A 56,469-nucleotide genomic window follows, 5' to 3' on the forward strand; every position below is an offset into this window, starting at 1 on the left:
GCCGAGCTGATCCGCGAGAAGATCATGCGTCAGCTCGGCGCCGAGCTGCCGTACCAGATCACTGTGGAGATCGAGGAGTTCAAGCAGGAGGGCCGCATTCTGCATATCCACGGCCTGATCCTGGTGGAGCGCGACGGGCAGAAGAAAATCATCATCGGCGACAAGGGTGAGCGCATCAAACGCATCGGCGCGGATGCCCGCAAGGACATGGAAACCATGTTCGACTCCAAGGTGATGCTCAACCTCTGGGTCAAGGTCAAAGGTGGCTGGTCCGACGACGAACGCGCCCTGCGTTCGCTGGGCTACCTGGATTAGCGGCTGCAGGCCGCAGGCTACAGGCTGCAGGAAAACAGCCTGAAGCCTGAAGCCTGAAGCCTGAAGCCTGAAGCCTGAAGCCTGAAGCCTGAAGCCTATGCATGCCGCCTACGTTCTGCATAGCCGACCGTACAAGGAAAGCAGTGCCCTGGTGGATTTCTTCACCGCTCAGGGCCGCGTCCGTGCGGTACTGCGCGCCGCACGCGGCAAGGTTGGCAGCATTGCGCGGCCTTTTGCACCGCTTGAACTGGAGCTGCGCGGGCGCGGCGAGTTGAAGACGGTGGGGCGCCTGGAAAGCGCCGGCATCCCGCTGCTGCTGACCGGCGAGGCGCTGTTCTCCGGGCTCTACCTCAACGAATTGCTGATTCGCCTGCTGCCGGCCGAAGATCCGCACCCCGTGATGCTCGAACACTACGGTCTGACCCTACAGGCGCTGGCCGCGGGCCGGAAATTGGAGCCGCTGCTGCGTGCCTTCGAATGGCGCCTGCTGGACGAGCTGGGCTATGGTTTCGCCCTGGATCGCGACCAGTACGACCAACCCATCGATCCCGCGGCACTTTACCGCTGGCAGCAGGACATCGGCCTGGTGCCGGTGTTACAACTGCAGCCCGGTGTATTTCAGGGCCGCGAGCTGCTGGCCATGGCCGAGGCCGACTGGCAGACGCCGGGCGCACTGGCTGCTGCCAAGCGCCTGATGCGCCAGGCGCTGGCACCTCATCTTGGCGGCAGACCCTTGGTCAGCCGCGAACTTTTCATGACGCTCAAGGAGTCCAAGCGTGACTGAGGCCAATCGTATTCTGCTCGGCGTGAACATCGACCACGTCGCCACCCTGCGCCAGGCTCGTGGCACACGCTACCCGGACCCGGTCAAGGCCGCGCTGGACGCGGAGGAAGCCGGTGCCGACGGTATCACCGTGCACCTGCGCGAAGATCGTCGGCACATTCAGGACCGCGACGTGCGCGTGTTGGCCGACGTGCTGCAGACGCGAATGAACTTCGAGATGGGCGTCACCGACTTCATGCTCGGCTTCGCCGAGCAGATCCGCCCGGCGCATGTCTGCCTGGTGCCGGAAACCCGCCAGGAACTGACCACCGAAGGTGGTCTGGATGTCGCCGGGCAGGAAGCGCGCATTGCCGCGGCGGTCGAGCGCCTGACCCTGGCCGGTTGCGAGGTGTCGCTGTTCATCGACGCCGAAGAACGGCAGATCGAGGCGGCCATGCGCGTCGGCGCACCGGCCATCGAACTGCATACCGGTCGTTACGCCGATGCCCACACGGCAGAGGAGGCGGCTCATGAACTGTCGCGTATTCGCGAGGGTGTGATCTGCGGCCTTAACCACGGGCTGATCGTCAACGCCGGTCACGGCCTGCATTACCACAATGCCGAAGCCGTCGCCGCGATTCCCGGCATCAACGAGCTGAACATCGGCCACGCCATCGTCGCCCATGCGCTGTTCGTCGGCTTCAAGCAGGCGGTGGCAGAGATGAAGGCACTTATTGTCGCTGCGGCCAATCGCGGCTAGCGGACTTTGTGGGAGGGGCTTCAGCCGCGACTTTCGATGGTCTGTCGTCACTGAAGCGCCTTCCACTTCGTTCGTTCAGCCCTGGCTGAATGCCTGGATCATCTGCATGGCAAGCGCCTCGATGGCGTCATTACGCTGATGACCACGGATCAGCTTGATGTGGTACTCACCCAGCGCGGGCAGGCCTTGTTCCGCGCCGAGCCGACGTAACGGTGGCTTGACCAGGCTGCGTGGGAAGGGGGCGATGGCCAGGTCGGCGGTCATTGCCGCTTCCTGCCCCGCACACTGCTCGCAGGAGTAGGCGATGCGGTAGGCCACCCCCTGGCGATCCAGTGCATCGATCGCCGTCCTTCGCCAGGCGCAGCCGGGGTTGGCCAGCGCCAATGGTAGCGGCGAGCGTTGCATGGCCAGGCCGCCATCGCGGCCCGCCCAAACCAGTTCTTCGGAATAGATCACTTCGCCGCGCGCGTCGTCCAGGCCGTCGTTGCCGGCATTGATCAGGGTCAGATCCAGTTCGCCGGCATCGAGCTTGGCCACCAGCTCCACACTGCGCCCCACGTTCACTTCCACCTCCACGGCCGGGTGGCTGCGCGCGAAAAGGGTCAATACGCCCGGTAGCACGCGGTCGCCGATATCGTTCGGCGTGCCGAAACGTACGCGGCCGGTCAGCGTCGGGGTGAGAAAACGTGCCACCGCCTCTTCATTGAGCTTGAGCAGACGTCTGGCGTAGCCCAGCAATACCTCGCCCTCAGCGGTCAATTGCACGCGCCTGGCTTCGCGGATAAACAGGCGCTGGCCGAGGGTCTCCTCAAGTCGCTTGATCTGCAGGCTGACGGCAGCCGTGCTGCGAAACACCTGGGCGGCGGTGCGGGTAAAGCTGCCGCTGTCGGCGATGGCGACGAAGGTGCGCAGCACATCGCTTTCCAGAAGTGGCAGGGAGACGGTGGCGTTCATAATCGTTAAATATTACTTAACTCTGCATTTGATATTTGTCGTTTGTTTGAACGATAGGCGCGTTTCATCCTGATCGCAAGCCCGGCACAGGCCTGGCAGCGAAATGGAGGAAAGGCCATGAACAGTTCGAGCAAACACGATAAGCCGCGCCCGCCGATGCCCGAGTTCTACATGCCGGCCATGTGGCCGCTGGACCTGCAGAACGCCATCGTCGACTGGGTCGGAGCCTGGCTCTGGCGCCGGCGTATGCGCCGTCTGCTGGCACAGGACATAGAGGGCCGGATTCGCCTGGGCAGTGCCCGTGGCGTGGTGGAGCAGGGGGCGCGTGAACCGCTGCGCTCGATCGCACAGCGGCGGGCGTGCTGGTTGCGGGGGTAGGGCGGGAGCAAGCCACCAATCGCAGCCTGGCGGCTTGCTCCCGCCATACGTGTGACGCCGTTAAGGCTTGCGTGCAATCAGCACCGCGCGGGTCGGTGCCGGCAGGCCTTCGACGGTGCGGCTGTGGTCGGTCGGGTCGAGAAATTCCGGCAGCGACTGGAAGCGCATCCACTCGGTGGCGCGTTGTTCGTCCACCGAGGTGGTGCTGACATCCACGCAACGCACGTCCTCGAAACCGGCGCGGCGCAGCCAGCGTTCCAGCGCCGGCACCGAGGGCAGGAACCAGACGTTGCGCATCTGCGCGTAGCGGTCTTCAGGCACCAGTACCTGTTCGGCATCGCCTTCGATCACCAGGGTTTCGAGTATCAGTTCACCGCCCTTGACCAGGGCATCCTTCAGATCGAGCAGGTGGTCGATGGGCGAGCGACGGTGATAGAGCACACCCATGGAAAACACAGTGTCGAAGCCCTGCAGCTTGGCCGGCAGTTCCTCGAAGGCCAGCGGCAGGTGCCACACCGGTTGCTCCGGCAGGTAGCGCTTCATCGCCAGGAACTGGCAGAGGAACAGCCAGTTGGGGTCGATGCCGACCACGCTGTCCGCCCCCGCGCCGAGCATGCGCCACATGTAATAGCCGTTGCCGCAACCGACGTCGAGGATGCGCTTGCCGGCCAGGTCAAGATGGGGCGCGACGCGCTGCCACTTCCAGTCCGAACGCCATTCGGTGTCGATATGCACGCCGAACAATTCGAATGGGCCCTTGCGCCAGGGAATCAGCCCCTGCAGGGCCGTTTTCAACTGTGCGCGCGTGGCCTCTTCGCAAGCGCCGGCGAAGGCGAAGCGCTGAGCCAGCTCCACCTCGCTCACCGGCAGGTCCGGAAGCGCCTGTACCGCGCCATACCAGCGCGCCAGGTCACCATGCCCAACGGCCAGCTTGGCGTCGAGCTGGCCCGGCAGATCGGCCGCCCAATCCTGCAAAGGGGTGCCGGCCAGTTGCGCTTGCAGGGCATCGAGGTGCAGATCGCGCATCATGGCAGGGCCACCAGCGAGGCGAAGTTCAGGCACTGGAACCAGGGCAGCACCTTGCTGAAGCCGGCAGCCAGCAGGCGCTCGCGATGCTGCTCGAGGCTGTCTGGCAACATCACCTTCTCGATGGCGCTGCGCTTCTGGGCGATTTCCAGTTCGCTGTAGCCGTTGGCGCGCTTGAAGGCGACGTGCAGCTCGGTGAGCAGCTCATGCTCGGCGGCGTCCTCGAAGCGCAGCTTCTCCGAAAGGATCAGCGCACCACCGGGCAGCAGTGCCTGGCGGATGCGCGTAAGCAATTCCAGGCGCTGCTCCGGCGGGATGAACTGCAGGGTGAAGTTCAGCGTGACCAGGGAGGCAGGTTGCAGGTCGAGGGCGAGGATGTCGGCCTCTATCACCTCCACCGGCAGCAATTCCTGGAACATGGCGTCCTGCGCATGCAGGTATTCGCTGCAGCGCGCGACCATGGCCGGGGAGTTGTCCACGGCGATCACCTTGCAGCCATCGACGCGCACATGGCGGCGCAGCGCCTGGGTCACCGCGCCGAGTGAGGCGCCCAGGTCGTACAGGATGGTGTGCGACTGGGCGAACTGGCCGGCGAGCACGCCGATGTTCTCGACGATGGTCGGGTAGCCGGGCACCGAACGCTTGATCATGTCGGGAAACACCCGCACCACGTCCTCGTTGAAGACGAAGTCGGGCACCTCGGCCAGTGGCTGGGCAAATAGGCGATCGGGTTCTTGGCTCACGGCAGTCGCAACGGGTAGCGGAAAAGGCCGGCATTTTAGCCAAGTGCGGCGCAACAGTCAGGCGCTGTTGCTGCGCTGGAAGGCCGAAGCGGTAATGCCCCACTGGCCGAGCCAGTAGGTGAGGATGATGGCGTAAGGCGCGGCGTCGAAGCTGGCGACGAAGCGGTCGATGCCGATCAGGCTGTCGGACAATACGAAGAGCGCCGCACCGCCGGCAGCGAGCCAGGTGGAGCGCGGCTGCAGGTCCGGGTGGCCGATACGGGCCAGGGCGCGCCAGAGCATCAGGCTGATCGCCGTGGCATAGCAGGCCACCGGAATCAGCAGCTCGCCCAGTCCGCTGCTGGCCAGTACGGCGAACATCGCACCGCCGGCAATCAGTGCCAGCAGCAGGGCGGCGAGGGCAGGCTGCCGGCTGTCGGAGCAATAGGCGCGCAGGTAGGCCAGGTGCCCGAGCAGAAAGGCGCCAAGGCCGAACACGAACAGATCGCCGGGCCAGTCCAGCAGGAGGTCGCCGGCCAGGGAAAACAGCAAGCCGATGGCGATCCAGCGGCGATAGGTGCCGGCCGGCCCCTGGCGCAACCACAAAAGCAGGGCGAGCACCGGTATGCCTTTGCTCAACAGGCTGAGCTGCGTATCGCCGGTGATTCGGCCGTAGAGAAATAGCGCAGCACCCAAGAGACCGAGCAGCAACCATTGCATCACATGACTCCCTTCATTACTGGAATGCGCGACTATGCCCAGTGGTCGAATGGCTGCCAACGCAGGAGATGCCAAATCGGGGGGCGGATCGTGCCGCCACTCGACGCCGTCAGCGGTATTGGGCACCGTATGCGTTCGTCGAGGAGAAGCGCATGTCGATATCGCCACCGGTCAGCGAACTGATCGAACGCCTTTACCGCGAAGAGTCGCGCCGAGTGCTGGCGACCCTGATTCGTCTGCTCGGCGATTTCGACCTGGCCGAGGAGGCGCTGCACGAGGCGTTTCGCGGTGCGGTCGAGCAATGGCCGCACAGCGGTGTGCCGGACAATCCACGCGCCTGGCTGGTGTCTGCCGGGCGCTTCAAGGCCATCGACAACCTGCGCCGGCAGCGTCGCTTCCAGCCGCTGGATGAACAGGCCGAATTGCCCGACGAGGGTGACGTCGAGGGAGGCGAACTGCTCGAAGACGATCGCCTGCGCCTGATCTTCACCTGCTGCCACCCGGCGCTGGCCAGTGATGCCCAGGTGGCCCTGACCCTGCGCGAGGTGTGCGACCTGACTACCGAGGAGATCGCACGCGCCTTCCTTTCCAGTCCTGCGACCCTGGCCCAGCGCATCGTGCGGGCCAAGGCGAAGATTCGCGATGCGCGTATCCCTTACGAGGTGCCGGGGCGCAGCGAGCTGCCCGAGCGCCTGGAGGCGGTGCTGCGGGTGGTCTATCTGGTGTTCAATGAAGGCTACTTCGCCAGCTCCGGTGATTCGCTGACCCGCAGCCAGTTGTCCGACGAGGCGATTCGCCTGGGACGCTTGCTGCTGGAGCTGCTGCCCGAGCCGGAAGTGCAGGGGCTGCTGGCGCTGATGCTGTTGCACGAGTCGCGGCGCGCTGCACGTAGCGGCGTCGGTGGTGAGGTGATTCTGCTGGACGCTCAGGATCGCAGCCTGTGGAACCGCGAGCTGATCGCCGAAGGCGAGGCGCTGGTGCTGCAGGCCTTGCATTCGCGGCGTTTCGGCCCCTACAGCCTGCAGGCGGCGATTGCCGCAGTGCACGCAGAGGCGGCCAGCCTGGAAGAAACCGATTGGCTACAGATCGTCGGCCTGTATGACGAGCTGTTGCGCCTGGCTCCGTCGCCGGTGATCGAACTCAACCGCGCCGTGGCACTGGCCATGCGCGATGGCGAACAGGCGGGGCTGGTGGAGATCGACCGATTGCTGGCTGCGGGCGAACTGCAGGGTTACCACCTGGTCCATGCGGCGCGTGCCGATCTGCTGCGCCGGCTGGGCCGCCACGAGCAGGCAATAGCTGCCTACCGCCAGGCCCTGGCGCTGGCGCAGCAGGGGCCGGATCGGCAGTTTCTGCAGAAAAGGCTGGATGAGCTGGGCGGGTAACGCTTTTGGGTCGTAGCCCGGATGCAATCCGCGAGCAAAGTGCCTGCGTTTTGCATCCGGGCTACCTCGAGGGACCGTAAGTAAGGGGCGCTGCCCAGCGCCCCCCAGAGTCAGCCGGCAACCAGTACGCGAATCGCTTCCAGGCGCAGGGCAGCCTTGTCGAACATCGCCAGGCTTTGCTCGCGCTGCTCGCGCAGAGCCTCGATCTCGCTGTCGCGTACGCTCGGGTTGACCGCGCGCAGGGCGACCAGGCGGGCCAGTTCCTCGTCCAGTTCGGCGATCAGGCGACGCTTGGCCTCGGCCACGCGCTCGACATGGCGCGGCATGACCTTGGCTTCGGCGTCATTGATCTGCTTGGCCAGCACATCGCGCTGGGCCTGGACGAACTTGTTGGCGCTGGCCCGTGGCACGCTTTCGAGTTGGTCGTTGAGCGTCTCGAAACCGACCTTCGGCGCCAGGTCGTTGCCATTGGCGTCGAGCAGACAACGCAGCGCAGCCGGCGGCAGGAAGCGGCCCAACTGCAGCTTGCGCGGGCCGACCACTTCGCTGACGTAAAGCAGCTCCAGCAGCACGGTACCGGGTTTGAGCGCCTTGTTCTTGATCAGCGCCACCGCGGTGTTGCCCATCGAGCCGGACAGCACCAGGTCCATGCCGCCCTGGACCATGGGGTGTTCCCAGGTGAGGAACTGCATGTCCTCGCGGGCCAGGGCCTGCTCGCGGTCGTAGGTGACGGTCACCGCCTCGTCATCGCCCAGGGGGAAGCTGGCATCGAGCATCTTCTCGCTGGGGCGCAGGATCAGGGCGTTGTCGGAGTGGTCTTCGCTGTCGATGCCGAAGGCGTTGAACAGCTCTTCCATATAGATCGGCAGGGTGAACTGGTCGTCCTGCTCGAGGATCGCCTCGACCAGCGCTTCGCCTTCACCGGCGCCGCCGGAGTTCAGCTCCAGCAGGCGGTCGCGACCGCTGTGCAGTTCGCCTTCCAGGCGAATGCGTTCGGCGGTGGCTTCGTCCACCAGTTGCTGCCACTGACCGTCGTCGGCGTTCTCCAGCATCGGCAGCAGGCGTGGGCCGAACTGATGTTGCAGGGCGTTGCCGGTGGGGCAGGTGGCGAGGAAGGCGTTCAGCGCCTGGTGGTACCACTGGAACAGGCGCTCCTGCGGACTGTTCTCCAGGTAGGGCACGTGCAGCTGGATGCGGTGTTTCTGGCCGATACGGTCGAGACGGCCGATGCGCTGTTCGAGCAGGTCCGGGTGGGCCGGCAGGTCGAACAGTACCAGGTGATGGGCGAACTGGAAGTTGCGGCCCTCGGAGCCGATTTCCGAGCAGATCAGCACCTGGGCACCGAATTCTTCGTCGGCGAAGTAGGCGGCTGCGCGGTCGCGCTCGAGGATGCTCATGCCTTCATGGAACACCGTGGCAGGGATGCCGGAGCGCACACGCAGGGCGTCTTCCAGATCCAGCGCGGTTTCGGCGTGGGCGCAGATCACCAGCACCTTGAATTTCTTCAGCATCTTCAGGGTGTCGATCAGCCACTCGACGCGCGGGTCGATGCGCCACCAGCGTTGCTCGTCGTCGATCTCTTCCTGCGCCTGGTAACTGACTTCCGGGTACAGCTCGGCGTGCTCGCCGACCGGCAGCTCCAGGTATTCGTCCGGGCTCGGCAGCGGGTAGGGGTGCAGCTCGCGTTCGGGGAAGCCCTGTACGGCGGCGCGGGTGTTACGGAACAGCAGGCGGCCGGTGCCGTGGCGGTCGAGCAGTTCGCGTACCAGGCGCGATCGGGCCTCGCTATTGCCGCCGTCGATGGCATCGAGCAGCTCACGGCCTTCATCACCAAGGAAGCCGCCGATGGCATCGCGCGCCTGGGCGCTGAGCTTGCCCTGGTCGAGCAGCTCCTGCACCGCTTCGGCCACCGGGCGGTACTGGCTGCTCTCGGCGCGGAAGGCTTGCAGATCATGGAAGCGAGCCGGATCGAGCAGGCGCAGGCGCGCGAAGTGGCTGTCCTGGCCGAGCTGTTCCGGGGTGGCGGTGAGCAGCAGCACGCCGGGGATGACCTCGGCCAGTTGCTCGACCAGCGAATATTCGGCGCTGGCTTGTTCCGGGTGCCAGACCAGGTGGTGGGCTTCGTCGACCACCAGCAGGTCCCAGCCGGCAGCGAACAGCGCGTCCTGAGCCTTTTCGTCGTCCTTCAGCCACTCCAGGGCGACCAGGGCCAGCTGGCAATCCTCGAAGGGGTTGCTGGCGTCGCTTTCCATGAAGCGCTCGGCGTCGAACAGCGCAACGTCAAGGTTGAAACGCCGGCGCATTTCCACCAGCCACTGGTGCTGCAGGTTTTCCGGGACCAGGATGAGCACGCGGCTGGCACGGCCGGAGAGCAGCTGGCGATGGATCACCAGGCCGGCTTCGATGGTCTTGCCCAGGCCCACTTCGTCGGCCAGCAATACGCGCGGAGCGATGCGGTCGGCCACTTCGCGGGCGATATGCAACTGGTGGGCGATCGGCTGGGCGCGTGCGCCGCCCAGGCCCCACAACGACGACTGCAGCAGGCGGCTGTTGTGTTCCAGGCTGTGGTAGCGCAGGGCGAACCAGGCCAGCGGGTCGATCTGGCCGGCGAACAGGCGGTCGCTGGCCAGGCGGAACTGGATGAAGTTCGACAGCTGGGTTTCCGGCAGGGTGACCGGCTGATGCTGAGCATTGAGACCGTGGTAGACCAGCAGACCGTCGATGTCCTCGACTTCCTGTACGGTGAGCTTCCAGCCCTCGAAATGGGTGATCTCGTCACCCGGGGCGAAGCGCACGCGGGTCAGCGGGGCATTGCGCGTGGCGTATTGGCGGGTTTCGCCGGTGGCCGGGTAGAGCACGGTGAGCAGGCGGCCTTCCTCGGCGAGGATGGTTCCCAGACCCAATTCCGCTTCGCTGTCACTGATCCAGCGTTGCCCCGGTTGATACTGCGCCATGCCTGTCTCCCGCGTGAAAAAGCCGGCTATGGTAACGGATGCCGAACCATGGCTAAAGCGGTCGTGGCACTAACGTCGCTTCCGTTAGTCGAAAGTGTAGTGAGCGCGCCCTCAAGTAGCGTTTCGCGGGGCCGACAGCCTGACCAAAGGAGGTGCTGTTGCATGCTGCCACCGATTCCCCAAGGCGTGGTGCCGGTCACGGCCTCGCAGGACGTGATCAAGCCCAAGCCCGAGATTCCTCCGGTGACCCCGGCCGAGGAGAGCGCCAAGGAAAGTGCGCTGAGCCTGGACAAGCGCCATCCGCAGGAAACCGAAGAGTTGCTGCGCGAAGAGCAGCGCCGTCGACAACGGCGTGGCTACACTCCGGAACAGCTGGCTGAGGCCGAGCCGGAAGAAGTAGAGCAGGCGCTGGGGGATTTGCCCCGACAAGGGCTGTGGGTGGATGTTGAAGTCTGAGACACTCTTTTATTCTCCTTGATATAGACCGCCATGCTGTTCGCCGACCCCTTGCCTGCAATTGCCGATGCCGAGCTGGACTACCTGCCTGGTTGGGTGGATGCCAAGCTGGCCGACCACTGGCTGCACGCGCTGGTTGAGCAGACGCCCTGGCAACAGCCGGAACTGTTCATTCACGGGCGTTATCACCGCACGCCAAGACTGACCGCCTGGTACGGCGATGTTGAGGCGCGCTATCGCTACTCCGGCAAGCTGCATGAGCCGTTGCCCTGGACGCCGCTGCTGGACGAGATTCGTCAGCGGGTCGCGGACGAGGTCGGGCAGCCGCTCAATGCCGTATTGCTCAATTACTATCGCGACGGCCAGGACTCCATGGGCTGGCATAGTGATGCCGAGCCAGAGCTGGGGCGCAACCCGCTGATCGCCTCGCTCAACCTGGGCGGCAGCCGACGTTTCGACCTGCGCCGTGTTGGCAGCACGCGCATCGAACATTCACTGACATTGGAACACACTTCGCTACTGGTCATGCGCGGGCCGACCCAGCATCATTGGCAACATCAAGTGGCGAAGACGCGCCAAGCCTGCGCGCCGCGCCTGAATCTGACCTTTCGCCTGATCCGGTTTCCGCTATGAGCAATGACGACAAGCTGATCGACTTCGCCGCCGAGCGCGACAAGCGTATCCACGATCTCAACGACAAGCGCCTCAACGAGATGCGCCAGGTCTTCGAGCAGGTATTGCCGCTGGGCAAGGCCAGGAAGAAGTCCAGGAGCAAGCCCAAGAAACGCTGAAAGCGTCCCCGATGTTCCCGCTGCGCACTCCGTTGTGCAGCGTCTCCCGCCGCGAATCCCCTCGATTTCTTGACCTGGGTCAGTATTCCCTCAAGCCCGGTCACGGCTGCTCTTGAGCCATTGACCCAGGTCAATTTTCCCATCGCCAGCGCTGATAACGTTAAGCCATCCCAGACAGACAGGCACAACAGGAGGCAGCCATGTTCGTCGATACAGTGGTTCTCGCCGGAGTCGGCACCGTTCTTCTGATGGTCGCGTTCTTCGGGGGTGTTGGTTACTTCATCTGGAAGGATGCGCACAAGCGCAAGCCGAGCTGATCCTTCCAGTTCACTGGGCACGCAAGGCAATTCGGGCGACTTCGGTCGCCCTTTTTTTTGCCGAACTTTGACGATCGCCTTGCAAACCGACGCGCACTGCTGACCTGAGCGATTGATCCTCTGGACAGATATAGTTAGCTAGCTAATAATTGAGTTTCGCACGGAGGCGGAACCCAATCGCTACAGCTATGTTCAGAGCTGAGACTTCTTCAGGTAGCCATCGTGCGTGATTCCTTGCTGGTGTTCCTTGCACCAAGCTCGCAAGCCGTTCAATTCGCCATCAAGACCTTGCTCGGCGGTGGTCTGGCGTTGTGGTGCGCACTGCGTTTTGGCCTGGAACAACCGCAGTGGGCCTTGATGACTGCATTCATCGTTGCCCAGCCGCTGTCCGGCATGGTGGTGCAGAAGGGCCTGGCGCGGCTGCTCGGCACGCTGGTCGGCACCTTCATGGCCGTGGTGATGATGGGGCTTTTCGCCCAGGCGCCACTTCTGTTCGTGGTGGCCTTCGCCCTGTGGCTGGCGTTGTGTACGGCATCCTCGACCATGTTGCGCAGCGCCTGGTCGTACTCCTTCGTACTGGCTGGCTACACCGTGGCGATCATCGCCTTGCCGGCCATCGGCAAGCCGCATGTGGTGTTCGACGAGGCCATCGCCCGTTGCACGGAAATCTGCCTGGGCATCATCTGCGCCACGCTGAGCAGCGCCTTGCTCTGGCCGCAGCGGGTCGAGCGGCAACTGGCGCAACAGGCACGTAACGCCTGGCAGGCCGGGGTGACAGCTTCGCGTCAGGCGCTGGCCGGTGAGGCCGACTCGCGGCAGGGGTTGCTGGAAGTGCTGGCGCGTATCGTCGCCGTGGATGCCCAGCGTGAACATGCCTGGTTCGAGGGCGCGCGCGGTCGCCAGCGTGCCGTGGCGTTGCGGGTGCTGAGCCGCGATCTGCTCGGCATGTTGCGCCTGGCCCGCGGAGTCGCACGGCAGTGGCGACAGCTGGGCAGCGCCGAGGCACAGGCCGTCGCACCCTGGTTGCAGGTGGTGGACGAGCGCCTGCAGCAGGCGCAGCCGAAAGGTTTGCCGGAGTTGGTCGAGCAGCTGCGCCAGGCCGTGCAGGACGAAGAACTGAGCAGTGGCCAGCAACTGTGTCTGGAGCGGCTGATGGTGCTGCTGCTGCGCGTCGAGGACGCGAGCCGTGCCTTGCTCGCAGTCGAGCAGGGCAGGGCGCCGGCCGATGCGCCGCGCGCGCTGTCCTGGCATTACGACTGGCAGAGCGCGCTGGTGTATGGCTCGCGTAGCGCGCTGACCTTCCTGACCCTGGCGGCCTTCTGGCTGGCCACTGGCTGGACCCACGCCATCGGCGCGTTGCTCCTGGCCTGCGTGGTGTGCAGTTTGTTCGCCCGGCTCGAAGCCGCGCCGCAGATCGGCATGATGTTTCTGCGCGGCATCTTCTACGCGCTGCCGGTGGCGTTTTTCGTCGGGCAGATACTCATGCCGCAGATCGACGGCTTCGTGATGCTCTGCCTGGTGCTGGGCGTGCCGCTGTTCTTTGGTGTGCTGGGCATGGCCAAGCCGGCGACGGCGGCGACCTCGACCTCGTTCTGCCTGCACTTCATCGTTCTGTGCCTGCCGGCGCCGGGTGTTGGCTATGACGTCGCCTATTTCCTCAATGAGGCGCCCGGGATGCTGATGGGTGTCGGTTGTGCGGTGATGGCCTTCAAGCTGGTGGTGCTGCGTAACCCGGTCTGGCATGGGCGGCGCCTGATGCAGGCGATCCTGACCGATCTCGGGCGTCTCACTCGTCGCGACCTGGGCCGCGCCGAGAACTGGTTCGGCGGGCGCATGGCCGACCGTCTTATCCAGTTGGCGCGGCACTACCCGGCGCGGCCGGACCAGACGCGCAGCCGTTGGGACGATGGCGTGGCCGGTCTCGATCTGGGCGATGAGTTGCTGCACCTGCGCAAGTGCCTGACCCATGCCGATGCCGGGTTGGCACGTTCTCAGCAGCGCTTTCTTGAACGCCTGGAAAACGCCCTGGAGCGTGGTCCCGCACCGGGCCGTGAAGACGTTCTGGACGCAGCGGTGGCCGAGCTGCAGGAGGCCTTGCGCGCCTGCACGCCGAGTATCGACAAGCGCCTGGCCGAGGCGGCGCTGTTGCAACTGCAGAACGGCTGGCGCCACTGGTGTTATTTGAGGGGGGAAAGCCATGGGCTTGCATGAATGGTCCCTGGGCGGCGTGTTGCTAAGCCCGATGGCGGCCTACGCGGTATTGGCGTTGCTGCTGACCGGCGTGTTGCGCCTGGGCTTGCAGCGCATCGGGTTGTCGCGCTGGATCTGGCACGAAGCCCTGTTCGACTGTGCCCTGTATGTCTGCGTGTTGGCGGCGGTAATTGCCGTCCTGGCGCATTGAGGAGAGAAAGCATGCGTTCGACCATTCGAGTCGGCATAACCCTGGCCATGGTGGTGGTGGCGATCTTCGCCGGTTCCTGGATCTGGCAGCACTACATGTACTCGCCCTGGACACGCGACGCCCGCGTGCGCGCCGAGGTGGTGACCATAGCCCCGGACGTGTCCGGCTGGGTAGTCGAGCTCAAGGTGCGTGACAACCAGCAGGTGAAGGCGGGCGATCTGCTGATGAGCATCGACCGCGACCGCTATCAGGCGGCGGTGGAGAAGGCCAGGGCGGTGGTGGATATTCGCCGCCAGCAATTGAGCCTGCGTGAGCACGAGGCTTCGCGCCGCTCGCGCCTGGGCGCCCAGGCGATCAGCGCCGAGCTGCTGGAAAATGCGCAGATCAACGCCGAGATGGCGCGCGGCGAATACCGCGAAGCGCAGGCCGATCTGCGGGTGGCCGAACTTAACCTGGCGCGCAGTGAAGTACGTGCGCCGCGTGACGGGCAGATCACCAATCTGGTGCTGGCGCAGGGCAACTACGTGAATGCCGGGCAGGCAGTGATGGCATTGGTCGACACCCAGTCGTTCTACGTGCAGGCGTATTTCGAGGAAACCAAGCTGCCGCGCATACAGGTCGGCGCGCCGGTGCAGGTCTGGCTGATGGGCGGGGACCGGCAGATTCGCGGCGAGGTGGATAGCATCAGCCGCGGCATCACCGACCGCAACGCCAGCCCGGACGGGCAGCTGCTGGCTGATGTCGAACCGACCTTCAACTGGGTGCGTCTGGCGCAGCGCATTCCGGTGCGCATCAGGCTCGATGAAGTGCCCGATGGCGTGGTGCTGAGCGCCGGTATGACTGCCAGCGTGCGGGTGGACTAGCGCGGTTTCTCAGTTGTAGGAGCGGCTTCAGCCGCGAGCTCTTCAAGGGGAATCGCGGCTGAAGCCGCTCCCACGGTCGCTGTTCGCATGAGTTCGTAGGGTGGACAACGCGAAGCTAGTCCACCGCTAAGCGCCGGTATGACCGCCAGCGTAAGGGTGAAATAGCGCGGTTTCGCAGTCGTAGGAGCGGCTTCAGCCGCGAGCTCTTCAAGGGGAATCGCGGCTGAAGCCGTTCCTACGGTCACTGTTCGAATGAGTTCGTAAGGTGGACAACGCGAAGCTTGTCGACCGCTAAGCGCTGGTATGACCGCCAGCGTGCGGGTGGAATAGGGCTGTTTCGCAGTTGTAGGAGCGGCTTCAGCCGCGAGCTCTTCAAGGGGAATCGCGGCTGAAGCCGCTCCCACGGTCGCTGTTCGAATGAGTTCGTAGGGTGGACAACGCGAAGCTTGTCCACCGCTTGGCCTGACGCAATGGTGGATAAATAAAAGCGTCATCCCCCCTACGATTAAATGAGCGTGATCAGGCGCGCTCGATGCTGGCCGGCGTTCGACGCATCAGCACCTTGCCGTGGCGCACCGACACCAGTGCATGGCCCTGGCTGCGCACCATCTCGTAATCGTCCGGCGCCGATAGGATCAGCAGGTTGGCCGGGCGACCCACGTCCAGGCCATACCCTTCACCCAGGTTCAGCGCGCGAGCCGAGTTGTCGGTGATCAGGTCCAGGCTGCGCTTGAGATCCTCGTAGCCGAGCATGTGGCAGATGTGCAGGCCGGCTTCGAGGATGCGCAGGATGTTGCCGTTACCCAGCGGATACCAGGGGTCGACGATGGAGTCCTGGCCGAAGCAGACGTTCATCCCGGCGCGGTCGATCTCGGCCACGCGGGTCAGGCCGCGGCGTTTCGGGTAGGTGTCGAAGCGGCCCTGCAGATGGATGCTCTCGGTGGGGCAGGAGATGAAGCTGATGCCGCTCATCTTCAGCAGGCGGAACAGCTTGGAGCAATAGGCGTTGTCGTAGGAGCCCATGGCCGTGGTGTGGCTGGCGGTGACCCGCGCGCCCATGCCACGCACGCGGGCCTCCTCGGCCAGCACTTCGAGAAAGCGCGACTGTGGGTCGTCGGTTTCGTCGCAATGCACGTCCACCAGGCAGCCGGTGCGTTCGGCCAGATCCATGAGGAACTTGATCGACGACACACCCTGGTCACGGGTGTTCTCGAAGTGCGGGATGCCGCCAACCACGTCGGCGCCCAGCTCGATGGCCTGCTCCATCAGCGCGCGACCGTTCGCATAGGACTCGATGCCCTCCTGCGGGAAGGCGACGATCTGCAGGTCGATCAGGTGGCGGGTTTCCTTGCGCACTTCGAGCATGGCCTTGAGCGCGGCTAGGGTCGGGTCGGTGACGTCGACGTGGGTGCGCACGTGCTGAATGCCGTGGTCGACCAGCATGTCGATGGTCTTCTTGGCGCGGGTCTTGGTGTCTTCATGGGTCACCAGCGCCTTGCGCTCGGCCCAGCGTTCGATGCCCTCGAACAGCGTGCCGCTCATGTTCCAGTTCGGCTCGCCGGCGGTGAGGGTGGCATCGAGGTGGATGTGCGGCTCGACGAAGGGCGGCACGACGAGATTGCCGGCAGCGTCCAGGTCGCCCTCGGCGATGGGATGCAGGGCGTTCTGGGCCTCCATGGCGGCGATGCGCTCGCCGTTCAGGGTGATGCGATGCAGGCCGTCGCGGCCGCGCAGGCGGGCATTGTGGATGATCATCGGGTTTCCTCTCAGGCAGGCGACGACAGGCGCCGGATCAACAGCGCAACGCTGATGTTCAGACGGTCGTGCGGGTCTTCGAACGAGCAGCCGGTCAGCGCTTCGATGCGCTGTAGACGGTAGCTCAGGGTATTGCGGTGAACGTTCAGGCGTTGCGCGGCCAGGGCCAGGTTGCCGTTCTCGGCGAACCAGGCCTCCAGCGTCGGCATCAGCACAGGTTGGTGGCGTGAATCGTCGCCAATCAGCGGGCCGACCACGCGCTCGACGAAGCGGTCGAGCAGGCTGCGGTCGCGAATCGCACCAAGCAGCTCCAGCACGCCCAGCTCATTGAAACTGCACAGACCCAGGCGCTCGGGAAAGCGCTGCGCCACGGCCAGGGCCTGGCGCGCCTCACCCAGGCCCTGGGCGAAACGTGGTGCATCGCAGCCGGCGCTGCCCAGGCCGAGAAACAGCCGCAGCGGGCCGAGCTGCGGGCGCAGCTCATCCAGCAGCACGGTCATGGCCTGGCGGTTGCGCGCTTCGGCGTGGGCATCGGCACATGGCAGCAGGGCGATCCAGTGACGGCCCTGGCTGACCAGTGGCAGCGCGTCACCGAGTTCGCCGAGGCTCTGTTCCAGGCGCCGTTGCAGCAGTTGCTGACGGCTCTGCAACTGGCGCTCGGCGTCATCGTCGGCCAGGTCGCCGAACAGCTGCTCGCTGCCGTCGAGGCGTAGCAGCGCCACCTGGCGTGGCAGATGCAGTGCCAGGCCGAGGCTGTCGCCGCGTTGCAGCAAAACGTCGAGCGACTGGTAGTCACCGTCGAGCACCTGTTCCAGCACATGCTGGCGCGAACGGCCGAGCTGCTGCGCCTGCACCAGCGCGGTGCCGATGGCCTGGGTGACCACCACCATCTTCAGCGCATAGGGCTGCTCGATCAGCGGCAGGTTCAGGCGCTCGGCCTCGGCGATGACGCTGGACGGAATGGTCTGGATGAATTCGGCGCCGGTGAGGATGACCATACCGGCGACCACGCGCTCATGGCCCTCGCGCACCAGGCGCAGCAGGTTGGCCTCGTCGCGCGGGTGGTTGATGCCGGTGACGAAGATCAGCTCGCCGCCCATCACCCAATCGGCGATGCCTTCATTTTCGGCCACGTAGGGCCAGCGCACGGCGTTGTCGCGTCCGGCCTTACCGGCACGCAGGTGCATGCTGGCCAGACCGGGCAGTGCGAGTACGTCGGCGACGGTCAGGTTCACGCGCCGGCGACCTGCTGGCGGCCGGCGAGGGCCTTGTTCGCCTCGAACAGCACCACGTAAGCCAGGGCAGCCACGGCGATGCCCACCAACGGCGCGACCCAGGGCGAGAAGTAGGCGCTCAGCGCACCGATCAGGTAGGCGCCCAGGCCGACCCAGTTGAACGCCGGTAGGCGCACATCGGCCAGTTTCGGGTAGCGCGCGCGGTGGCCGTAGAAGAAGTCGGCCATGATCACGCCGCCAATCGGCGGGATGATCGAGCCGAGCAGGATCAGGAAGGGGATCAGCATTTCGTACATGCCGCCGATGGCCAGCAGGGTACCGATGCCGGCGCCGACCAGGGTTACGGTCTTGCGCTTGCCGGTGCGCAGCAGGTTGCAGCCGGCGGCGGCGAAGTTGTAGATGGTGTTGTCCTGGGTGGTCCACAGGTTGAGGAAGAGCATGACCACGGCGGCCATGGACAGCCCCTGCAGCACCAGCACTTCGACCACATCGGGCTGCTGGTAGACGATGGCGCCATAGGCCCCGGCAATGATCATCAGACCGTTGCCGATGAAGAAGCCGAGCAGGCTGGCCAGCACCGCGACGCGGCCGCTCCTGGCGAAGCGCGTCCAGTTGGTGGCCTGGGTGGCGCCGCTGACGAAGGTGCCGAACACCAGGGTGATGGCCACGCTCAGGCTCATGCTCTCCTTGGGTTCGACCGCCAGCAGGCCGGCGAGGCCGCCGATATCGCGGGTGGCGATCCACAGCGAGGCAACCAGCAGTACCAGCATGGCCGGCACGGCGACGCGTGAAAGCATATCCAGACCCTTGTAGCCGACGAAGGCGGTGAGGCAGAAGCCGAAGCCGAACAGCACCATCAGCGGCATGGTCAGGCCGTCGGGCAGGCCGAGAATCTTCACCAGAACGATGGCGATGGTCGCCGTGCCCCAGGCATACCAGCCGATCTGGGTGAAACCGAGCAGCATGTCGGATAGCTTGCTGCCTACCTCGCCGAAGCAGAAACGGCCCATCAGCACCGAGTTCAGGCCGCTGCGGCAGGCGATCAGGCCCAGCACGGCGGCATACAGGCCGAGCAGCAGGTTGCCGATCACCGCGGCCCAGAGCAGGGTAGTGAAATCGAAGGCCATGCCGATCTTGCCGCCGGCGAACATGGTGGCGGTGAAGAAGGTGAAACCGAACAGCAGGATGGCGGTGGAGAACAGCCCCTTGCGCGCGCCGTTGGGCACTTCGCTCAGAGGGTAGTCGCTATCGGGGGTGGCATTGCTCATTGGCCTGGCTCCGGTGTAGGTGGTGAGGCCTTGGCGATAGCAGGGGACGTGCCAGATTCCAAAGGCATTCTCTGTTGGGCGAGGTGATCAAGCGGTCTTGTGCGAAATGCACAATAAAAAGCGCTCAAAGAGCGCCAGGGTAGTTCAGGGTTGTGAGTTTAGAATAAAAGTGGTGCGCGCCGCAGCGGTCGCGCACCAGCTTGCAGCGCATCAGTTGACGGTCACCTGCGGCATCGGCGGCATGGTGACGGTCTGCTCGCTGGCCGGTGCAAGCACCTCGGCTTCGCCGTCCACCACCTGCTTGCCGTCCTGGTTGAACACGCGGGTGGCGATGCGCACGCGGTTCTTCGGCAGCTTTTCCAGCACTTCCAGCTTCACGGTCAGGGTGTCGCCGAGTTTTACCGGGCGGGTGAACTTGAGCTGCTGGCCGAGGTAGATGGTGCCGGGGCCGGGCAGGCGGCAAGCGATGGCGGCGCTGATCAGGGCGCCGGTGAACATGCCGTGGGCGATGCGCTCCTTGAACATGGTCTCGGCGGCGAAGGCGGCGTCCAGATGCACCGGGTTGTTGTCGCCGGATACCGCGGCGAAGAGTTGCACGTCGCGCTCTTCGACCTGCTTCTCGAAACTGGCCTGCTGGCCGACTTCGAGCGCTTCGTAGGGGATGTTGGTTACCTGGGTCATGGGCACTCCTTGATTGGGCTTCGACCATGGCTCAGCGCCTGCTGCAGCCAATCGATCAGGTGGGCGGTGACCTCGTCGCGATTGCTCTCGTTGAGCAGCTCGTGACGGGCCTCGGGATAAATCTTCAGTTGTACGTTGCGCACGCCGGCGCCGCGCAAGGCTCCGGCAAGGTCGCCCAGGCGCTTGCCGTCGCTGACCGGGTCGCGTGAGCCGCCGATCACCAGCAGCGGCAGGTCGGCATCGATCTGTGCCAGGTTCTCGACCGGGGTGATGTATTGCAGGCCATCGAGCAGGTCGCACCATAGCTGCGTGGTGCAGACGAAACCGCACAGCGGATCGGTCACGTATTTGTCCACTTCCGCTGCATCGCGGCTGAGCCAGTCGAAGGCCGTGCGGTTGGGCTTGAAGGCTTTGTTGAACGAGCCAAAGGATAGGTAATCGATAACCCTGCTACGCCCCTTGGGCCCAAGGCGCCAACGCTCGAAACCGGCGATCAGCCTTGCGGCCTTGTACAGCGCCAGGGGCTGGTAATTGGAACCCGACAGCACGGCGCCCTGCAGGCTGCAGCTGTGGCCCATCAGATAGGCCATGCCGATGTAGCTGCCCATGCTGTGGCCAAACAGGAAGATTGGGGCCTGCGGGTAGCGCTGGCGGATATGGTGATTGAGCGAGGCCAGGTCGCCGACCACCTTGTCCCAGCCGCCTTCATCGGCGTAATGGCCGAGCACGCCCTGAGCGGCGCTCTGGCCGTGGCCACGCTGGTCCAGCGCATAGAGGTCGAAGCCGGCGGCTACCAGGCTTTCGGCCAGGCGGGCATAGCGCAGGCTGTGTTCGGCCATACCGTGCGACAGCATGACCACCCCGCGCGGCGGTTGATCGCCGTGCCAGTGATTGACGTGCAGATGCAGACCGTCCTGTGTCACCAGGGGGAAGGCGTTGTGGCGCATGGCGAATCCTTGTGCCGGAGATTGGCGGCATTGTGCACCTTGGCCGTCATCAGGCAAAGCACCGCGGTTTTCTTCGAAGCAGTAAAGATCGGTTACGAATCACAACATTTATTGCGAAATTCAGCCCATCAATGACGCCTTCGAGCTATTTGCGGCTCGGCTCTAAGCTGCTACTTTCCGGGCAGTCAGATCACTTCAGGGGAAGAGGACAAGAACAATGCAACCTGATTTCTGGAACGACAAACGCGCCCCTGGCGTGCCCAACGACATCGACCTGTCCAGCTACAAGTCGGTGATCGAAGTATTCGAGCGCTCGTGCAAGCGCTTCGCCGACCGTCCGGCCTTCAGCAATCTCGGCGTCACGCTGACCTATGCCGAGCTGGATCGCCTCTCCGCGGCCTTCGCCGCCTACCTGCAGAAGCAAACCGACCTCAAGCCGGGTGATCGCATCGCGGTGCAGATGCCCAACGTGCTGCAGTATCCCATCGCGGTGTTCGGCGCCATGCGCGCCGGGCTGATCGTGGTCAACACCAACCCGCTGTATACCGCCCGCGAGATGCGCCACCAGTTCAAGGATGCCGGTGTGCGCGCGCTGGTGTACCTGAACATGTTCGGCAAGCTGGTGCAGGAAGTGCTGCCCGATACCGAGATCGAGTACCTGATCGAGGCGAAGATGGGCGACCTGCTGCCGAGCCTCAAGGGCTGGCTGGTCAATACCGTGGTGAAGAAGGTCAAGAAGATGGTGCCTGACTACCATCTGCCCCAGGCCATCCCCTTCAAACAGGTGCTCAAGCAGGGGCAGAGCCAGGCGCTGGCGCCGGTCACGGCCGGCCACGACGATATTGCCGTGCTGCAGTACACCGGTGGCACCACCGGTGTGGCCAAGGGCGCCATGCTCACCCACGGCAACCTGGTGGCCAACATGTTGCAGGTCGACGCCTGCCTGTCGCAGCTCGGCCCGGACGGCACGCCGTTGATGAAGCAGGGCCAGGAGATCATGATCGCGCCGCTGCCGCTGTACCACATCTATGCATTCACCGCGAACTGCATGTGCATGATGGTCAACGGCAACCACAACGTGCTGATCACCAACCCGCGCGACATTCCCGGCTTCGTCAAGGAACTGGGCAAGTGGAAGTTCTCCGCGCTGCTGGGCCTCAATACCCTGTTCGTCGCGCTGATGGATCACCCGGATTTCAAGAATCTGGACTTCTCCAGCCTCAAGGTCACCAACTCCGGCGGTACCGCGCTGGTCAAGGCGACTGCCGAACGCTGGCAGCAGATGACCGGCTGTACCGTGGTGGAGGGTTACGGCCTGACCGAGACCTCACCGGTGGCCAGCACCAACCCCTATGGCGACAAGGCGCGCCTGGGCACGGTCGGCATTCCGGTGCCGGGCACGGCGTTCAAGGTGATCGATGACGATGGCAACGAGCTGCCGACCGGCGAGCGTGGCGAGCTGTGCATCAAGGGCCCGCAGGTGATGAAGGGCTATTGGCAGCGCGAGGAAGCCACCGCCGAGGTGCTCGATGCCGAAGGCTGGTTCAAGACCGGCGATATCGCGGTGATCGACTCGGATGGTTTCGTGCGTATCGTCGACCGCAAGAAGGACATGATCATCGTTTCGGGTTTCAACGTGTACCCCAACGAGATCGAGGACGTGGTCATGGCTCACCCGAAAGTCGCCAGCTGTGCGGCCATCGGCGTGCCGGACGAGAAATCCGGCGAAGTGGTCAAGCTGTTCGTGGTGCCGCGCGATGGCGGTGTGACTGTCGAAGAGCTCAAGGCCTACTGCAAGGAAAACTTCACCGGCTACAAGGTGCCGAAGCACATCGTGTTCAAGGACTCGCTGCCGATGACCCCGGTCGGCAAGATCCTGCGCCGCGAACTGCGCGATATCGCCTGATCCCCTCGGCCTCTCCCGCGCAGGGGGAGGCCGCCCATCTGCCGCAATGGCCGATCAATTGTTGTGATTTGGTAACCGCTAGCGCTCGTTTCGTCGACCCCCGCACTGTCGGTGCAGCTGGGCCGGGCTAGTCTCTATGCGCGGCAATAAGCGAGCTAGAGGCTTCTCCGCGTTTTCATCGGTCGATAATCGATTGTGACTCTTGTGCGTCTTTTGGTCACTTCCATTACTCTGTGGCCCGTGCTTGGTGCTGGTGGGCCTCTGGCAAAGCTGCTACTCTCGGCGCGCTTCCGGGCCCCTGGCCAGCGGTAAAGCGAGCTAAACACACAACAAACAACCGCCTTCGCGCGGTGAAGATCAGCTGTTGCTTAGGAGTGGGCTTCCATGACCGAAAACTTCTGGAAGGACAAGTATCCCGTTGGGGTCGCTGCCGAAATCAATCCCGACCAGTACCCGAATATCCTCGCGGTATTGAAAGAGTCCTGCCAACGCTTCGCCGACAAGCCTGCTTTCAGCAACCTGGGCAAGACCCTCACCTATGGTGAGATCTACAAACTCTCCGGTGACTTCGCCGCCTACCTGCAGAAACACACCGATCTCAAGCCCGGCGACCGCATCGCCGTGCAGTTGCCCAACGTCCTGCAGTACCCCATCGTGGTGTTCGGTGCCATGCGCGCCGGTCTGGTGGTGGTCAACACCAACCCGCTGTACACCGCGCGGGAAATGGAGCACCAGTTCAACGACTCCGGCGCCAAGGCGCTGATCTGCCTGGCCAATATGGCCCACCTGGCCGAGCAGGTCGTGCCCAAGACCGGTGTCAAAACCGTGATCGTCACCGAAGTCGGCGACATGCTGCCGACCTTCAAGCGTCTGCTGGTCAATGCCGTGATCAAGCACGTGAAGAAGATGGTGCCGGCCTACAACCTGCCGCAGGCGGTCAGGCTCAACGATGCCCTGGCCAAGGGCCGTGGTCAGAGCTTCAGTGAAGCCAACCCGCGCAACGACGATATCGCCGTGCTGCAATACACCGGTGGCACTACGGGTGTGGCCAAGGGCGCCATGCTTACCCATCGCAACCTGGTGGCCAACATGCTGCAGGTCAAGGAACTGATGGGAGCCAACCTCGATGAAGGTTGCGAGGTGCTGATCGCGCCGCTGCCGCTGTACCACATCTACGCCTTCACCTTCCATTGCATGGCGATGATGCTGATCGGCGGCCACAACATCCTGCTGACCAACCCGCGCGACCTGCCGGCGGTGGTCAAGGACCTGGCCAAGTACCGCTTCACCGGCTTCGTTGGTCTCAACACCCTGTTCGTTGCGCTGTGTAACAACGAGGACTTCCGCAGGCTGGATTTCTCCGCGCTCAAGCTCACCGTTTCCGGCGGCATGGCCCTGCAGCTGGCGACCGCCGAGCGCTGGAAGGAAGTCACCGGCTGCGCCATCTGCGAAGGCTTCGGCATGACCGAGACCAGCCCGGTGGCCACGGTCAACCCGTTCAGCGCCATCCAGCTCGGTACCATCGGCATTCCGGTGCCTTCGACGCTGTGCAAGATCATCAATGACGACGGCCAGGAGCTGGCCATCGGCGAAATCGGCGAGCTGTGCGTGAAAGGCCCGCAGGTGATGAAGGGCTACTGGCAGCGTCAGGAAGCCACCGACGAAATCCTCGACGCCGACGGCTGGTTGAAAACCGGCGATATCGGCCTGATCCAGGAAGACGGCTACCTGCGCATCGTCGACCGCAAGAAAGACATGATTCTGGTGTCCGGCTTCAACGTTTATCCGAACGAGCTGGAAGACGTGCTGGCGACCCTGCCGGGTGTGCTGCAGTGCGCCGCCATCGGTGTGCCGGACGAAAAATCCGGCGAGGCGATCAAGGTGTTCGTGGTGGTCAAACCGGGCGAAAGCGTGACCAAGGAGCAGGTGATGGAGCACATGCGCGCCAATCTCACCGGCTACAAGGTGCCCAAGGCTGTGGAATTCCGCGACGTGCTGCCGACCACCAACGTTGGCAAGATCCTGCGCCGCGAACTGCGTGACGAAGAGCTGAAGAAGCTGGGCAAGAAGTGATTCATACCCGCTGAAACGAAGAACCCGCTACGGCGGGTTTTTTATTGTCCGGACAATAGCGGTGAGGCGGAAAGCCGCAGGCAGCGCGCAACTTCGAAGCCTGTTGCACGGGACAATAGGCGCATAGACTGTGCACCACATGCATGAATCGAAATGAGGCGTGTGGCTGATGCAATTACCGGATCTCAACCTGCTGGTTGCGCTCGATATTCTGCTCGACGAAGGCAGCGTCGCCGGTGCTGCGCGGCGCATGCACCTCAGCGCTCCGGCCATGAGCCGCACTCTGACGCGCATTCGCGAGGCCATCGGAGACCCGATTCTGGTGCGTGCCGGTCGGGGTCTGGTCCCAACGCCTCGGGCGCTGGAATTGCGCGAGCAGGTACGCGATCTGGTGGAGCAGGCGGGTAGCGTCTTTCGCTCCAGCGAGATCGAGCTGGGCAGTCTGTTGCGTGAGTTCAACATCCGCACCAATGACGTCTTTATGGTCTGTTACGGCGGGCGTCTGGTTGATCTGGTGCGTGCGCAGGCGCCCAACGTGACCCTGCGCTTCGTCCCTGAGGTGGACGATGACGACGATGCCCTGCGCGCCGGGCGTATCGATCTGGCTATCGGTGCGTCGGCGCGAATGCTGCCGGAAATCAAGCAGCAGGGATTGTTCATGAGTCGCTTCGTCGGCCTGGCGCGCGCGGATCATCCCATCTTCAGCGAGGTGATCAACGCCGAACGCTTCGCTTCGTTCGATCAGGTCAGTGTGTCGCGCCGCGGGCTCGCGCGCGGTCCCATCGACACCGCACTGGAACTACAGGGATTGGCCCGACGGGTGGTGGCGGTGTCGCCGAGTTTCTTCTCTGCGGTACTGGCGCTGCGCAATTCGGATCTGATCCTGCCGATGCCCAATCCGGTGGTTGCGACCTGCAGCCAGCTCGGCCTGGCGCTGCGCAGTTTCGAGATTCCTCTAGCGTTGTCTCCGGTGCGCGTGCATCAGTCCTGGCATCCGCGTTTCGACAACGATCTCGGCCATCGTTGGTTGCGAGGCTTGATCAAGCGCTGTTGCGAAGAAAATCCGCTAGGCTGATATAGATGCGTTTGACGCAATGATCTATTAGAAATATTGCAATTTTCTGCAATTATTCGCTTGCTTACACTTTGCCGGTAATCGATACGTTACCGGATGTTTCCCGATGTTTTCCCTTTTCATCGATAACGGTGCGACACCGTGAGCGCGCCTATGGCGGCTCACGCCCTCGCGCCGGTCGCAAGCCCTGTGCAGAGCGGCCCGGCGGTCTCACCTTTCGGGCTGCGCATCGTCGTCGGCCTGCTCGGCGTTCTGCTCGCCGTGCTGGTGTCCGGCTTCAACGAGAACGTCACGCGCATTGCGCTGATGGACATCCGCGGCGCCATGGGCATCGGTCACGACGAGGGGGCATGGCTGCTGGCCCTGTACGCGGCGCCGACGGTCTGCGCCATGGCCTTTGCGCCATGGTTCGCGGTGACCTTCTCGCTGCGCCGTTTCACCCTGTGCGCCATCGCCGCATTGATGCTGTTTGGCCTGCTTTCGCCGCTGGCGCCCAACGAACGCGTACTGATGTTCCTGCGTGTGTTGCAGGGGCTGGCCGGCGGCGCGCTGCCGCCGATGCTGATGACCGTGGCGCTGCGTTTTCTGCCGCCCCATATCAAGGTCTACGGCTTGGGCGCATACGCCCTGACCGCCACTTTCGGGCCGAACCTGGCGACGCCGCTGGCGGCGTTCTGGGTGGAGTTCGTTGGCTGGCGCTGGGCCTTCTGGCAGATCATTCCCGGCTGTCTGCTGTCGATGGCCGCGGTGGCTTGGGGCATCCCGCAAGACCCGCTGCGTCTGGAGCGCTTTGCGCACTTCAACTGGTGCGGTCTGTTGCTGGGTTTACCGGCAATCTCCATGTTGGTTATCGGGCTGCTGCAGGGCGAGCTGCTGGGCTGGTTCAACTCTCCGCTGATCGTGACTCTGCTCGGCGGTGGCAGCATGCTGCTGGTGTTATTTCTGCTCAACGAATGGCGTCATCCGGTGCCGTTCTTCAAGCTGCAGATGCTCAAGTTGCGCAACCTGAGTTTTTCCCTGTTCACCCTGGCCGGGGTGCTGCTGGTCAGCCAGTCGCTGAGCCAGATTCCTGCCGCTTATCTGGCCCAGTTGCAGGGCTACCGTCCGTTGCAGACTGCACCCATGCTGCTCTGGGTGGCGCTGCCGCAGCTGCTCGCGCTGCCGCTGACGGCGGCGCTGTGCAACATCCGGCGGGTGGATTGCCGCTGGGTGCTGGCGCTCGGGCTGGCGCTGCTCGGCGGCGCCGCGCTGCTCGGTACCCAACTAACCTCGGCGTGGATTCGTGACGATTTCCTGCTGATGCAGTTGCTGCTGGTGTTCGGCCAACCCATGGCGGTGCTGCCGCTGCTGATTCTCGCCACTGGCGTGGTGCAGCCCGTCGAAGGGCCGTTCGCCTCTGCCTGGTTCAATACCGTGCGCGGTTTCTCCGGGGCGCTGGCCACCGGTGTTCTCGGCCTGCTCACCACTCATCGTCTGCATCTGCATTCCACGCAGCTGGTCGACCGCCTTGGCAACCAGCCGCTGCTGCCTGATAGCAGCCTCGGCGGCATCGCACACCGTCTGCACGGGCAGGCCATGGTGCTGACCTATGCCGATCTCTACCTGTGCGCCGCTGTGCTGGCGTTCGCCTTAATCCTGATCATTCCTTTCGTGCCCACGCGGATATTCCCGCCGCGTTCGGCCAACTGACCGATGGACAAGAGCATGACTACTTTTCGCAAACCCGCCCTGCTGATTGGCTTGCCGATTGCCGGCCTGATTGTCTGGGGAGCCTGGCAGTTGCTGTTGGCTGAGCGCACCGAGCAAAGCACCAACGATGCCTTCGTCAGTGCCGACTACACCCTGATAGCCCCCAAGGTTTCCGGCTTCATCAGCGAGGTGCTGGTGGAGGATAACCAGCGAGTGAAGGCCGGGCAGTTGCTGGCGCGTATCGATGACCGCGACTACCGCACAGCGCTGGAGGGCGCACGGGCGGCGGTGGCCAGCGCCGAGGCGCAGCGCGCCAATGCCCAGGCCACGCTCGATCGTCAGCAATCACTGATCGCCCAGGCTGCAGCGCTGGTCGAGGCGGATCAGGCCGAGATGGTCTTTGCCCGTCACGAGCTGGAGCGTTATCGGCATCTGGCCGGGCAGGGCGCCGGTACGTTGCAGAACTCACAGCTGGCGCAGAGTCGCTACGACATCCAGCGCGCCCGGCAGGGCGAGCACTCGGCAGCCCTGGTCGCTGCCCGCCAGCAGGTGGATATCCTCACCGCGCAGCGCGATGCGGCGCTAGCAGCGCTGGAGGGCGCACAGGCGGCGCAGGCGCGCGCCGAACTGGATCTGTCGCATACCGAGTTACGTGCGCCGATCGACGGTATGGTCGGTCACCGCACGCTGCGCGTTGGGGCCTTTGTCAGCCCCGGCGAGCGATTGCTGGCGGTGGTGCCGCTGGCGGACGCCTATGTGGTCGCCAACTTCCTGGAAACCCAGCTGACCAACGTGCGCCCCGGTCAGGCGGTAAGCGTTGCGGTGGACACCTTCCCGGGTAAAACCCTGCGCGGTCAGGTTCAGAGCGTGGCCCCGGCCACCGGGGTGACCTTCGCTGCGGTAGCGCCAGACAATGCCACCGGCAACTTCACCAAAGTGGTACAGCGTATTCCGGTGAAGATAGTGCTCGATGCCGGGCAGCCGCTGCTCGGGCATCTGCGTGTCGGCATGTCGGTGGAAGCCTGCATCGATACGCGCCAGCGCCCCGAAGCCCTGGCCGGGGTGAACTGAAATGCGCCTGCATGTCTGGATCGTGCTGGCTAGCCTGAGCCTGGGTGCCTGCAATGTCGGGCCGGATTTCGTCAGGCCGCAGTCAGGCCTGAGCGAGAGCTGGCAACTGCCGGAAAACAGCGACGTGCGCAGCGAGGCCATCCCTGCCGCCGTCGATCCGCGCTGGTGGGACAGCTTTGGCGACCCCCGCTTGAGTTCACTGATCGAGCGTGCGGCCAATGAAAACCTGGATGTGCGCAGTGCTTTCAGCCGTCTCGAGCAAAGCCGAGCTGTGCGTGGCGCGATCGCTGCCGGGCAGTCGCCGGACCTTTCGGCAGGCGCCGGCTACAGCCGCGCACGTAACAGCCAGCAAGGTCTGAACGACCCGTCCGGCAATGCCGGGCGCGCAGCCTACAACCTGTGGCAGGGTGGCTTGAGCGCGGCCTGGGAATTCGATCTGTGGGGGCGCGTGCGTCGTGAGGTCGAGGCCGCCGATGCCGGCGTGCAGGTCGCGCAGCAGGCGCAGCGCGATGTGCTGCTGGCGGTGCTGGCCGATACTGCACGCAATTACATTCAGCTGCGGGCCACGCAGAATGCGCTGGATATTACCCGGCAGAGCCTGGCAATTGCCCGGCGCAGCCACCTGCTCAACCAGATGCGGCTCAACGAGGGTGTGGCGACCCAGTTGGAAGTTGCCGAGTCGGCTGCGCAGGTCGCCGCCATCGAGGCGCGTCTGCCGCCGTTGCAGCAACGTGAGGCGCAGCTGATCAACGCCTTGAGTCTGCTGCTGGCCCAGCCACCGCAGAGTCTGAAACAGGACCTGGCCAGCGCGGCGGCACCCGCCATGCCGATGGGGCCGGCGCGTGTGCCGGTCGGTTTGCCCAGCGAGCTGGCCGAGCGGCGCCCGGATGTGCGGCGGGCTGAAGCGGCACTGCATGCCGCCACCGCCGAAATAGGTGTCGCCGAAGGTGACTTCTACCCGCGTATCACCCTGTCCGGCGACGCCGGCTTTCAGGCACTGCAACTCGGTGGACTGGGCTGGGACGCCCGGCGCTTTGCTTTCGGGCCATCACTGAGCCTGCCGCTGTTCGACGGCGGACGCCTGCGTGGCAACCTGCAATTGCAGGAGGCGCGTCAGCAGGAAGCGGCCATCGCCTATCGCAAGACGGTACTGCTGGCCTGGCATGAGGTCGACGATGCATTGGTGGCGTACCAGGCTCAGCAGCGCCGCCAGGCCAGCCTGGAGGTAGCGGTGGAGCAAAGCCGGGCAGCGCTGGAAAGCGCCGAGCAGCAGTATGCTCAGGGCGCGGTGGACTTTCTCAACGTGCTGAGTGTGCAGAATGTCCTGCTGACCAACCAGGCCGAGCGTATCGACAGCGCTGCCGCTGCGTCGCTGGCGCTGGTCGACCTTTATCGTGCGCTGGGCGGAGGCTGGCAGATGGTGGAGGCGCACTGAGTCCATCCGTCGCGAGGAAGCACAGCGATCAACTGCAGCGCGCCGGATCGCCGTCACAGCGAAGCGGCGCAGGGTGCGCAGGGCGTTCACGACTTCAATGCTCCGGCGCTTGCCGGCCGGCTCTGGTCGACCAGCTTCGCCGCTGAGCCGCGAGCGCGTCAGTCCGTCGCGACGCGCAAAGGGCGGCGTTGGTGATTGGGGCTGAAGCGCACCGCCATTGCCATCAGCAGCAAGATTGCCAGTGCCATCAGCTGCCAGCTCAGGCTCCGGTCCGTGCTGTAGCGGCGCAGCACGCCCGCCAGCAACGGCGCGCAGGCTGCAATCAGATAACCGCCACCCTGGACGAAGGCCAGCAGCTCGCCCGTCTGCTGGGGATCCTCCAGGTGATCCTGCGCCACCACCAGCGACAGCGGGAACAGACCGCCGATACCGACCCCCAGCAGCACGGCGACGAGTACCACCAGTGTCTGCGGTGCCAGCTGCAGGACTATCAGGCCGGCGAGAAGCGACAGCAGCACCAGCGCCAGCAAGGGGCGTCTATCCGGGAAGCGAGACAGCAGGCTGGAGAGCAGCAGGCCGGCGACCACCTCGCACAGTGTCAGCGCCGCCAGCAGCAGGCCACTGGCCTGAGCGCTCCAGCCCAGGGCCGTGTAGTAGGGTGGCAGCCAGGCCAGCACCAGGGTGTAGCCGGCAGTGCCGATGCCGAAGAAGCTCATCAGCAGCCAGGCTCTGGGCCAGCGCCAGGGCGCGAGCGGCGGCGTGATCATCGGGGCGGTTGCCGGCCTGGCCGGCGCCGCACGACGCCATATCGCCGCACCGAGCAGGGCCGGCAGTGCCCAGCCCGCCAGCGCCCAGGACCAGCCTATCGACTGCGCCAGCCAAGGGGTGAACGCCGCACCGAAAGCGGCACCGGCCATGATCGCGCAGCTGTAGAAACCGATCAGGCGGCCGCTGTCCGCGGCGAAGCGCGATTTGATCAGGCCCGGCAGCAGCGCCTGAACGAAGGCGATGCCGGCTCCGGCGAGCAGGGCGCTGATGATCAGCGTATTGCCGTCAGGCAGCAGGCCGCGCAGCAGGCAGGCGAAGGCAATCAGCAGCGTGCCGAGGAAAATGCCGGCGCTGTCGCCGAGACGTCGACGCAAGAGGCCGGAGGCCAACGCGCCCAAGCCCATGATGACCACGGGCAGGCTGGTCAGCAGGCTGGCGCCGACATGATCCAGGCCGGTATCGAGCTGGATGCGGTCGAGCAGCGGGCCGATGGCCGCCAGCACCGGGCGCAGGTTCAGACCGAGCAGAATGATGGCGATCAGCAACAGATTCTCGCGCTTCATGCCTGGGCCCCCTTCGCGCCGCGCCAGGCGACCAGCAGCACGCCGGCGACGATGCACAATGCGGCCAGCAGCATGCTCAGGCTGCCCTGTTCACCAAGCAGGCCGATGGCGATGGCTGCGCCGGTGATCGCTGCCACCGAGCCGATCTGGCTGAGGAATACGGTGCCGGCCAGGTTCTGCAGAATGAAGAACAGCGCATAGACCGCGGCGAACAACAGCATCTGTGCGCCCAGCAGGCCAACTGCCGTGGCACTTTCCAGATGCGGCGTGAAGTCCACGCCGAACGGGGCTGTGCAGGCCAGCAGCACGGCGCCGCCCAGGAGCATGCCGGGGGCCAGTGACAGCGGGCTGGCGCCACTCGGCCAGTAGCGGGCGCGGTAGATATTGCCCAGCGCCAGGAACACCGGCACGCTCAGCGCGCCCAGCACCCAAAGCGTCGGGCTGTCGCCGCTGTTGAGCTTGCCCAGGGCCAGCAGCAGGCTGCCGGCCAGGCCGATGCAGATGCCCAGCAGGCGGATGCGACTGAGCCCCTCCATGCGCAGGGCCAGGGCCAGCAGGTAGGTGATCAGTGGCGGGAAGGCCAGGCACATAGAGGCGAAGCCCGCCCCGACATGGCCAATCGAGCTGAACAGCAGGGCGTTGGGCACCGCGATACTGAGCAAGCCGGAGGCCAGGTAGTAGCGTTGCTGAGGCAGGCTCATGCCGGGCCGTTCCCCCCGCAGCCAGGCGAACAGCAACAGCAGCAGGCCGCCACCGAGCAGGCTCCAGAGCAAAAAGGCCATCGGCTGCCATCCGCTGCCGCTGGCCAGCTTGACCAGATTGCTGGTCAAGCCCATCAGCGTACCGATGGTGAACAGCAGCGCGACGGCGAGAACTGGCCGATATTGGGTGCCCGACATGCAGGTGCCTCCTTGGTATGGATACGCTACGATGGCAACATTCTTTTTGAAAAGTATCTTGATGGCAAGATAAATCGAGGGCGACATGCAAGACCGTGCACAACTGGCCGCTGAGCAGTGGCAACGACAGCGGCCCGATCTGGATGCTCATTGCATGGCAGTGATCGGCCGCCTGGGGGAGCTGAGCCAGGTGATCAGCCGCGACCACCTGCTGCCGTTCTTCGCCGCACACGGGCTGCAGGCCGGTGAGTTCGACCTGCTCGCCACCCTGCGTCGCGCAGGCGAGCCTTATGCGCTGATGCCCACGGCGTTGTACGAGAGCGCGATGATCTCTTCGGGCGGCATGACCAGCCGCATCGACCGCCTGGAAAAAGCCGGGCTGATCGAACGGCGCAAACATCCCAGCGACCGCCGCGGCGTGCTGGTGGCCCTGACCCCGGCCGGTTTCGAACTGATCGACGGTATGCTCGCCGCCCATGTGGCCAACCTGCAGCGTGTGCTTTCAGGATTGACCGTGGACGAGCAGCGGGCGTTGCATGAATTGACCGGCAAGTTGCTGGCGGGGTTGGCTGAGTGCGAGGGAGGGCGCTGAATGAGCTATCAGATACGGATCTATATGCACCCCGACGTTGAGTCGGTTCGAGGAGCAAACACCCTGGCCCTCTGGGAGGCCGGGTGGCCGCGGTGGGTCGATGAACTGGCCGAAGCCGGTAAGCTCACGCAGACCCGCTCGGACAACTTCCCAAGCCTGTACAGGGGGGCGGCCAGCGACATACTGCCGATGCTGCCAGCGAACCGGAGAACGTCCCCGGCACTTTACTTCACGCCTGAAGTGCTCCAGGAACGGATCGATGCATGCCCGCGCGATGCTGAGCTAGGCATCGAAATCTGGGATCAGTGTTGACCCCGCCGCTGCTCACATCCGGTGATGTTCCACCAGGAAATCCACGAACACCCGCACCCGCGCCGGCATTGCCGAGCCGCCGACGAACACCGCATGAATCGGCTCCCTGTCGCCAGGGTTGAAGGCCTGCAACAGCGGCACCAGATCGCCGCGCTGGATGTCCTCGGCCACGGTGAACTCGCCGATGCGCGCGATGCCGGCGCCAACCCGTGCAAATTGCGCCAGCGCCTCGCCGCTGCTGCATTCGATATTGCCGCAGACCTTGAGTGAGAGCGCCTGGCCATCGCGGACAAAGGGCCAGTTGGGTTCGGCGCGGCGGAAGTTGAAGCGCAGGCAGTTGTGCTGCAGCAGGTCTTCCGGCTGCTGCGGTGTGCCATGGCGCTGCAAATAGTCTGGGGAGGCCACCACCACCTGGCCGGTTTCGCCGACTTTTCGTGCGGTCAACGGGCTGTCCGGTAGCAGGCCGAAGCGCACGGCCACGTCCGCTTGGCCGCCGAGAATGTCGACCACTTCGTCGCCCAGGCTGAGGTCGACGGTGATGCTCGGGTAACGCGCGCTGAACGCCGTCACCAGCGGCACGATGGTCATCCGGCCATGGCCGAGGGCAGCGCTGACACGCAAGCGGCCCCGTGGCACGCCCTGATCGGTGATGGCTTCTTCGACCTCCGCCATATCGGCAAGGATGCGCCGCGCGCCTCGCAGGTACGCCCCGCCCTCGGCGGTGAAGGTGATCGCGCGGGTGGTGCGCAGCAGCAGGCGCGTGCCAAGGCGCTGCTCGGTGCGCGCGATGATCCGGCTGACCGCCGAGGGCGTCAGCCCCAGTGCACGTGCGGCGGCCGACAGGCTGCCTTGTTCCGCCACGGTGGCGAACACCACCATGTCACCTGATCGGCCGCCTAGGTCCATTTGTGCTCCGTAAGCAAAGGTGTTTGCCAGAAATGCCATCTACCGCCGTCAAGGTTTGGATCCTAGCATTTGCGGCATAGATGAGGAGCCTTTCCATGCGTATCAATCCACCACTCGTTGCACTCGCCATCGGTGCCTTCGGCATCGGTGTCACCGAGTTCGCCCCCATGGGCATGTTGCCGGGCATCGCCAGCGATCTCGGCGTTTCCATTCCCGCTGCCGGCTTGCTGGTCAGCGCCTACGCCCTCGGCGTGCTGCTCGGCGCGCCTTTGATGACCCTGACCACCGGCAAGATTCCCCGGCGCTACCTGCTGATCGGGCTGATGGCCATCTTCACCTTGGGCAACCTGATGTCGGCCCTGGCCACCGATTACACCAGCCTGCTGATTGCGCGGGTGGTGACTTCGCTGAACCACGGCGCCTTCTTCGGCGTCGGCTCCATCGTCGCCGCCAGCGTGGTCGCGCCGGACAAACGCGCCGGTGCAGTGGCGGCGATGTTCATGGGTTTGACATTGGCGACCATCGGCGGCGTGCCGCTGGCGACCTGGTTCGGTGAGGTGTTCGGCTGGCGTACGGCATTTGCGGGCATTACCGGCCTAGGCGTATTAGCGATGCTCGCGCTGTGGTTCGCCCTGCCCAACGTGCCGCTGCCAAAGAGCGACGGCGTGCTGGCGGAAATCCGCGTGCTGGGCCGTGGCCCGGTGCTGGCGGCACTGGCCCTGACCGTGATCGGCTCCAGCGCGATGTTCACCGTGTTCACCTATATCGCGCCAATCCTCAGCAGCGAGACCCAGGCATCCACCGCCTTCATCACCGCGATGCTGGTGCTGTACGGCATCGGCTTGACGCTGGGCAACATCTGGGGCGGCAAGGCGGCGGATCGCTCCGTCGATCGCACCCTGATCGTTTCGCTGAGTGCGCTGATCCTGGTCTTGCTGGCCTTCACCGTGCTGATGCGCTGGCCGCTGCCGGCCGCCGTGGCCATCCTGATCTGGGGCATCGCCAGCTTCGCGATCGTGCCGCCGCTGCAGATGCGCGTGATGGAGGCGGCCAAGGCCGCACCCAACCTGGCCTCGGCGGTGAATATCGGCGCCTTCAACCTCGGTAACGCGATTGGCGCAGCGCTGGGCGGAGCGGTGATCAAGGCGGGGTTGGGATACCCGGCGATTTCCCTTGCCGGCGCAGCGATGGCCGGGTTGGGGCTGCTGATGGTGCTGGGGTTTGCCTGGCGTTCCAGAGGTGCAGCGGCGCTAGCGGTTTAAGAAGAGACGCCTGAGAAGGGGGGATTAAATCCCCCTTCCGGTTTACGCCTTCGCAGCAGGGCTCAAGCGAAAGCTGACACCCATGCGATTGAACGCGTTCATGGCTGCGATAGCCGCCGTAAGGTCGACCAGGTCTTTAGGGGGGAATGCAGACGATGCCGCGGCATAAGCCTCGTCGGAAACATGCGTTTCACCAACCAAGGTCACTTCTTCCGTCCAGGCCAGGGCGGAACGTTCCTGGTCGGAAAACAGATGCGCGGCCTCATGCCAGACCGGCACCAGAACGAGCTTTTCTACTGACATACCTCCCTTGATCAAGTCTCGCGAATGGATATCGATGCAGTGCGCGCATCCATTGATTTGCGATGCCCGCAAGAACACGAGATGTATGAGCTGAGACGGCAGGTTCGTTCCGGTGGTGACGAAATGGTGCAGCCCTCCCAGTGCTTTGGCTGCACCGGGTGAAGCCTCAAACCAATTCAGACGAGTCATAGAGCAGTACCCTTTGTGGATGGGGATCAGTAAGGTCTGCTCAATTAAGACAACTAAGAGGATCAAGGTATTGATCCATTTAAAGGCTTAATGAATGGTCCACTTTGCGGAGGGGCCGTTGTGACTTTTGATGTGGTGCGGTGTGGGGCGGCTGATCGACTGTTCGGCGTCCATCGTTCAGGCTTTAGCCTGGGGAGCGTTGTGATGCTCGGGCTTCTGGCTATATGAAAGCCTTGCGCACTGGCTCGTGGCTGCTCAGCTCTGTGAACGGTGTCCGCAGAAAATACGATGGCTCCCACGCTCCGGCGTGGTAACGATCATGAAACTACTGCTTTTGGCCGATTGCAGCCAGCCACGCCGGGCGGCTACCGGCCTGTAGCGGACGCTGGTGACAGGCCACTATCGGTTAGGAGCTGTCAGTTAATTTCCTATGAGATTGCTACTGGATCTAAGCCAAATCAGGGGCGCTCGGCAGCTTTCAGCCAATCGGTTACACCATTTACCCCTAGCGAAAGTAAAGTGTCTTGTATTTCCACAACACTTCTCAGCATCAAACCCTCGTCGGACTCTTCTAGTTCTTCTGCTTCTGCAAAGAGCCTCGTCATCAGTTGGGTGAGGCTGTTTTCGTGGTCGTAAAGATATGGTTGGCTCTTTTTTACGTATGCCAGATAGATTCTGAGTGCCTCGAGGGCAAGCTCTGGGTCATATTCTGCAATTATGTTGAGCCATTTATGAAAACCGTAAAGCCTATGGTGTTTTCTCTCACTATGGCTGTCATTTTCGAATGTTGAGAAACATTTTCGGATAAGCTCTATAGGCGCAAAAACAGGGGGAGTTTGATCTCCGAAAATACGCTCAAGCTTTCCGGCAACAGCCAATGCATGTGTGCCGCTGGCATCTAACCCTGCTTCCAACCCAGCAAAGCACCTCTCACCTTGCTGCTGAATATTTTCAGTGTGTGCCCAGACCGATGCAGCACCCAGCCATGCCTCTGTAGCATCAAGAGCCTTCAAGTCCTGTATAACATCAGCAATCTTGATGTGTTTAGACAGGGCGCATAAAGCTGAAATACGCCCCCAAGTTTCTAAATCTTTTTCTTTGCCTTCATAGCGGAGGCGCTTAAGTAAAGGCTCTACTACGGTAAAATTATTATGATAAGCATAATAGAGGCAAGGTTCGGCGATCTCCCAGAGCCCCTCTGCATCTCGCATAGCAGCATGAAATAGGCTCCAACCCAGTTCAAAATTCTTGCTCTGCAAATAAGGAAGTCGTCGAAGGATTACTGCGCGAATCGCAGGATGCTCATCTCCTGCAAAACAGCGTAATGTCGGAAGTAATAGCTCGGGGAACGACCCCCCAATTTTTTGAATGTCACTAGCTAATATTGTTAAGGCTTCGGCTACATCGCCCTTAGCCATATTGATCCCCAGCGAGATCAAGCAAACGTTATCACCCCTGATAGGGTCTTCTTCCTCAAGGCGCAGAAAAGCTATGGCTAAAAATACAAGTCGTTCGGCGTCAATCAGGTTATTTACAACATTGGCACAGGCTTCCAATGCTTTGGCTGCGGGACGCCGGAGCCGCCAGTGCTGAGAGTGCCTTTCAAGCTCATCGAGAATTTGACTAGCTAGAGCTGTAGCCTCTGGCTCCTCAATAGGTATCCAATGTTCGCCCGCTCGCAGGTTTCCATGCCGGTGGGCCAAGTAATTGGCCACACCATCCATGATGTCATCGCGAAACTTTGCTGGAATGTCAGACCAGTAGTTTGGCAAAAGCCTCAGGAATCGAGTGGGATGCCGAGAGGCAGCTTCTTGAAGTTGCATGCCAACTTCACGTTCACCTCCGACCAGAAAATCAACCCCGTGCCAATCTGAATAGCCGCTGTAGTGCGCTAGCAGGTGCATCACCGAGCTATCGCTGGCCTCTAGAAATACATCGAATGAAAACGGCGCTCTGACTGTGCCACCCCACGAACGAACATCCGGCTGACGATCAGTTACTCCAACCGTTTTCCCATACTCGTCAATCACTGCTTGCGCCTCTGGTGAGCGCAGGTAGCAAGGGATTGCAAGGATTAGCTCCGCACGTTTTTTTAGTACCCAGTATTCTGACGCGCACTCATCAAATATATGTAATATGGTGGCGGTCACAGCATCTTGTATCGCTTCGTCTAGAAACATAAATGCTGATTGAATTAGCGTGCCCAATTCGTAGTTCAGTTGGAACTCAAGGATGTTCTTGTCACGCAACATGCAACCGATCAGATCAATATTGGCTACAGGTGTCGCAGTGCAAGCGTGTATCCCAAAGTACAGCAATGCCCCCTCTTTATTGAAGCAAAGGCGCGCTCGATTATCCTGCCACCAGCGTGAATGCGTTTTTGCATGATGGAGAATTGAGGCCTCTACTGCATTGAGTAGAGCATCAATGTTATCTATGTGATGCATAGCTCGCCGACTATGTGTCTGTTCGAACGATGTCTCGCTCAGAAAACCATATCGGTAGCCTGCACGGGTTTCTCCATAACGTGAGTTGCGTATTTCACTCCAATGCTCAATCGAAGCCAGAGCCAGATCAAGCAATATCGTAGATTGCTGCATACGTTGTTGGACAAAATTATCCTGACGATCGCCGAACTCATGGGATTGGCAGCGCAAATTTTTATCGAACCGGTATTCCAGAAGATCTTTTTCCTCAATGCCACCAGCCACATAACGCCAAAGCAGATCATCTCCTATAACCCCAGCATTTACGCAGCAAGCGACCAAGCGCCCTAAGAAGTAGTGGTCGGTTGAGAGCGTATCCAGAAGCGAATTAAGCAACGGAACAACTAAGATTGCATTTTTTTCTGAAACTTCAGATAAGTATAGTGGTAGCTGCTGAGCTAATTGATTGTGATCGGCCCAATCTACAGACATTGCTTCATGCCAGAATAAAATAACTGATGCTGGATCTTCATTCTTCCAGCGAGATATATGATGCACATGCCCCATGTAGCCTTCTTTATCTCGTCCTGCCTTAAGTATGGGCACCAGGTATTTAAGCCAAAATCGATGCCACTCGACAGCATTGGCGGAGGTGTATACCACCTGAAAAACATCGCGGTGGTTTCCTCGTAACTCGCGTATTAAGGGCCAGTCCTCGTCGACGGGCAGCTGTTCGGCGAAAGACTCAGCAACCAAGCGCCGGATATGAAAGGCTGCTTTACCTGTCAATACTGCTCGTATCTGTTTTCTGAATTCACGCCGTTCCCCAAGAGCCAACTGCGCAACAAAGCTACGAATACTGGGACGAACAAAGGGTACCGGGGGCAAACTCTGAATGAATTGGTTCAGCGTAACACCGGCTCTCTGGGCCCCACTGATGACTAGAACGTCTAGTAGTGTCTGATGCCCGAAGGTCAGCTTGCTATCCTGTGTTTCTTGCAACACGTTTAAGCTACACAATGATCGTAGAATTTCCGGCGATGCAGGAAAGCGCTGATAGGGTACAACTAAACTACGTGATTCGAGCATTTCTGCGGCAATGCTTTCAATTGCTCGTATCGCAGTATCACCAAGCGAGGCATCGGCTCGCACAATTCCATCAAGATAACGCTGTGCCAACGCCTGGCTGGTGATTACGTTAAAGCCTCCTTCCCGCAGTGCTAAATCGACGAATAATGCAAGCTCCCGAGGATTTCGAATTAATTCTCGCGTAACAGCATCAATGTTAACGGAAATAATCCCCAATGTGTCCAGTAATGGTGCTATCTGAGCATTCCAATCCAAGGGTAAACATTTGAATTCGCAATCCCATTTTCTTTCCGCAATTCTGCGATCGTAATGTCTGTCGAAGTCTCGGCAAGAGGTCACTACGCTCACATTTGGAATCAATAGGAGACGATCTATCTGAGATAGAAAATAGGTAAGCACACGATGATCTCGTGCAATAGATAGCACATCCAAGGAATCAATTGTCACAACAACATGCGCACTTTCTGCAATACGTGCAGCTTGATTCACCCACTGTTCAGAAAGTCCAAAAGCATGTCGATCTTGAAAGGTAGCCAAGTCAGCAAACTCGCGAGACTGGATGAAGAGCGGCACGATACTCGCACAATGCTGTGCGTTTCGCTCCAAGGTTTCCTGTACATCCAGCATCACGCAGGTTTTTCCCGAACCAGGTAAACCGGTAAGCAAGATAGCGCGTTGCCCCGAGTTGATTGCATCCAGCAGATCATCCACCACGGGGCTGGATATTCTCTGGCCTGCTATATCACGTCGCCATGTTCTTCCGATAGCTGAAACACTGGAAAATGATGCACGAACTTCCGCAATATTAACGGGAGGAACGAGTAGCGCTCCTGCCTTGTTAAGAATGGCTTCAAGATTGGATTTTGTGAACCGGTGCTGAGCGACGGAGAGCGATCCATCCCTACTCATTCGGGCGCCCAAGTGATCTAGATGAACCCAGAGTGCATTAAATGCTGCATCCAGATTACTGACCATGTTACGTAATCGCTCTCGTAACTGGTCTTGCATACGCTCTAGAGTGCCGCTAGTTTCAAACTCTGTACAACGAAGAAACTCATAGGTTGATAAATCTGGAGCGCAGGAGCTGAGCAATGTTGAAAGGGCGACGTCTGTCTGATGGTTTTCGTTGCTTAAGCTGCTTTCATAGTTGTTCGCATCTTGCTGAGTCTCGCTATATTCCTTTAGTTTCCCTAGCTTTCCGAAGTTGCTTCTCGAATAAAAATAAACTTTAGACTTTTCATACTGATTAATCAGTCTTGCAGCTTTGCCAAGCTCGTCCGCGAGTTCATTAATAGACCATTCTTTGAAGTTGATTTGGTTTTTTTTGCATTGGCATGCGATAACAGTGCCATCAGCTTTTCCAATGACAATATCGTCGACTAGATAAGTTATCGAATCAATTTCGAGCCACTGATAGTTATCGTCGGATAGGACGGTCAAAGCCCAATCAAACGCAACCATGGTTTGATAGCCGTCGCCACGGTTAGATCGTATGCCAGCAAGACTCATAACACCTCCTTCTGACAGGTAGCCTCGCAATTGCAAAGCTGATGCCAAGAAATACCTCAGTAATATCATTTACTCTGAGGTTTTATGGCGAGTAAATTGCGAATTGGGCAGCCTAACCGGATACGCCATACAAAAAAGCTCAGATTGGAGTGGTCTTTTTCTTGAGTGCTACTAAGAAGTTAAAAAATTCCGTTTTTGGCCGCTTTGTGTCTGACGAATCAGGCAGGAGCGGTCAATAGCGGTCGGTTCGTCCTATAAATAAATCGCACCCATTTCCGAATAGCATTGACTAGCTTAACCTTGGTTGAGAATCTATTTTTTGGCGGCGTTTTGAAAATCACTTTGATGTTGAATAATCGTGGCGGCGATTACTGCGGAATCAATAAAGTGAAAAATGCCTGATGACTCTGTTCCCCTAACCACAACGCCTATAAATAATACTTTCTGATTCATTAACCCAAGAACAGGGCTGCCACTCATTCCGTTGAATGGATACTCAGATGCATGTGAGCGGAGTCTATATATCGGCTCCTCCATTTCAGAGGATCCAATATTTCCATTCTTCAGTAAAAGGTGGTCTACTAAGATTTTGCGATCGTAGTCGTATCTGTCCTCTGTCGCGGGATAGCCTAAGACAAATGCCTGTGATGCCGGAAAGTGCTTTGCGGGAAATAGGTGCGTATCTAAGTCCATAGCTTGGAGAAGGCTGCCTGTATGTTTAAAATATGCTTGATCGTCTAGCATATAGATTAGAACATCCAGATGATGGCGCTCCATAACTTCCGATCTAGGGCAGAAGTGTCCTAGTAAAGGGAGGCTGATGCTGGTGTCCGGCATCAGAATACGAGCGTCCTCATAATTGGCTTGCTGTCGATCCACCACATGGCGCGCAGTTACTGCATAGTACCGACCGTTTAGTTTCACGATTGTGCAAGTTCCGTATCCCCAAAGATACTCGCCACCAGAAAATCTAACCGGCCTTACAAACTCTGAGGCCAGCCGAAATGCCCGATCCTGCACGCCCTTATCAATATCAGGCACAATTAGCTCTTCCGATAACCTTACCAAGTTCAATCTCTTTTATATCGAGGCCTGCATCAGGTTCCAACCTGCCTCACAACAACCTAGCACGCCAATGTCGATGCTTCACTCTACTCCGCCGTGCGGGACGCTCGGCTCACCTATACCTGCTGCTTCACTCACTGCCGTCCGAATTAACCGGTGCCGACCATTGCAATGGAATAGCCATGCTCACTGAATCGGGCAAGCATCGCCCGGATGCTGCCGGTTTCAAATGGCCGCTTCTGGCCGAAAGCCGCCGCTCCCTTACGACTTAATTCCGCGCTCTTCCGCTGCTGCATAGCCTGCCCGCCATAAGCCGTAATCTGCGACAATCCCGCCTTTGCCCTGATTGCCTCGATCCAGATGACTGACCTCGCCACGCTGCAGAAGAAACTCGACCACGTCATGATCGCCGAGCGCCATCGTTTGCGCCGGCAGTTGCATGAGCTGCAGAAGCAGCCCGATGAGGCCAAGCTGGCGCAGTGGCTGGAGCGTTTTCAGGCGTCCAGCGACAAGGTCGCGGCGCGGCGCAGCAGCATCCCCGCCATGCGCTATGACGATGCGCTGCCGATTGCCGCCAAGCGCGACGAGATCAAGGCCGCGCTGGAGAAGAGCCAGGTGGTGGTGATCGCCGGTGAAACCGGTTCGGGCAAAACCACGCAGTTGCCGAAGATCTGCCTGGAGATCGGCCGGGGTGTGCATGGGCTGATCGGTCACACCCAGCCGCGCCGCCTGGCGGCGCGCAGTGTGGCGACACGGGTGGCGGAAGAGATCGGTACGCCGCTGGGCGAGCTGGTCGGTTATCAGGTGCGTTTCGAGGATCAGAGCAAGGACGGCACGCTGATCAAGCTGATGACCGACGGCATCCTGCTCGCCGAAACTCAGCACGACCGCTTTCTGGAAAAGTACGACACGATCATTGTCGACGAGGCGCACGAACGTAGCCTCAATATCGACTTCCTGCTCGGCTACCTGAAGACCCTGCTGCCGCGTCGCCCGGATCTGAAGCTGATCATCACTTCGGCGACCATCGATCTGGAGCGTTTTTCTAAACACTTCAACGACGCGCCGATCATCGAGGTGTCCGGCCGCACCTACCCGGTGGAAACCTGGTACCGCCCGTTGGCGGCCGAGGTGGACGAGGAGGGCGAGCGTCTGCTCGATGACCTGTCCATCGACCAGGGCATTCTCGCCGCGCTGGACGAGATCGCCGAGCACGAGCGCAGCGTGGGCAAGCGCCCCGGCGACGTGCTGGTGTTCCTGCCCGGTGAGCGCGAGATTCGCGAGGCGGCCGAGGTGCTGCGCAAGGCCAACCTGCGCCATACCGAGGTGCTGCCGCTGTATGCGCGGTTGACGCCGGCCGAGCAGCAGAAGATTTTCGCGCCCATGCCGGGGCGCAAGATCGTGCTGGCCACCAACGTCGCCGAAACCTCGCTGACCGTGCCGGGCATCCGCTATGTGATCGACAGCGGCACGGCGCGTATCAGCCGCTACAGCTACCGCGCCAAGGTGCAGCGCCTGCCCATCGAGCCGGTGTCGCAGGCCAGCGCCAACCAGCGCAAGGGCCGTTGCGGCCGGGTCGAGCCGGGCATCTGCATTCGTTTGTACAGCGAGGAGGATTTTCTCGGTCGCCCTGAATTCACCGACCCGGAGATTCTGCGTACCAACCTCGCGGCGGTAATCCTGCAGATGCTGCACCTGCGCCTGGGCAGCATCGAGGACTTCCCCTTTATCGAGCCGCCAGACGGCAAGGCTATCAGCGACGGCTTCAACCTGTTGCAGGAGCTGTCGGCGGTCAACCGCGAAAGCCAGCTCACACCCATCGGCCGGCAACTGGCGCGCCTGCCCATCGACCCGCGCCTGGGGCGCATGGTGCTGGAGGGCGCCAAGCAGGGCAGCCTGGAGGAAATCCTCATAGTCGCTGCCGCGCTGTCGGTGCAGGACCCGCGCGAACGACCGATGGATCGCCAGCAGGCCGCCGACCAGGCGCATGCGCAGTGGAAGGATGTGGATTCCGACTTCGGCGCGCTGATCAACCTGTGGCGCGGCTTCGAAGAGAAACGCCAGGAGCTGGGCAGCAACCCGCTGCGTACCTGGTGCAAGAAGAACTTCCTCAATTACATGCGCCTGCGCGAATGGCGCGACGCGCACCGGCAACTGGTGCTGATCGCTCGTGATCTGCAGCTGCTGGGCAAGGGCGGCCAGAACCGCTCGGAGGCGAAGGGCGAGCAGACGGCGAATACGCCGCAGCCGACCAAGGACACCCGCGTCAACGCCATCGCCCGTCAGCAGGCCGAGGCCAGCGAGGCAGCGGTGCGGGCGAAGAACTACGCCGCCGTGCACAAGGCGATTCTTGCCGGCCTGCTCAGCCAGATCGGCCAGAAGACCGAGGAGGGCGACTACCTCGGCGCGCGCCAGCGGCGTTTCTGGATTCACCCGTCCAGCGTGATCGGGCGCAAGAAGCCCAACTGGGTGATGGCCGCCGAACTGGTGGAAACCACCAAGCTGTTCGCCCGAATGGTGGCCAAGATCGAGCCGGACTGGATCGAACCGCTGGCGGCGCACCTGGTGAAGAAGAACCATCTGGAACCGCATTGGGAGAAGAAGCGCGGCCAGGTGGTGGCGTACGAGCAGGTCACCCTGTACGGCATGATCATCGTCGGCCGCCGCCCGGTGCATTACGGCCCCATCGACCCGCCGGTGGCGCGCGAGATGTTCATTCGCGAGGGGCTGGTGCGAGGCGAGATCAACAGCCGCGTGCGCTGCCTGACTGCCAACCGCCAGTTGCTCGAACGCCTCGACGAGCTGGAGGCCAAGTCGCGCCGCCGCGACATCCTCGCCGACGAGGAAACCCTGTTCGGCTACTACGAGGCGCGTATCCCGCAGGACATCTATCAGGCTGCGAGTTTCGAGAGCTGGTACAAGAAGGGCAGCGCCGCCGACCCGCAGCTGTTGATCATGCGCGAGGAAGACGCCCTGGCCCGCGATGCCAGGGAAGTCACCGCCGCGCAGTACCCGGACACCTTGCGCATCGGCGAGCTGCAACTGCCGCTGTCCTACCATTTCGAGCCCAACCACCCGCGTGACGGCGTGACCCTGCGCGTGCCGGCGCCGCTGTTGCCGCAACTGCAACCCGAGCGCCTGGAATGGCTGGTGCCGGGGCTGCTGGAGGCCAAGTGCGTGGCGCTGGTGCGCGGCCTGCCCAAGGCGCTGCGCAAGAACTTCGTGCCGGTGCCGGACTTCGTCGGCGCCGCGCTGGACAAGCTGGTATTCGGCCAGGGTTCGTTGCCGCAGGCACTCGGTCAGGAGTTGCTGCGCATGACCGGCGCGCGGGTGTCCGACGAGGCCTGGGCGGAAGCGGCTGAAAGCCTGGAAAACCACCTGAAGATGAACATCGAGGTGGTGGATGCGCGCGGCAAGTTCCTCGGTGAAGGCCGCGACCTGGCCGAGCTGACCGCACGTTTCGCCGAGGCCAGCCAGGCCGCGTTGGCCATCCCGCAGCAGAGCGACAAACCGAAAGCGGTGGAGGCCAAGGCCTTCGCCGAAGTGGCCGAGAAGGCGCAGCAGAAGATCGCTGGGCTTTCCATGACCGTCTACCCGGCGTTGGTAGAGGAGGGCGGGGTAGTCAAGGAAGGGCGCTTCCCGACCCAGGCCGAGGCCGACTTCCAGCATCGTCGTGCGCTGCAACGTCTGCTCTTGCAGCAACTGGCCGAACAGGCCAAGTTCCTGCGCGGCAAGCTGCCGGGGCTGACCGAGCTGGGTCTGCTGTATCGCGATATCGGTCGCGTCGAGGCGCTGGTGGAGGACATTCTGCTGGCCAGCCTGGATGCCTGCATCCTCGACGGCGAAGCGACGCTGCCGCGTGATGGCGCGGCCCTGGCGCAGCTGGCCGAGCGCAAGCGTGGCGACTGGACGGCGCATGCCGAACGTATCGCCCGCCAGGTGCTGGAAATCCTCAAGCTGCACCATGACCTGCAGAAGCGCTTCAAGGGCAAGATCGACCTGGCCCAGGCCATGGCGCTCAACGACATCAAGCTGCAACTGGCCAATCTGGTCTACGCCGGCTTCGTGCGCGAGACGCCGGGCGAGTGGCTCAAGGAGATTCCGCGTTACCTCAAGGCCATCGAGCAGCGGCTGGACAAGGTGGGCGCGCAGGTGCAGCGTGACCGCGTGTGGACGGGCGAACTCACAGGCTACTGGGAACAGTACAAGGCGCGTGCTGCCAAGCATGCCCAGGAAGGCAAGCGGGACCCGCAGCTCACGTTGTATCGCTGGATGCTGGAGGAATACCGCGTGTCGCTATTCGCCCAGCAACTGGGGACGAAGATGGCGGTATCGGACAAGCGCCTGAGCAAGCAGTGGACGCTGGTTGAAGGTTGATGATCGGCGCTCGCCCCGGTGCAGGGGCGAGCCAACCACTGATGAATGCGGAAACCGAGAACGATGAGCGCAAGTGAAGATAAATCCGGGCTGGGGCGCCGTGGCTGCCTGGGCCTGTTCCTGGCCGGCCTGGCCTTTGTCGTACTGATTTTCGCCGGGCTGATCTACATCATGACCCGCCCGCAGGACGCCGAGATAGAAGCTGGCGAGCGCGCGGCCATCGAGGCCTGCTGGAAGAGCGCGCAGGCCACCGAGCGCAGCTTCACCGAGGAGAGTTGCCAGGAGATGGAGAAGCAGTTCCTGCGCAAGTTCGGCCATCAGCCATGAACCTGCTGCAACGCCTGAGCTTCAAGCATCTGGTGGTGGGCTTCTGTGTATTGGCGCTGGGGATCGTGGTGCTGATCTGGTGGCTCAGCGGCGCTGCCTATCTGCGGCCCTATGCCGAGCAGACGGTGATCTTCGGTCAGGGCGAGTTGAAACTGCCGCCCGAGCTGGCCGGGCCTGGACCGATTCGCGTGGTGCACTTCTGGGACCCGGATTGCCCCTGCAACGCGGAAACCGACGCGCACCTGCGCTACCTGATCGGCCTGCACCGCAATGCCGATGTGGCGTTCTACAGCGTGCAGAAGCCGGGCAGCACGGGCGAGATCGCGCCGTTTCTGCGTGGGCGGATGAAGCCCCTGCCGGGCATCGAGGGCATGGAGGCGCTGCCGGCCAGCCCGGCGCTGGCGATCTGGGATCGCGACGGCAACCTGGCCTATGCCGGCCCTTACAGCGAAGGGCTGGTGTGCAACTCCAGCAACAGCTTCGTCGAGCCGGTGCTTGAGGCACTGACCCAGGGGCGCCATGTGTCCCTCGCCAGCGGCCTGGCAGTGGGGTGTTATTGCGCCTGGAAGTAGTGGCGTAGGCAGTAGGTAAAGCTATCGCGGCTGAAGCCGCTCCTACGGGATAGGTGGATGTCTGTAGGAGCGGCTTCCGCTTTAGCCGCGATACTCGTCGCGGCTAAAGCCCCTCCCACACAAGCTGTTGCTGGCCGCCGTTCGTAGCCCGGATGCAATCCGGGCACTATCGAATCGTTCCGGGTTGTATGCGAGTTAGGCGAAGCTATCGCGGCTGAAGCCGCTCCTACGGGATAGGTGGATATCTGTAGGAGCGGCGGAAAGGCTTTCGCTTTAGCCGCGATACTCGTCGCGGCTAAAGCCCCTCCCACGCAAGCCACTGCCGGCCGCCGTTCGTAGCCCGGATGCAATCCGGGGCATATATCGAGTCGTTCAGGGTTGCGTGTGGGTTAGGTGAAGCTATCGCGGCTGAAGCCGCTCCTACGGGATAGGTGGATGTCTGTAGGAGCGGCTTGCGCTTCAGCCGCGATACTCGTCGCGGCTAAAGCCCCTCTCACACCAGCTGTTGCTCACCGCCGTTCGTAGCCCGGATGCAATCCGGGGCATATATCGAGTCGTTCAGGGTTGCGTGTGGGTTAGGTGAAGCTATCGCGGCTGAAGCCGCTCCTACGGGATAGGTGAATGTCTGGAGCGGCGGAGGGGCTTGCGCTTCAGTCGCGATGCTCGTCGCGGCTAAAGCCCCTCCCACACAAGCCGCTGCTGACCGCCGTTCGTAGCCCGGATGCAATCCGGGGCACTATCGAATCGTTCCGGGTTCTGTGTGGATTAGGTGAAGCTATCGCGGCTGAAGCCGCTCCTACGGGAGGTGGATGTCTGTAGGAGCGGCTTCCGCTTCAGCCGCGATACTCGTCGCGGCTAAAGCCCCTCTCACACAAGCCACTGCCGGCCGCTGTTGCGTAGCCCCGATGCAATCCGGGGCATATATCGAGTCGTTCCGGGCCGCGTGTGGGTTAGGTGAAGCTATCGCGGCTGAAACGAAATGCCGCTCACTTTGCAGGCGCTCACAGGTCCCGTGGGAGCGGCTTCAGCCGCGATGCTTTTGGGCTGACCTCGATTGCCCCGGATTACATCCGGGCTACAACACCAGCCGTCCTCTGTCTCTACTTGACCCCGCTCTGCACTCAGCCTTTCGCAAGGCTGACGCTTCTCACCAGAGCATTGCGAATTCTTGAAATTTTCTCAATGTCAAGGCCTGGCACGCTGCCGGCGGACAGCATCTTTCGTGTCATTGATTCCTGTCAATTTGCTGACAAAAAGCTCTAAACCGGGGCTGTGATCTTTTGTCGCACCCCTCCGATTCTTTGCCGGCTTCTTCCGGCAAAGTGTTTCAAATCATTGCGTATATGTTGCGAAATATGTCGAGGTGAGGCGGTCAACCGGCGCCTAAGTAGGCTGCTAACTAATTGTGCGGGGCTGTCAGAGCCTGCAACATCCGCGCTTCCCACGGTTTACCGCTTCGCTTGCACGGATGCTCAAGCTCTGAGTTCTTGCTGCCGGCCTCTTACTCGATGGGCCGCACGGCAACTGAAGCCGACTGTGGGCTCACTCAGTTGAAGGTCGTGACATGAAAGAAGAGAAATACCATCGTTGTGCGCGCTGGCTGGTGATGGCGATTGCCTTCTCGGCGCTCGGTGGATGTGACTGGGCACTGTTCAACTCGAAAGGGCAGATCGGTGTCGAGCAGGGCAATCTGATCCTGATCTCCATCGGACTCATGCTGATCGTGGTGATACCCGTGATCATCATGACCTTCCTGTTTGGCTGGCGTTATCGCGAGTCGAACGAGAAGGCCACCTACATGCCCGACTGGGCACATTCGCACAAGATCGAACTGGTCGTCTGGGGCGTTCCCCTGATCATCGTCGCCGTTCTGGCAGTCATCATCTGGCAAACCTCGCATTCGCTCGACCCCTATCGTCCGATCGAATCGGACAAGCCGGCGCTGAACATCGAAGTCGTCTCGCTCGACTGGAAATGGCTGTTCATCTACCCGGACCAGGGCGTGGCCGTGGTCAATGAGCTGGTGATTCCGGAGAAGACGCCGGTGACCTTCCACATCACCTCCGACACGGTAATGAACGCGCTGTCGATCCCGCAGCTCGGCGGGATGATCTACGCCATGGGCGGCCAGCGTACCCAGCTCAACCTGATCGCCAACGAACAGGGTGAGTTCTTCGGCCAGTCCGGCAACTTCAGCGGCGAAGGCTTTTCGGCCATGCGCTTCACCACCCACTCGGTCAGCGACGACGCGTTCGCGCAGTGGGTCGACAAGGTCAAGCAATCGCCCGAGGTCATGGACTTCGCCGCCTTCAAGCAGGTGGGCGAGCCCGGCGAGATGGTCAACCACCGCTACCCGGTCTACCCGATCCGTTACTTCGGCCAGGTCGAACCGAACCTGTTCAACAAGGTGATCGGGCAGTACGTGACCCTGAAAGATTCCCACAGCACGGCCATGCACGAAGCAGCGGAGGTGCAGGAGTGAATATGTTTGGAAAACTGACTCTGGATGCGATTCCGTACCACGAGCCAATCATCATGATCACCCTGGCCGTTGTGGCGCTGGGTGGTCTGGCGTTGTTCGCGGCGGTGACCTACTTCAGGAAATGGGGCTACCTGTGGAGCGAGTGGCTCACCTCGGTGGACCACAAGAAAATCGGCGTGATGTACATCCTCGTCGCGCTGGTCATGCTGGTGCGTGGCTTCGCTGACGCCATCATGATGCGGACCCACCTGGCGATGGCCCACGGTGACGGGCAGGGCTACCTACCGCCCGAGCACTACGACCAGATCTTCACCGCGCACGGCATCATCATGCTGATCTTCGTGGCCATGCCCTTGGTCACCGGCCTGATGAACATCGTCGTGCCGCTGCAGATCGGCGCGCGTGACGTGGCCTTCCCCTACCTGAACTCGCTGAGCTTCTGGCTGTTCGTCGGTGGCGCGCTGCTGATCAACCTGTCGCTGGGCCTGGGCGAGTTCGCCAAGACCGGCTGGGTGGCGTATCCGCCGTTATCGGGGATCAAGTTCAGTCCGGGTGTGGGGATGGATTACTACATCTGGAGCATGCAGCTATCGGGCTTGGGGACGACGCTGACGGGGGTCAACTTCATCGCCACCATTCTCAAGATGCGTGCACCGGGCATGAGCCTGATGAAGATGCCGATCTTCACCTGGACCATCCTGGTGACCTGCGTGCTGATCTGCGGCGCCTTCCCTCCGCTGACCGCGACCCTGGCGATGCTGTCGCTGGACCGCTACCTGGATTTCCACTTCTTCACCAATGAACTGGGCGGCAACCCGATGATGTACGCCAACCTGTTCTGGATCTGGGGTCACCCGGAGGTGTACATCCTCATCCTGCCGGCGTTCGGCGTGTTCTCCGAGGTGGTGGCGACCTTCTCGCGCAAGACCCTGTTCGGTTATGCCTCGATGGTCTGGGCGACCGCGGCCATCGGCGTGCTGTCGTTCGTGGTGTGGCTGCACCACTTCTTCACCATGGGCTCGGGGGCCAGCGTCAACGCCTTCTTCGGCATCATGACCTCGATCATCGCCATCCCCACCGGGGTGAAGATCTTCACCTGGCTGTTCACCATCTTCCGTGGCCGCCTGCAACTGAACGCCATGACCTGGATGACCCTGGGCTTCCTCGTGACCTTCTCCATTGGCGGCATGACCGGTGTGCTGATGGCGGTGCCGGCGGCGGACTTCGTGCTGCACAACAGCCTGTTCTTGATCGCCCACTTCCACAACGTGATCATCGGCGGCGCCGTGTTCGGCTACCTGGCCGGCATCATCTACTGGTTCCCGAAAGCCTTCGGCTTCAAGTTGCTCGACCGCTTCGGCCGCTACTCCTTCTGGTGCTGGCTGATCGGCTTCTACTTCGCCTTCATGCCGCTGTACGTGCTGGGCTTCATGGGCATGACCCGCCGCCTGAACCACTTCGACAACCCGGCCTGGGTGCCGTGGGTACAGGTGGCCGTGGTCGGAGCCGTGCTGATCGGTATCGGCATCGTCTTCACCGTGGTGCAGTTCGTCACCAGCTACATCAAGCGCAAGGAAAACGTCGACGTGAGCGGCGACCCCTGGGACGGCCGCACCCTGGAGTGGGCGACGTCCTCGCCGCCACCGTTCTACAACTTCGCGGTCATCCCGACGGCGGACAAGATCGACGCCTTCTATGAGGCGAAGAAGAATGGTGTCGAGCTGATGCCTGCACCGCAGCACTACGAGCCGATCCACATGCCGAAGAACACCGGTAACGGTCTGGTGGTGTCGGCGTTCGTCATCGCCTTCGGCTTCGCCATGATCTGGCACATCTGGTGGCTGGCCATCTTCGGTCTGGTCGGTGCAGTGGTCAGCTTCATCGTGCGTTCCTACGACGAAGACATCGACTACTACGTGCAGCCCGAAGAGATCGCGCGGATCGAGCAGGCGCACCACCAAACCAAAGCCAACGCAGTCGTACAGGCCTAACCATGACCGCTTACGAACCCCATTTTCCACATGACGCTCATGGCCACGGCCATGAGCACCACCACGACACCAGTGGAATCAAGCTGTTCGGCTTCTGGGTCTACCTGATGACCGACCTGCTGATCTTCGCCACGGTGTTCGCCACCTTCGCGGTGCTGAGCAATTCCTTCGCCGGTGGTCCCACCGCCAAGGAAATGCTCAGCCCGGGCCTGCACCTGGTGCTGGTGGAAACCTTCGCGCTGCTGTTCTCCAGTATCACCTACGGCATGGCCATGCTCGCCACCTACCGTGGCGACAAGGGCGCGGTGCTGCGCTGGCTGGGCATCACCTTCCTGTTCGGTGCGGCCTTTATCAGCATCGAGCTGTACGAGTTCCGCCACCTGATCCATGAAGGTGCCGGGCCGCAGGTCAGCGCCTACTGGTCGGCCTTCTTCACCCTGGTCGGCACCCACGGCCTGCACGTCAGTGCCGGTCTGCTGTGGATGCTGGTGCTGATGTTCCAGGTTGGCAGCCGTGGCCTGACCGACACCAACAAGACCCGCGTGGGGCTGCTCAGCCTGTTCTGGCACTTCCTCGACGTGGTGTGGATCTGCGTGTTTACCGTCGTCTACCTGATGGGGGTGCTGTAAATGGCTCACCAAGACAATCACGCCGCCCACGCCGTGGGCTTCAAGGATTACCTGACCGGTTTCATCCTGTCGGTGATCCTCACCGTGATCCCTTTCATGCTGGTCATGCACCCTGAAGTGCTGGGCCTGAGTCGTGGCGCGACCCTGATCACCGTGGTGCTCTTCGGCCTGGTGCAGGTGCTCGTCCATCTCGTGTACTTCCTGCACATGAAGACCGACGCGGAAGGCCGCTGGAACGTCGTTTCGATGATCTTCACCGTGTTGATCATTGCGTTCGTGGTCGGCCTGTCGGTCTGGATCATGTGGAGCATGCACTATCACATGATGATCAACTGATGCTGGCGCTCCTGAAGCAGTACCTCAACCTCGCCAAGCCAGGCATCGTCTTCGGCAATCTGATTTCCGTGACGGGCGGTTTCTTCCTGGCTTCGCGCGGCGATGCGAACCTGGCGCTGTACTTCGCGACAGCGCTGGGGGTTTCCCTGGTGATCGCCTCAGGCTGCGTGTTCAACAACTACATCGACAGGGACATCGACCAGAAGATGGAGCGCACCCGTAACCGGGTGCTGGCGCAGGGGCTGGTTTCACCTGTGCATGCCATCGTCTATGCCTGCGTGCTGGGTGTGGCGGGGGTGGCCGTGCTGTATGCCGCCACCAATACCCTGGCGGTGATTCTGGTGCTAATGGGCTTCGTGGTCTATGTCGGCCTCTACAGCCTGTGGCTCAAGCGTGGCTCGGTGTACGGCACCCTGGTCGGCAGCCTGTCGGGGGCGGCACCACCCGTGGTCGGCTATTGCGCGGTGAGCAACGAGTTCGATGCTGGCGCCGCCATCCTGTTGTTGATCTTCAGCCTGTGGCAGATGCCGCATTCCTATGCCATCGCCATCTTCCGTTTCAATGACTACCAGGCCGCGAACATCCCGGTGCTGCCCGTCATCAAGGGGATCTCGGCTGCCAAGCGGCAGATCGTGCTGTACATCGCCGCCTTCGTGGTCGCGACCCTGATGCTGACGCTCAGCGGCTACGCCGGCTACAGCTACTTCGTGGTCGCCGCGCTGAGCGGTGCCTACTGGCTGTGGATGGGAGTATCGGGCTACAAGGCCGCCGATGATCGAGTGTGGGCGCGCAAGCTGTTCACCTTCTCCATCATCAGCATCACCATGCTCAGCGTGATGATGTCGGTGGATTTCATCTCTTCGCCCGAGCAGGTATTGGTGACCTCCATCAATCACCTGTGCAGCCAGTTCGCCGAAAGCGCGCAGGGCATCTGCGCAGTGGTCGCCGGTATCTGACCTCGGCCCTGTGGGAGGGGCTTCAGCCGCGATTGTCGCCGCTGAAGTACCTCCCACGGGGTTTCTGTCGTAGGGTGGATCACGCTTCATCGATCCACCATTGGTGGATGTAAAAGCGACATCCACCCTACGTCAGCACCTTCAACTTCGGCCAAGTCGCCAGCCAATTCTTGCCGCGCAGTCGATGCTGGTAGATCGGCTGCTTGTCGGCCTTGAATCTCCCGGCCGGTCGCACGATCAGCTCGAAGAGATCTTCCAGGCCGAGCGGTGCGGCAACTTCAACCTCATCTTGCTCATCCAGTCGCACGGCCACCGCCGTCGCAGTCTCCGGCCAGTGCCGCATCGCTTCGGTAGCCGAGGCATAAGGCGCATCGCCATTTCGCAGATGCATGCGCGCCTGATTCTTCACCGACCACTTCAGCGATTCGTCCTGTTGGCGCAGCATCGTCTCCAGTTCAGCGTCGCGAGCAGGGGAGATTTGGCTGCGGTCGAACCAGATCACGTCGATATCTTCCGGCAGCGGGGATGGCGTGCGTTGGTGCAGGTGATCCCAGACCGCGCTGCGCACGAAACCGGCGGCCACCCAGCAATCGGGCAGGTCGAGCCCGCGCACCTGTTGCAGGATGCGCAAGCGCTGTGGGTCGTTGGCAATGAGTGTCTGGAGTTGAGCGGCGAGATTCATGTGCGCAGCCTATCAGCGGTGTCCGTTGCTTGCCTGTTCAGTTGATCTGGTCTTTTGAGCTAGCGCGGCGCGTTGATCGCCCGGCACCAATACTGTTTCGGGAGGTCTGAAGCGCTGAGCCGCTCAGGAGTGCCCGTTTGTGTGATCGTTCATGGCAAGGCGGACCGCATTGTTCCAATCTCCGCGGTTGATTCAACTCTACATAGGGAACATGTAATGGAAATGAAGATCCTGGCCAGCGGCGTCGGCGCGGCCATCCCCAAGACCAGCATTGGCTTCAATCTGTTCAGTGGCGTCTACATACAGATCAGGCGTGCAAGCGCCGATAAGCCGCAGGTGTTCGGTATCGCTACCGGGCCTGAGGTCGGTGGTAACAGCGGCACGCTGATCGCCGGCCATATCGAGACCAGCTGGATGAAGATCGACGCGGGCAAGCACGCCTGGCTGTGCAGTCGCTCATCGCTGGTCGGCAAGCTGGGGGAAGTCGAGCTCAAGGGTACGTTGCTGTTCAGTGGCAGTGTGGACGTCAACTTCACCATCTATGACGCCAACAACGAGGCCAGCTTTTCGCTGAGCCGCGTGAAGGTCGAGTCGAGTGGCGGGCAGTTGGCCGACACCAAGGTGCGTGGGGTGATCAAGGACATGATGGGGCAGACCCAGAATGGGGACCTGCTCTGTGGCTAACCGTGACCGAGGTCGTTTCCCGCGCTTGAAGACGCTGTGCAATCTGGCATTGCTCCTGCTGCAGTTGATCACCTTGGCAGCCTACTGGGGTATGGTCAGCGCCAGGCCCAGCTATATGGCGATCAGTCAGGAGCTCTACCCGAGCAGCGAGCGACTGATGAACAGCTGGCTGGCCGACACGCTGGTCTCCATGCCGGCAATGGTGGCGGTAGGCGCCATCTTCGTGTTGAGCGTCGCCAAGGAGTTTGCCGGTCTGAGCAAGGTCCGGCGGATTCAACTCAATGCACTGATCCTGAGCGTGCTGCTGGTCGTGCTGTATTTGGCCGCCTCGCCGCTCTACGTTGCGGCCGCCTGATCAGCCTGCACTCGATTCCGTAGGAGCGGCTTTAGCCGCGATTGTCGCCGCTAAAGCGCCTCCCACCGTCTCAGATACTGTTCTGATTGACCCGCTGCATCAGCTCCTCGGCCGACTCCTTGCGTTCTGAGTAGCGATCCACCAGTTCCGGGTGGTCGCGCAGCAGCCAGGTGAAGCGCATCAGCTCTTCCATCACATCCACCAGGCGGTCGTAGTAGGGCGAGGGTTTCATGCGGTTGTCGTCGCCGAATTCGAGGAAGGCCTTCGGTACCGAGGACTGGTTGGGGATGGTGAACATGCGCATCCAGCGGCCGAGCACGCGCAGCTGGTTGACCACGTTGAACGACTGCGAGCCGCCGCACACCTGCAGCACGGCGAGGGTCTTGCCCTGGGTCGGACGCACCGCGCCCATGGCCAGCGGCACCCAGTCGATCTGCGCCTTGAATACCGCCGACATGGCTCCGTGGCGTTCCGGTGAGCACCACACCTGGCCTTCCGACCACTGCATCAGCTCGCGCAGTTCATGCACCTTGGGGTGCTCCACCGGGGCATCGTCCGGCAGGGGCAGGCCGGACGGGTCGAAGATGCGTGTCTCGGCGCCCAGGTGCTGGAGCAGGCGCGCGGCTTCTTCGATCAGCAGGCGGCTGAACGAGCGCTCGCGGTTGGAGCCGTACAGCAGCAGGATGCGCGGCGCCGGGGCGTCGCTGGGGGCGGCCGCTGGCAGCAGGTCGCTGTCGAGGTTGGGCAGATCGCTCATGCGATTCTCCTTACAGTCCGCCGATCTGGTTCAGTGCCTGCTGCAGCTCGGCGCGGCTCAGGTTGCGCAACGGCAGGGCGAGGAAGGCGCGGCAGCGCCTCTCGATATGCGCCAGGGTGGCGTGAAAGGCAGCGTCGATGGTGGCCTCATCGCCTTCCACGTGGGAAGGATCTTCCAGGCCCCAGTGCGCCTTCAGCGCCGGGCCGAAGTACACCGGGCAGGCCTCGCCGGCTGCCTTGTCGCAGACGGTGATGACAATGTCCGGCGGGCTATCTTCGAAGGCCTCGTTGCCCTTGCTCGACAGGCCGGCGGTGGAGATGCCGGCGGCCTCCAGGGTGCTCAGGCTGCGCGGCAGTACCTGGCCGCGAGGGAAACTGCCGGAGCTGACGGCCTGATAGCCGGGCGGGGCAATATGGTTGAACAGCGCCTCGGAGAGAATGCTGCGGCAGCTGTTGGCCGTGCACATGAACAAGACTTTCATCAGGAAGGCTCCGGGTC

At 62.2% G+C, this 56,469-nt stretch carries 51 protein-coding genes (2 of these 51 running past the window's edge); 31 read left to right on the top strand and 20 right to left on the bottom strand.

Features of this window, described 5'->3' with window-relative positions:
* The 3 genes from era to pdxJ all read left to right on the top strand — a co-directional run.
* Window positions 1–315, top strand: partial view of a GTPase Era gene (gene era, locus GYB81_RS03505; RefSeq protein WP_178101852.1) — the end only. 591 nt of this gene lie to the left of the window's left edge; the window shows 315 of its 906 coding nt (coding positions 592–906); the start codon falls outside the window, past its left edge; it ends in the stop codon at window positions 313–315.
* Between the two features lie 97 nt (window positions 316–412).
* Entirely contained in the window at window positions 413–1,099 is a 687-nt protein-coding gene (recO, locus tag GYB81_RS03510; RefSeq protein ID WP_161866587.1) for a DNA repair protein RecO, read from the top strand.
* On the top strand, window positions 1,092–1,838 hold the full coding sequence (gene pdxJ / locus GYB81_RS03515) for a pyridoxine 5'-phosphate synthase (protein ID WP_161866586.1): 747 nt from the start codon (window positions 1,092–1,094) through the stop codon (window positions 1,836–1,838). Before recO ends, pdxJ begins: the two co-directional genes overlap by 8 nt.
* Before the next feature lie 75 nt (window positions 1,839–1,913).
* Here the strand turns inward: pdxJ and GYB81_RS03520 are convergent, their stop codons facing one another.
* Window positions 1,914–2,792 carry a LysR substrate-binding domain-containing protein gene (locus GYB81_RS03520; protein WP_161866585.1) on the bottom strand — a complete coding sequence of 293 codons (879 nt, stop codon included), beginning with the start codon at window positions 2,790–2,792 and terminating at the stop codon, window positions 1,914–1,916.
* A 117-nt stretch (window positions 2,793–2,909) separates the two neighbouring features.
* Between GYB81_RS03520 and GYB81_RS03525 the strand changes: the two genes are divergently transcribed.
* Entirely contained in the window at window positions 2,910–3,170 is a 261-nt protein-coding gene (locus GYB81_RS03525; protein WP_161866584.1) for a hypothetical protein, read from the top strand.
* Between the two features lie 60 nt (window positions 3,171–3,230).
* Here GYB81_RS03525 and cmoB read toward each other — a convergent pair whose 3' ends face one another.
* The 3 genes from cmoB to GYB81_RS03540 are packed head-to-tail and all read right to left on the bottom strand — an operon-like array spanning window position 3,231 to window position 5,638.
* Window positions 3,231–4,199 carry a tRNA 5-methoxyuridine(34)/uridine 5-oxyacetic acid(34) synthase CmoB gene (gene cmoB / locus GYB81_RS03530; RefSeq protein ID WP_161866583.1) on the bottom strand — a complete coding sequence of 323 codons (969 nt, stop codon included), beginning with the start codon at window positions 4,197–4,199 and terminating at the stop codon, window positions 3,231–3,233.
* The gene (gene cmoA / locus GYB81_RS03535; RefSeq protein WP_161866582.1) at window positions 4,196–4,939 is read right to left on the bottom strand and encodes a carboxy-S-adenosyl-L-methionine synthase CmoA; all 744 of its coding nucleotides are present in this window, start codon (window positions 4,937–4,939) and stop codon (window positions 4,196–4,198) included. Before cmoA ends, cmoB begins: the two co-directional genes overlap by 4 nt.
* Window positions 4,940–4,996: 57 nt before the next feature.
* On the bottom strand, window positions 4,997–5,638 hold the full coding sequence (locus GYB81_RS03540; RefSeq protein ID WP_161866581.1) for a lysoplasmalogenase: 642 nt from the start codon (window positions 5,636–5,638) through the stop codon (window positions 4,997–4,999).
* A 152-nt stretch (window positions 5,639–5,790) separates the two neighbouring features.
* Between GYB81_RS03540 and GYB81_RS03545 the strand changes: the two genes are divergently transcribed.
* Complete coding sequence (locus tag GYB81_RS03545) at window positions 5,791–7,023, top strand: RNA polymerase sigma factor (RefSeq protein WP_161866580.1); 1,233 nt, start codon at window positions 5,791–5,793, stop codon at window positions 7,021–7,023.
* A 110-nt stretch (window positions 7,024–7,133) separates the two neighbouring features.
* Here GYB81_RS03545 and rapA read toward each other — a convergent pair whose 3' ends face one another.
* Window positions 7,134–9,977 (bottom strand): RNA polymerase-associated protein RapA, encoded by a 2,844-nt coding sequence (gene rapA / locus GYB81_RS03550; RefSeq protein ID WP_161866579.1) that lies wholly within the window; start codon window positions 9,975–9,977, stop codon window positions 7,134–7,136.
* A gap of 162 nt (window positions 9,978–10,139) precedes the next feature.
* Here rapA and GYB81_RS03555 point away from each other — a divergent pair, with 162 nt between their 5' ends.
* From GYB81_RS03555 to GYB81_RS03575, 7 genes are all read left to right on the top strand, one after another.
* Complete coding sequence (locus GYB81_RS03555) at window positions 10,140–10,433, top strand: aspartate-semialdehyde dehydrogenase (RefSeq protein WP_161866578.1); 294 nt, start codon at window positions 10,140–10,142, stop codon at window positions 10,431–10,433.
* 33 nt (window positions 10,434–10,466) lie between these two features.
* Entirely contained in the window at window positions 10,467–11,066 is a 600-nt protein-coding gene (locus tag GYB81_RS03560) for an alpha-ketoglutarate-dependent dioxygenase AlkB family protein (RefSeq protein ID WP_161866577.1), read from the top strand.
* Entirely contained in the window at window positions 11,063–11,224 is a 162-nt protein-coding gene (locus GYB81_RS24445; protein WP_178101850.1) for a hypothetical protein, read from the top strand. Before GYB81_RS03560 ends, GYB81_RS24445 begins: the two co-directional genes overlap by 4 nt.
* A 200-nt stretch (window positions 11,225–11,424) precedes the next feature.
* Window positions 11,425–11,541, top strand: coding sequence for a cytochrome c oxidase subunit CcoM (gene ccoM / locus GYB81_RS24990; RefSeq protein WP_283088575.1), 117 nt, complete (start codon window positions 11,425–11,427; stop codon window positions 11,539–11,541).
* 222 nt (window positions 11,542–11,763) lie between these two features.
* Window positions 11,764–13,752, top strand: a complete 1,989-nt coding sequence (locus tag GYB81_RS03565) for an FUSC family protein (protein ID WP_161866576.1) — start codon at window positions 11,764–11,766, stop codon at window positions 13,750–13,752.
* Entirely contained in the window at window positions 13,739–13,942 is a 204-nt protein-coding gene (locus GYB81_RS03570) for a DUF1656 domain-containing protein (protein WP_106732923.1), read from the top strand. The genes GYB81_RS03565 and GYB81_RS03570 overlap by 14 nt, the downstream gene beginning before the upstream one ends.
* Window positions 13,943–13,953: 11 nt before the next feature.
* On the top strand, window positions 13,954–14,805 hold the full coding sequence (locus GYB81_RS03575) for an efflux RND transporter periplasmic adaptor subunit (protein WP_161866575.1): 852 nt from the start codon (window positions 13,954–13,956) through the stop codon (window positions 14,803–14,805).
* 519 nt (window positions 14,806–15,324) lie between these two features.
* Here the strand turns inward: GYB81_RS03575 and codA are convergent.
* From codA to GYB81_RS03600, 5 genes are all read right to left on the bottom strand, one after another.
* Window positions 15,325–16,560: a cytosine deaminase gene (gene codA / locus GYB81_RS03580; RefSeq protein ID WP_161866574.1), complete on the bottom strand. Its 1,236-nt coding sequence runs from the start codon at window positions 16,558–16,560 to the stop codon at window positions 15,325–15,327.
* Window positions 16,561–16,571: 11 nt separating this feature from the next.
* Complete coding sequence (locus GYB81_RS03585) at window positions 16,572–17,795, bottom strand: PucR family transcriptional regulator (protein ID WP_161866573.1); 1,224 nt, start codon at window positions 17,793–17,795, stop codon at window positions 16,572–16,574.
* Window positions 17,792–19,063: a cytosine permease gene (codB, locus tag GYB81_RS03590; protein WP_161866572.1), complete on the bottom strand. Its 1,272-nt coding sequence runs from the start codon at window positions 19,061–19,063 to the stop codon at window positions 17,792–17,794. Before codB ends, GYB81_RS03585 begins: the two co-directional genes overlap by 4 nt.
* Window positions 19,064–19,273: 210 nt before the next feature.
* A complete protein-coding gene (locus tag GYB81_RS03595; RefSeq protein WP_161866571.1) occupies window positions 19,274–19,744 on the bottom strand; it encodes a MaoC family dehydratase in 471 nt (156 codons plus the stop codon).
* Window positions 19,741–20,691 (bottom strand): alpha/beta hydrolase, encoded by a 951-nt coding sequence (locus GYB81_RS03600; RefSeq protein ID WP_161866570.1) that lies wholly within the window; start codon window positions 20,689–20,691, stop codon window positions 19,741–19,743. The genes GYB81_RS03595 and GYB81_RS03600 overlap by 4 nt, the downstream gene beginning before the upstream one ends.
* Before the next feature lie 217 nt (window positions 20,692–20,908).
* On the opposite strand from GYB81_RS03600, the gene fadD2 reads away from it, so the two are divergent.
* From fadD2 to GYB81_RS03630, 6 genes are all read left to right on the top strand, one after another.
* Window positions 20,909–22,597: a long-chain-fatty-acid--CoA ligase FadD2 gene (gene fadD2, locus GYB81_RS03605; RefSeq protein ID WP_161866569.1), complete on the top strand. Its 1,689-nt coding sequence runs from the start codon at window positions 20,909–20,911 to the stop codon at window positions 22,595–22,597.
* Between the two features lie 384 nt (window positions 22,598–22,981).
* Complete coding sequence (fadD1, locus tag GYB81_RS03610) at window positions 22,982–24,670, top strand: long-chain-fatty-acid--CoA ligase FadD1 (RefSeq protein ID WP_143506703.1); 1,689 nt, start codon at window positions 22,982–22,984, stop codon at window positions 24,668–24,670.
* A 169-nt stretch (window positions 24,671–24,839) separates the two neighbouring features.
* A complete protein-coding gene (locus GYB81_RS03615; RefSeq protein WP_161866567.1) occupies window positions 24,840–25,745 on the top strand; it encodes a LysR family transcriptional regulator in 906 nt (301 codons plus the stop codon).
* Between the two features lie 153 nt (window positions 25,746–25,898).
* Window positions 25,899–27,434, top strand: coding sequence for an MFS transporter (locus tag GYB81_RS03620; protein WP_161866621.1), 1,536 nt, complete (start codon window positions 25,899–25,901; stop codon window positions 27,432–27,434).
* Between the two features lie 15 nt (window positions 27,435–27,449).
* On the top strand, window positions 27,450–28,505 hold the full coding sequence (locus GYB81_RS03625; RefSeq protein WP_161897734.1) for an HlyD family secretion protein: 1,056 nt from the start codon (window positions 27,450–27,452) through the stop codon (window positions 28,503–28,505).
* 1 nt (window position 28,506) lies between these two features.
* Window positions 28,507–29,940, top strand: a complete 1,434-nt coding sequence (locus GYB81_RS03630; RefSeq protein WP_161866565.1) for an efflux transporter outer membrane subunit — start codon at window positions 28,507–28,509, stop codon at window positions 29,938–29,940.
* 158 nt (window positions 29,941–30,098) lie between these two features.
* Here GYB81_RS03630 and GYB81_RS03635 read toward each other — a convergent pair whose 3' ends face one another.
* Both GYB81_RS03635 and GYB81_RS03640 read right to left on the bottom strand, forming a co-directional pair.
* Window positions 30,099–31,271, bottom strand: a complete 1,173-nt coding sequence (locus GYB81_RS03635; protein ID WP_161866564.1) for a cyanate transporter — start codon at window positions 31,269–31,271, stop codon at window positions 30,099–30,101.
* Window positions 31,268–32,170, bottom strand: coding sequence for a DMT family transporter (locus tag GYB81_RS03640; RefSeq protein WP_161866563.1), 903 nt, complete (start codon window positions 32,168–32,170; stop codon window positions 31,268–31,270). Before GYB81_RS03640 ends, GYB81_RS03635 begins: the two co-directional genes overlap by 4 nt.
* Window positions 32,171–32,255: 85 nt before the next feature.
* Here GYB81_RS03640 and GYB81_RS03645 point away from each other — a divergent pair, with 85 nt between their 5' ends.
* Entirely contained in the window at window positions 32,256–32,762 is a 507-nt protein-coding gene (locus tag GYB81_RS03645; protein ID WP_161866562.1) for a MarR family winged helix-turn-helix transcriptional regulator, read from the top strand.
* The gene (locus GYB81_RS03650; protein ID WP_161866561.1) at window positions 32,763–33,074 is read left to right on the top strand and encodes a hypothetical protein; all 312 of its coding nucleotides are present in this window, start codon (window positions 32,763–32,765) and stop codon (window positions 33,072–33,074) included. It begins immediately after the preceding gene.
* A 12-nt stretch (window positions 33,075–33,086) separates the two neighbouring features.
* Here GYB81_RS03650 and GYB81_RS03655 read toward each other — a convergent pair whose 3' ends face one another.
* Window positions 33,087–33,980, bottom strand: coding sequence for a LysR family transcriptional regulator (locus GYB81_RS03655; protein WP_161866560.1), 894 nt, complete (start codon window positions 33,978–33,980; stop codon window positions 33,087–33,089).
* A 95-nt stretch (window positions 33,981–34,075) separates the two neighbouring features.
* Here GYB81_RS03655 and GYB81_RS03660 point away from each other — a divergent pair, with 95 nt between their 5' ends.
* Window positions 34,076–35,242 (top strand): MFS transporter, encoded by a 1,167-nt coding sequence (locus GYB81_RS03660; RefSeq protein ID WP_161866559.1) that lies wholly within the window; start codon window positions 34,076–34,078, stop codon window positions 35,240–35,242.
* A 42-nt stretch (window positions 35,243–35,284) separates the two neighbouring features.
* Here the strand turns inward: GYB81_RS03660 and GYB81_RS03665 are convergent, their stop codons facing one another.
* The 3 genes from GYB81_RS03665 to GYB81_RS03675 form a co-directional block, all read right to left on the bottom strand.
* Complete coding sequence (locus GYB81_RS03665) at window positions 35,285–35,734, bottom strand: carboxymuconolactone decarboxylase family protein (protein WP_161866558.1); 450 nt, start codon at window positions 35,732–35,734, stop codon at window positions 35,285–35,287.
* Window positions 35,735–36,192: 458 nt separating this feature from the next.
* Window positions 36,193–40,758, bottom strand: a complete 4,566-nt coding sequence (locus GYB81_RS03670; RefSeq protein WP_161866557.1) for an AAA family ATPase — start codon at window positions 40,756–40,758, stop codon at window positions 36,193–36,195.
* A gap of 312 nt (window positions 40,759–41,070) precedes the next feature.
* Entirely contained in the window at window positions 41,071–41,799 is a 729-nt protein-coding gene (locus GYB81_RS03675; RefSeq protein WP_161866556.1) for a hypothetical protein, read from the bottom strand.
* A 384-nt stretch (window positions 41,800–42,183) separates the two neighbouring features.
* Between GYB81_RS03675 and hrpA the strand changes: the two genes are divergently transcribed.
* From hrpA to cyoE, 8 genes are all read left to right on the top strand, one after another.
* Window positions 42,184–46,200: an ATP-dependent RNA helicase HrpA gene (gene hrpA / locus GYB81_RS03680; RefSeq protein WP_161866555.1), complete on the top strand. Its 4,017-nt coding sequence runs from the start codon at window positions 42,184–42,186 to the stop codon at window positions 46,198–46,200.
* A 63-nt stretch (window positions 46,201–46,263) separates the two neighbouring features.
* Window positions 46,264–46,527, top strand: a complete 264-nt coding sequence (locus tag GYB81_RS03685) for a hypothetical protein (protein ID WP_161866554.1) — start codon at window positions 46,264–46,266, stop codon at window positions 46,525–46,527.
* Window positions 46,524–47,099 (top strand): DUF6436 domain-containing protein, encoded by a 576-nt coding sequence (locus GYB81_RS03690; RefSeq protein ID WP_161866553.1) that lies wholly within the window; start codon window positions 46,524–46,526, stop codon window positions 47,097–47,099. Before GYB81_RS03685 ends, GYB81_RS03690 begins: the two co-directional genes overlap by 4 nt.
* Window positions 47,100–48,663: 1,564 nt before the next feature.
* Window positions 48,664–49,581 (top strand): ubiquinol oxidase subunit II, encoded by a 918-nt coding sequence (cyoA, locus tag GYB81_RS03695; RefSeq protein ID WP_161866552.1) that lies wholly within the window; start codon window positions 48,664–48,666, stop codon window positions 49,579–49,581.
* Window positions 49,582–49,583: 2 nt separating this feature from the next.
* Window positions 49,584–51,572 (top strand): cytochrome o ubiquinol oxidase subunit I, encoded by a 1,989-nt coding sequence (cyoB, locus tag GYB81_RS03700; RefSeq protein ID WP_161866551.1) that lies wholly within the window; start codon window positions 49,584–49,586, stop codon window positions 51,570–51,572.
* A gap of 2 nt (window positions 51,573–51,574) precedes the next feature.
* Window positions 51,575–52,201, top strand: coding sequence for a cytochrome o ubiquinol oxidase subunit III (cyoC, locus tag GYB81_RS03705; RefSeq protein ID WP_161866550.1), 627 nt, complete (start codon window positions 51,575–51,577; stop codon window positions 52,199–52,201).
* Window positions 52,202–52,537 carry a cytochrome o ubiquinol oxidase subunit IV gene (gene cyoD, locus GYB81_RS03710; RefSeq protein ID WP_074675324.1) on the top strand — a complete coding sequence of 112 codons (336 nt, stop codon included), beginning with the start codon at window positions 52,202–52,204 and terminating at the stop codon, window positions 52,535–52,537.
* A complete protein-coding gene (gene cyoE / locus GYB81_RS03715; RefSeq protein WP_161866549.1) occupies window positions 52,537–53,493 on the top strand; it encodes a heme o synthase in 957 nt (318 codons plus the stop codon). The genes cyoD and cyoE overlap by 1 nt, the downstream gene beginning before the upstream one ends.
* 127 nt (window positions 53,494–53,620) lie before the next feature.
* Here the strand turns inward: cyoE and GYB81_RS03720 are convergent, their stop codons facing one another.
* Window positions 53,621–54,175 carry a nucleotidyltransferase family protein gene (locus GYB81_RS03720; protein ID WP_161866548.1) on the bottom strand — a complete coding sequence of 185 codons (555 nt, stop codon included), beginning with the start codon at window positions 54,173–54,175 and terminating at the stop codon, window positions 53,621–53,623.
* 216 nt (window positions 54,176–54,391) lie between these two features.
* Here GYB81_RS03720 and GYB81_RS03725 point away from each other — a divergent pair, with 216 nt between their 5' ends.
* Both GYB81_RS03725 and GYB81_RS03730 read left to right on the top strand, forming a co-directional pair.
* Window positions 54,392–54,859: a hypothetical protein gene (locus tag GYB81_RS03725; protein WP_161866547.1), complete on the top strand. Its 468-nt coding sequence runs from the start codon at window positions 54,392–54,394 to the stop codon at window positions 54,857–54,859.
* The gene (locus GYB81_RS03730; protein ID WP_161866546.1) at window positions 54,852–55,214 is read left to right on the top strand and encodes a hypothetical protein; all 363 of its coding nucleotides are present in this window, start codon (window positions 54,852–54,854) and stop codon (window positions 55,212–55,214) included. The genes GYB81_RS03725 and GYB81_RS03730 overlap by 8 nt, the downstream gene beginning before the upstream one ends.
* A gap of 70 nt (window positions 55,215–55,284) precedes the next feature.
* On the opposite strand, the gene arsH is transcribed toward GYB81_RS03730, so the two are convergent.
* The 3 genes in view from arsH to GYB81_RS03745 are tightly spaced (at most 15 nt apart) and all read right to left on the bottom strand, a layout consistent with a single transcriptional unit that may run on beyond the window.
* Window positions 55,285–55,971, bottom strand: coding sequence for an arsenical resistance protein ArsH (arsH, locus tag GYB81_RS03735; RefSeq protein ID WP_161866545.1), 687 nt, complete (start codon window positions 55,969–55,971; stop codon window positions 55,285–55,287).
* A gap of 10 nt (window positions 55,972–55,981) precedes the next feature.
* Window positions 55,982–56,452, bottom strand: coding sequence for an arsenate reductase ArsC (locus tag GYB81_RS03740; RefSeq protein WP_161866544.1), 471 nt, complete (start codon window positions 56,450–56,452; stop codon window positions 55,982–55,984).
* Between the two features lie 15 nt (window positions 56,453–56,467).
* A protein-coding gene (locus GYB81_RS03745) for an arsenic transporter (protein ID WP_161866543.1) crosses the window boundary here: on the bottom strand, window positions 56,468–56,469 show a 2-nt sliver of it. 1,282 nt of this gene lie beyond the right edge of the window; a 2-nt sliver of its 1,284-nt coding sequence is all that appears in the window; the start codon falls outside the window, past its right edge; the stop codon is cut by the window's right edge — 2 of its three bases fall inside, at window positions 56,468–56,469.

The organism is Pseudomonas yangonensis (genome assembly GCF_009932725.1).
Taxonomy (GTDB): domain Bacteria; phylum Pseudomonadota; class Gammaproteobacteria; order Pseudomonadales; family Pseudomonadaceae; genus Aquipseudomonas; species Aquipseudomonas yangonensis.

What these genes read in the sequence shown, in the direction of transcription:
- GYB81_RS03630 (WP_161866565.1), top strand. Translation starts at nt 28,507, where the DNA reads ATGCGCCTGCATGTCTGGATCGTGCTGGCTAGCCTGAGCCTGGGTGCC.
- cyoE (WP_161866549.1), top strand. Translation starts at nt 52,537, where the DNA reads ATGCTGGCGCTCCTGAAGCAGTACCTCAACCTCGCCAAGCCAGGCATC.
- GYB81_RS03525 (WP_161866584.1), top strand. Translation starts at nt 2,910, where the DNA reads ATGAACAGTTCGAGCAAACACGATAAGCCGCGCCCGCCGATGCCCGAG.
- GYB81_RS03635 (WP_161866564.1), bottom strand. Translation starts at nt 31,271, where the DNA reads ATGAAGCGCGAGAATCTGTTGCTGATCGCCATCATTCTGCTCGGTCTG.
- fadD1 (WP_143506703.1), top strand. Translation starts at nt 22,982, where the DNA reads ATGACCGAAAACTTCTGGAAGGACAAGTATCCCGTTGGGGTCGCTGCC.
- GYB81_RS03595 (WP_161866571.1), bottom strand. Translation starts at nt 19,744, where the DNA reads ATGACCCAGGTAACCAACATCCCCTACGAAGCGCTCGAAGTCGGCCAG.
- GYB81_RS03640 (WP_161866563.1), bottom strand. Translation starts at nt 32,170, where the DNA reads ATGTCGGGCACCCAATATCGGCCAGTTCTCGCCGTCGCGCTGCTGTTC.
- cyoA (WP_161866552.1), top strand. Translation starts at nt 48,664, where the DNA reads ATGAAAGAAGAGAAATACCATCGTTGTGCGCGCTGGCTGGTGATGGCG.
- GYB81_RS03540 (WP_161866581.1), bottom strand. Translation starts at nt 5,638, where the DNA reads ATGCAATGGTTGCTGCTCGGTCTCTTGGGTGCTGCGCTATTTCTCTAC.
- GYB81_RS03660 (WP_161866559.1), top strand. Translation starts at nt 34,076, where the DNA reads ATGCGTATCAATCCACCACTCGTTGCACTCGCCATCGGTGCCTTCGGC.
- cyoD (WP_074675324.1), top strand. Translation starts at nt 52,202, where the DNA reads ATGGCTCACCAAGACAATCACGCCGCCCACGCCGTGGGCTTCAAGGAT.
- GYB81_RS03575 (WP_161866575.1), top strand. Translation starts at nt 13,954, where the DNA reads ATGCGTTCGACCATTCGAGTCGGCATAACCCTGGCCATGGTGGTGGTG.
- arsH (WP_161866545.1), bottom strand. Translation starts at nt 55,971, where the DNA reads ATGAGCGATCTGCCCAACCTCGACAGCGACCTGCTGCCAGCGGCCGCC.
- GYB81_RS03615 (WP_161866567.1), top strand. Translation starts at nt 24,840, where the DNA reads ATGCAATTACCGGATCTCAACCTGCTGGTTGCGCTCGATATTCTGCTC.
- GYB81_RS03570 (WP_106732923.1), top strand. Translation starts at nt 13,739, where the DNA reads ATGGGCTTGCATGAATGGTCCCTGGGCGGCGTGTTGCTAAGCCCGATG.
- GYB81_RS03645 (WP_161866562.1), top strand. Translation starts at nt 32,256, where the DNA reads ATGCAAGACCGTGCACAACTGGCCGCTGAGCAGTGGCAACGACAGCGG.
- GYB81_RS03690 (WP_161866553.1), top strand. Translation starts at nt 46,524, where the DNA reads ATGAACCTGCTGCAACGCCTGAGCTTCAAGCATCTGGTGGTGGGCTTC.
- GYB81_RS03650 (WP_161866561.1), top strand. Translation starts at nt 32,763, where the DNA reads ATGAGCTATCAGATACGGATCTATATGCACCCCGACGTTGAGTCGGTT.
- GYB81_RS03560 (WP_161866577.1), top strand. Translation starts at nt 10,467, where the DNA reads ATGCTGTTCGCCGACCCCTTGCCTGCAATTGCCGATGCCGAGCTGGAC.
- GYB81_RS03685 (WP_161866554.1), top strand. Translation starts at nt 46,264, where the DNA reads ATGAGCGCAAGTGAAGATAAATCCGGGCTGGGGCGCCGTGGCTGCCTG.
- recO (WP_161866587.1), top strand. Translation starts at nt 413, where the DNA reads ATGCATGCCGCCTACGTTCTGCATAGCCGACCGTACAAGGAAAGCAGT.
- GYB81_RS24445 (WP_178101850.1), top strand. Translation starts at nt 11,063, where the DNA reads ATGAGCAATGACGACAAGCTGATCGACTTCGCCGCCGAGCGCGACAAG.
- GYB81_RS03545 (WP_161866580.1), top strand. Translation starts at nt 5,791, where the DNA reads ATGTCGATATCGCCACCGGTCAGCGAACTGATCGAACGCCTTTACCGC.
- cyoB (WP_161866551.1), top strand. Translation starts at nt 49,584, where the DNA reads ATGTTTGGAAAACTGACTCTGGATGCGATTCCGTACCACGAGCCAATC.
- GYB81_RS03720 (WP_161866548.1), bottom strand. Translation starts at nt 54,175, where the DNA reads ATGAATCTCGCCGCTCAACTCCAGACACTCATTGCCAACGACCCACAG.
- GYB81_RS03670 (WP_161866557.1), bottom strand. Translation starts at nt 40,758, where the DNA reads ATGAGTCTTGCTGGCATACGATCTAACCGTGGCGACGGCTATCAAACC.
- GYB81_RS03665 (WP_161866558.1), bottom strand. Translation starts at nt 35,734, where the DNA reads ATGACTCGTCTGAATTGGTTTGAGGCTTCACCCGGTGCAGCCAAAGCA.
- GYB81_RS03740 (WP_161866544.1), bottom strand. Translation starts at nt 56,452, where the DNA reads ATGAAAGTCTTGTTCATGTGCACGGCCAACAGCTGCCGCAGCATTCTC.
- GYB81_RS03625 (WP_161897734.1), top strand. Translation starts at nt 27,450, where the DNA reads ATGACTACTTTTCGCAAACCCGCCCTGCTGATTGGCTTGCCGATTGCC.
- GYB81_RS03620 (WP_161866621.1), top strand. Translation starts at nt 25,899, where the DNA reads ATGGCGGCTCACGCCCTCGCGCCGGTCGCAAGCCCTGTGCAGAGCGGC.
- cmoB (WP_161866583.1), bottom strand. Translation starts at nt 4,199, where the DNA reads ATGATGCGCGATCTGCACCTCGATGCCCTGCAAGCGCAACTGGCCGGC.
- rapA (WP_161866579.1), bottom strand. Translation starts at nt 9,977, where the DNA reads ATGGCGCAGTATCAACCGGGGCAACGCTGGATCAGTGACAGCGAAGCG.
- codA (WP_161866574.1), bottom strand. Translation starts at nt 16,560, where the DNA reads ATGATCATCCACAATGCCCGCCTGCGCGGCCGCGACGGCCTGCATCGC.
- codB (WP_161866572.1), bottom strand. Translation starts at nt 19,063, where the DNA reads ATGAGCAATGCCACCCCCGATAGCGACTACCCTCTGAGCGAAGTGCCC.
- fadD2 (WP_161866569.1), top strand. Translation starts at nt 20,909, where the DNA reads ATGCAACCTGATTTCTGGAACGACAAACGCGCCCCTGGCGTGCCCAAC.
- GYB81_RS03520 (WP_161866585.1), bottom strand. Translation starts at nt 2,792, where the DNA reads ATGAACGCCACCGTCTCCCTGCCACTTCTGGAAAGCGATGTGCTGCGC.
- GYB81_RS03655 (WP_161866560.1), bottom strand. Translation starts at nt 33,980, where the DNA reads ATGGACCTAGGCGGCCGATCAGGTGACATGGTGGTGTTCGCCACCGTG.
- ccoM (WP_283088575.1), top strand. Translation starts at nt 11,425, where the DNA reads ATGTTCGTCGATACAGTGGTTCTCGCCGGAGTCGGCACCGTTCTTCTG.
- GYB81_RS03555 (WP_161866578.1), top strand. Translation starts at nt 10,140, where the DNA reads ATGCTGCCACCGATTCCCCAAGGCGTGGTGCCGGTCACGGCCTCGCAG.
- cyoC (WP_161866550.1), top strand. Translation starts at nt 51,575, where the DNA reads ATGACCGCTTACGAACCCCATTTTCCACATGACGCTCATGGCCACGGC.
- hrpA (WP_161866555.1), top strand. Translation starts at nt 42,184, where the DNA reads ATGACTGACCTCGCCACGCTGCAGAAGAAACTCGACCACGTCATGATC.
- GYB81_RS03600 (WP_161866570.1), bottom strand. Translation starts at nt 20,691, where the DNA reads ATGCGCCACAACGCCTTCCCCCTGGTGACACAGGACGGTCTGCATCTG.
- GYB81_RS03725 (WP_161866547.1), top strand. Translation starts at nt 54,392, where the DNA reads ATGGAAATGAAGATCCTGGCCAGCGGCGTCGGCGCGGCCATCCCCAAG.